The following is a 57,404-nucleotide window of genomic DNA, read 5'->3' as shown; positions in this document are numbered from 1 at the left end:
CCGAGATCGCGGTCATTGCCTGCAATACGGCCTCCACGCTGGTGCTGGATGATTTGCGGCAAGCCTATCCTTCGGTGCCGTTTGTCGGCACAGTGCCAGCGATCAAGCCCGCTGCCGAAAGAACATCGTCGGGGCTTGTTTCCGTGCTGGCGACCCCCGGTACCGTCAGGCGTGCTTATACGCGCGATCTCATTCAATCTTTCGCCACCCAGTGCCATGTTCGTCTCGTTGGTGCCGATCAGCTTGCGACAGTAGCGGAAGCCCATATTCGCGGCGAAAAGATCGACGAGGCGCTGGTCGTGGAACAGATCGCCCCCTGCTTCATTGAGCAGGATGGTAACCGGACCGACATTGTCGTGCTGGCCTGCACGCACTATCCGTTCCTTGCCAATGTGTTTCGCCGTCTTGCGCCATGGCCGGTTGACTGGCTCGATCCTGCGGAAGCGATCGCCCGGCGTACCGTCTCGCTGCTGAAACCACGCCGCGCCGATGAAGAGCTGCATCATCACAACGATCTGGCGGTCGTGACATCCCGCAATCCGGACTATGCCATCCGCAGGCTCATGCAGGGTTTCGGTCTGCATTTTGCTTGAGCCCTTGTTCTCAAGGTCTTGAATTTTCCGGCTATGTAGCGATCATGGCAATGATCGTTTCATAGGGGAAGATGCAATGACGGGAACCATATCACAGATCACCCTGCCTTCGGGCCAGACGGTTCCAGCGCTCGGGCAGGGCACTTGGTATATGGGTGAGGACAGCACGCAACGCCGCTATGAAATCGAAGCACTGAGAAGCGGCATCGATCTCGGGATGACGCTGATCGATACGGCGGAAATGTATGCTGATGGAGAGGCGGAAGACGTTGTTGGCGAAGCCATTACGGGCCGTCGCGATGATGTGTTTCTCGTCAGCAAGGTATTGCCGTTCAATGCGTCCTGGAAGGGCACAATCGAGGCCTGCGAGAGGAGCCTGCAGCGCCTTCGCACGGATCACATTGATCTGTATTTGCTGCATTGGCGTGGGCGATATCCGCTTGAGGAGACTGTCGCTGCGTTCGATGAATTACAGAATGCTGGAAAGATAGTGAGCTGGGGCGTCAGCAATTTCGATACGGATGACATGAAAGAACTCGTCGGTATAGCTGGCGGCAATGCCGTTGCAACGAACCAGATACTTTACAATCTGACGCGGCGCGGCCCAGAATTTGATCTGATGCCATGGTGTGCCGGGCGTAAGATTCCGCTGATGGCTTATTCGCCTATCGAGCAAGGTCGATTGCTGGGCAATTCCGTACTGGCGGAAATTGCAAGCGAGACGGGAGGAACGCCAGCCTCAGTTGCGCTTGCGTGGGTAATGCGCAGCGGCAATGTCATAGCAATTCCAAAGTCGTCCAACCTGCATCATGTGCGGGATAACAGAAAAGCCGCAGACTTGCGGCTTTCCGAAGATCAATTGAAACGTCTGGACCGGGCTTTCGCACCCCCCTCCCGAAAGACGGCGTTGGAAATGCTCTAACCCGCGTCTTTCTGGCGAGTGTCCTTCTTCGCCTGAGCGACACTTGCGGCCTTACGGAGTCGTCCACGCTCTGCTGGGCGGACAAGGCTGTCATATTTCTCGTTCGGGATGTTGCGCATGCCGTTCAACGCATGACGCGTGTTGAAATCCTTGCCTTTCTTTTCGTTGGCTTCTTTGGTCGCAAGCGCTTTTCGGGCATTGGCGATCAGTTCGGCGCTGGCTGACATGCGACGACGGCGTTCAACTTCGGTGTTGATGCGACGCACCGCCATAGCCAGAACGGAAACTTTCAGATGTGAACCTTCATCCGCCTTGGAGGGTGTCGCGCCACGAGCGGCTCCCTTTCCGCGCACTTCGCGCCTGCGCTGGTGGGCCTGATCTTTCGCCTTCTTGCGGCGTTCGCGGATCAGTTTCGCCAGATGAGAAAGTTCTTCGTCGGGGACGTTCTGCAAAAAAGGATGGTGCGACTTTTCCACCAGCTCTTTTTCGTCGGCATTGAGAGCGCGAGCTTCCTGCTTCTTGGTGACGGCCATGGGACATCCTTTCTGCTAATGATAAGAATTCTCCGGAGGGGATATAGGCGTGAACATTCCACCGGAAAGATCGGGTTGCTTATTCTGGTTCTTCGGTCGAGGTTTTTTTGCTTTGCTCTTCAAGGTGCTTCAAGATTGCCTTCAGCTTGTCGAGAGGAAGGTGTTCCGCACCTATGGTCTCACTCCTGGCTGTTGAGACGATGGTCAAAATTTCATCGAGTTTTGCCTGTGTCGCGCTTGCTTCGCGATCCTGTGCGTTCTGGATAAGGAACACCATCAGGAATGTGATGACTGTGGTCGATGTATTCACCACCAGTTGCCAAGTATCCGAGAAGTCAAAGAAAGGCCCGCTAATGCCCCATAACAGGATGAACAAGGTTGCCAGCCCGAATGCCAGATAATGGCCTGCAAGTTCGGCGGCTTTTTCGCTGAGCTTTGTGAAGAACTGTGACATCGCAACCTCCAGACGACAGGCGAGAAACGCTTGATGGAGGGGCGGGGTTCCGTAATTGCATAGATATGCGGAACTTTCAGGCGCTGGTCGACGTTTGATCCTCATAGAAAACGCGGAGGTCAAGCGATGGAAATTGTCGAAACCCGCATCAGTTCGGTTGGGGGCTTCAAGCTCTATATGGTGGAGTTCGTCACCGAGGGCGAAGAGAAGATCACTGTCAAGGTTGAGAACGAGACGGAAGCGGAACTGGCGCGCGATGAAGTGATACATCGTGCCGCGATCAAGCTCGGCGAAGCGCTGGGCGTTGCATGTATGGAATGCGGCATTCAGCCTGAAAACCTGTTGACACGCCCCAGCGCGCGCCGCGCGGGTGACCGGGCAGAGCTGGAGCGCCAGCTTGAAGAGGGCTTGGAAGATACGTTCCCGGCCAGCGATCCGGTCTCGGTTACCAGTTCCACGATTGCCGGCTTCGCCGGGCCGAAAAACTGAATGATGGTTCTAGAGCGGTTTCGGTTAAAACGGAGTCGCTGGAACCGTTCTGTGTATTTGTTGCGTCGCATTATGTGACGCATCGAAGCGGGATCAGAAATCAGTCCAGTGAAATGATTTCCCCGCGTAGACGCTTCGCACTTTTGCTGGAAATGCTCCACGCAAGAAGCCGGGCTATTCACCCGGCTTCTGAAGTTGTTCAGAAAATGAGTCCTGTAAAGGGCATATCCATCTGAGAATACTACAGATTACGACGTTTGCCTTCCATCAGGTCGAGCACGGCGCGGGCACAATCAAGCACATTCGAGCCGGGGCCGAAAACCGCCGCCACACCGTGGTCGAACAGATACTGATAATCCTGACGGGGAACGACGCCACCACAGACGACAATGATATTTTCCGCGCCCTTCCTGCGGAGCGTATCCACAAGCTGAGGCAGAAGTGTCTTGTGACCGGCTGCTAGCGACGAAACTCCAAGAACATGCACCTTGGACTTGATCGCCATATCGGCAGCTTCATCCGGCGTCTGGAACAGTGGCCCGGCCAGTATCTCGAAGCCGATATCGCCGAAGGCTGACGCAATGATTTTGGCACCGCGATCATGCCCGTCCTGGCCGAGCTTTGCCACCATCACTTTCGGCGTTTCGCCGATCTGCTTTGAAAAATCGCCAAGCCGCTCAACCAGCGTCTGATATTCGGGCTCGTCCTTATAGGCCGCGCCGTAAACCTTCTTGACGACCTTCGGAACTGCAGCATGATCGCCGAATGCGCGGCGCATGGCGTCGGAAATTTCTCCGACGCTGGCGCGAGCACGGGAGGCTTCAACAGCGGCGGCGAGAAGATTGCCTTCGCCGGTCTTTGCAACTTTTTCCAGTTCTGCCAGAGCTGCTTCGACTTTTGCCTTGTTGCGCGTTTCCTTGATGCGATTGAGACGTGCAATTTGCGACTGGCGAACAGCCGAATTGTCGATTTCCAGAATGTCGATTTCGTCTTCCTGTTCCAGCCGGAACTTGTTGACCCCGACAATGATCTCTTCGCCCTTATCGACCGCCGCCTGCCGTTTGGTCGCTGCTTCTTCGATGAGGCGCTTCGGAAGGCCGCTTTCGACCGCCTTGGTCATGCCGCCCAGACCTTCGACTTCCTCGATCAGCGCCCAGGCCTTTTCGGCCAGCTCGTTGGTGAGGTTTTCGATGTAATAAGAACCTGCCAGCGGATCGACCACTTTGGTTACGCCGGTTTCGTTCTGGAGGATGAGCTGCGTATTGCGAGCGATACGAGCCGAAAATTCGGTTGGCAAAGCAATGGCTTCATCGAAGGAATTGGTGTGCAGCGATTGCGTACCGCCAAGAGCAGCTGACATGGCCTCGAATGCGGTGCGGACGATATTGTTGTAGGGATCCTGTTCCTGAAGCGATACGCCCGAAGTCTGGCAATGCGTGCGTAGCATCAGCGAGCCGGGCTTCTTCGGATCGAATTCCTTCATGATGCGCGACCAGAGCAGGCGCGCGGCGCGCAGCTTGGCGATTTCCATGAAGAAATTCATGCCGATGGCGAAGAAGAATGACAGTCGTCCCGCAAATTCATCGACATTCAGGCCCTTGTTCAGGGCGGCACGCACATATTCACGCCCATCGGCAAGCGTGAAGGCGAGTTCCTGAACCAGTGTCGCGCCCGCTTCCTGCATATGGTAGCCGGAAATGGAAATCGAGTTGAACTTCGGCATTTCGGCTGCCGTATAGGCGATGATATCCGCAATGATCCGCATGGAGGGTTCCGGCGGATAGATATAGGTGTTGCGGACCATGAACTCCTTGAGGATGTCGTTCTGGATCGTGCCGGAAAGCTGGGCGCGGGGCACGCCCTGTTCCTCGCCCGCCACGATGAAATTGGCGAGGATCGGGATCACCGCGCCGTTCATGGTCATGGAAACGGAAATTTTTTCCAGCGGAATGCCGTCGAAAAGGATCTTCATATCCTCGACGGAATCGATGGCAACGCCAGCCTTGCCCACATCGCCTTCAACACGCGGATGGTCGCTATCATAGCCGCGATGCGTGGCAAGATCGAAGGCAACCGAAACGCCCTGCTGACCGGCAGCGAGAGCCTTGCGATAGAAGGCGTTGGATTCTTCGGCCGTCGAAAATCCCGCATATTGCCGGATCGTCCATGGACGACCCGCATACATGGTCGCACGAGGACCGCGCAAGAAAGGCTCGAAGCCGGGCAGGGTGCCCAGATGGTCGATGCCTTGAAGGTCATCTTCCGTATAGAGCGGCTTGACGTCAATGCCTTCTGGCGTTTGCCAAATGAGGCTGTCAGCTGGCCGCTTCAGTTCCTTCTCGGCCAATGCTTCCCAGTCTGCTCGGGTTGTGGGGCGCTCGCTCATATCGACCTCACTCAAATTCCATAATCAGTTCGTCTACGGCAAGGCTGGAGCCAGCCTCCGCTGTGATGCGCTTTACGGTAGCACGGCGTTCCGCACGCAGCACGTTTTCCATCTTCATGGCTTCTACGGTGGCCAGTGGCTGACCGGCTTCGACAGTTTCACCATCCTTGACGAGGATCGATGTGATGACGCCCGGCATCGGACAGAGCAGCATTTTCGACGTATCTGGAGGCAGCTTTACCGGCATGAGTTTTGCGAGTTCTGCGACACGTGGCTTGCGGACGTGAGCGACCATATCCATGCCGCGCCAGCGCAGGCGCCAGCCAGTGCCCACGCGCGAAACCTTGATGGCAATGGGCTTGCCGCCGACGGTAAATGAGCCCAGATGGCTACCGGGATGCCAGTCGCTGGCAACTGGCAGGCTACCGCCATCCACGAAATTGATCGTCGTTCCGCCTTCGCCTTCCACAATGCGAACCGGCAGGGTGAACCCGCCAAGTGTCGCCACCCAATCAGTCGCGACCGATTGCTTTTCGCTGGAAATCCGTCCGGTAATCTGCATGTTGCGCTGCTCGATCGCCAGATTGATCTGGGCAGCAACCGCAGCAAGCACCCGCGCATCATCTTCCGAAACCGGGACGCCGGCAAAGCCATCCGGATATTCCTCGGCAATGAATGCGGTTGTGAGTGCACCTTCGCGGAAACGCGGATGATCCATCACTGCCGACAGGAAGGGCAGGTTGTGACCGATGCCTTCAACCTCGAATGCGTCCAGAGCATCTCCCATCGCATCTACGGCGCTGGTGCGATCCGGCCCCCAGGTGCAGAGCTTTGCGATCATCGGATCATAATACATCGAAATTTCGCCGCCTTCGAACACGCCAGTGTCATTGCGCACGATCGTACCATCCGAATTGCGGCCTTCGGCTGGTGGGCGATAACGGGTCAACCTGCCGATAGAGGGCAGGAAGTTGCGATATGGGTCTTCCGCATAGAGGCGGCTTTCCATAGCCCAACCGTTGAGCTTCACGTCGCTCTGGTCGAAACGGAGCTTTTCACCCGATGCAACTCGGATCATTTCTTCCACGAGGTCGATGCCGGTAATGAGCTCCGTCACCGGATGCTCAACCTGCAAACGCGTATTCATTTCAAGGAAGTAGAAGTTGCGGCTGCCATCAACGATGAACTCCACCGTGCCTGCAGAGTAATAGCCAACGGCCTTTGCGAGAGCCACTGCCTGCTCGCCCATGGCTTTGCGGGTGGCTTCATCAAGGAATGGCGAAGGTGCTTCTTCGATGACCTTCTGGTTACGGCGCTGGATGGAACATTCGCGTTCGCCCAGATAGACAACATTGCCGTGCTGGTCACCCAGAACCTGAATTTCAATATGGCGCGGCTGGGTAACGAATTTTTCGATGAAGATGCGGTCGTCGCCAAAAGAAGACTTGGCCTCATTGCGCGAAAGCTGGAAACCTTCGCGGGCTTCGTCGTCGTTCCACGCGATACGCATGCCCTTACCGCCGCCGCCGGCGGAAGCCTTGATCATGACCGGGTAGCCGATGGATGTGGAAATGCGAACCGCCTCGTCGGCGTCTTCGATCAAACCCATATGACCAGGTACGGTGGAAACTCCGGCTTCGGAGGCAAGCTTCTTCGAGGTGATCTTGTCGCCCATGGCCTCAATTGCGTTCACCGGTGGGCCGATGAAGGTGACGTTGGCGGCTTTCAGGGCTTCAGCGAAACGCGGATTTTCCGACAGAAAGCCATAGCCGGGATGCACGGCATCCGCGCCGGTTTCCTTGATCGCAGCCAGAATCTTGTCGATGACGATATAGGACTGATTGGACGGCGCTGGTCCGATGTGGACCGCTTCGTCGGCCATTTTGACATGCAGGGCATTGCGGTCGGCGTCGGAATAAACAGCAACCGTTGCGATGCCCATTTTCTTCGCCGTCTTGATGACCCGGCATGCGATTTCGCCGCGATTGGCAATGAGAATTTTCTTGATCATGTGCGTTTACTCAAATGAACCGGGTGATCACAGCGGGATGGTGTCGTGCTTCTTCCACGGCGTGTTTTGCTGCTTGTTGCGCAGGCTGGCAAAAGCGCGGGCAATGCGGCGACGCGAGGAATGCGGCATGATGACTTCGTCGATGAACCCACGTTCAGCGGCCACGAACGGATTGGCGAAACGCTCCTCATATTCCTTCGTGCGCCCGGCGATTTTTTCGACATCACCCAGCTCGGAACGATAGAGAATTTCTGTTGCACCCTTGGCACCCATCACGGCGATTTCCGCCGTCGGCCAGGCATAATTGATATCAGCACCGATATGTTTTGAGGCCATCACATCATATGCGCCACCATAGGCCTTGCGGGTGATGAGCGTGACCATGGGAACAGTTGCCTGGCTATAAGCGAAGAGCAGTTTTGCGCCGTGCTTGATGACGCCGCCATATTCTTGCGCCGTGCCGGGCAGGAAGCCCGGAACATCCACAAGGGTCAGGATCGGGATATTGAAGGCGTCGCAAAAGCGAACGAACCGGGCAGCCTTGCGCGATGAATCGATATCGAGGCAACCGGCAAGCACCATGGGCTGGTTTGCAACGACACCGATAGTCTGACCATCCATACGGATGAAGCCGGTAATGATGTTCTTCGCGAAAGATTCCTGAATTTCGAAGAAATCGCTTTCGTCGGCCAGTGCGTGGATAAGCTCCTTCATATCGTAGGGCTTGGTGGCGCTATCTGGAATCAGTGTGTCGAGCCGCATTTCGAGCCGGGCCGGATCATCGAATACCGGGCGTACTGGTGGCTTCTCGCGATTGTTGAGCGGCAGGAAGTCGAACAGAATGCGGACCTGTTCCAGCGCTTCAATATCGTTCTCATAAGCGCCATCGGCGACCGATGACTTTCTGGTGTGGGTCGAGGCACCGCCCAGTTCCTCCGCGGTGACAATTTCGTTGGTGACGGTTTTCACCACGTCGGGACCCGTCACGAACATATATGAGCTGTCACGCACCATGAAGATGAAGTCGGTCATGGCTGGCGAATAGACTGCACCGCCTGCGCAAGGGCCCATAATGACCGAGATTTGCGGCACCACACCAGACGCATCCACATTGCGCTTGAACACGTCGGCATAGCCCGCGAGTGACGCGACGCCTTCCTGAATGCGCGCACCACCGGAATCGTTGAGGCCGATTACCGGCGCGCCGTTCTTCATGGCCATATCCATGATCTTGCAGATTTTCTGCGCATGGGTTTCGGACAATGAGCCGCCCAGAACGGTAAAATCCTGGCTGAATACATAGACCTGCCGGCCGTTGATCGTGCCCCAGCCCGTCACGACACCGTCGCCAGCGACCTTCTGCTTTTCCATGCCGAAGTCGGTGCAGCGATGCGTGACATACATATCGAACTCCTCAAACGATCCTTCGTCGAGAAGCACTTCGATCCTTTCGCGGGCAGTAAGCTTGCCTTTGCCATGCTGGGCATCGATACGGCGCTGACCACCGCCAAGGCGGGCTTCCGTACGGCGGGCTTCGAGTTGCTCAAGAAGTTCCTGCATAAAGTCCCCACTTTTGGGTGGCCTTTGGAAGGCGAGTTATGAAACTGAAAACATAGTCTTTTTCTCCTTCCTGCTTAAAATCCGAAGGCGTTCTGGAAAAGCTTGAAAAGGTGCGATTGTGTAAGATATAAATTTGCAAATAGCGAAATGCGAATTTGCGAAAATGGCACCGAGAAAACTTTATATCGGCAGAAAGATACGCGAAATACGCGAACAACATAAGGCAACCCAGTCGGGTTTCGCTGAACGCCTCGGTATTTCAACGAGTTATCTCAATCAGATCGAGAATAATCAGCGGCCTGTTTCCGCAGCCGTTTTGCTCGCGCTGGCTGAAAACTACCAGATCGATATAGGCGCCATTTCACTGGGGGATGATGATCGATTGCTTTCAGCTGTTTCCGAGGCACTGGCTGACCCCGTTTTCGACAATTACAAGCCGAACCTGCAGGAACTGAAGCTCATTACGCAAAATGCGCCGGGGCTGGCTCATGCGCTGATTGCCTGCCATCAGGCCTATCGCCGCAACAGCGAACAGCTCGCAAGTCTGGATAATCAGCTGGGTCGCGCTCCGTCTACTGCGGAGCCTGCGCCTTATGAGGAAGTTCGCGACTTTTTCCATTTTATCGACAATTACGTACATGAGATTGATATTGCGGCAGAAAAGCTGGCAGCGGAGCTAAACATTCCGGGTCGGGACATCGGTGTAGCCTTGCCGCAATATATGGCGGAGCACCACCGCGTGCACATTGCGCGGGCCGGGCCGGAGGAGGCAGTCCTGCGCCGGTTCGATCCTGCTGCACGGGTGCTTTATCTCAATCCTTATTCACCCGCTTCGACCCGCAATTTCCAGATCGCGTTCCAGATCGCCGAACTGGAAATGGAAGAACTGGTGAGCACGATTGCTGGACGAGCGGATTTTCGCTCTGCCGAGGCTGTTGAAATTTGCAAGATCGGCTTGCGCAATTATTTCGCCGGGGCGCTGATGCTGCCCTATCAGACATTCCTTTCAGCAGCCAAGGAGCTGCGCCATGATCTGGAGCTGTTGGCATCGCGTTTCGGGGCAAGTCTGGAACAGGTTGCACATCGGCTTAGCACCTTGCAGCGTTCCGGCCATCGGGGCGTACCGGTGTTTTTTGCTCGCATAGACAGGGCTGGAAACATCACGAAGCGACACAGCGCTGCCAAGCTGCAATTTGCGCGCTATGGTGCTGCGTGCCCGCTATGGAATGTGCATCAGGCATTCGAGACGCCGGGACGGATCATTCGGCAGCTTGCCGAAACGCCGGATGGTGCGCGCTATCTTTGCATTGCGACAGAACTGACCAAGAGCGAGGGGGGATTCAATGCACCTCAGCGGCGCTACGCTATCGCCCTTGGCTGTGAGGTGGCCTACGCGCAGGATTTTGTCTATGCGGATGGGCTCGACATCGCAGTGCGCTCTGCCTTCGATCCGATTGGCGTTTCCTGCCGTATCTGTGAACGCGCTGAATGTGTGCAGCGCGCCGTTCCGCCGCTTAAAAGCAGATTGGCGGTCGATCACGACCGCCGCGGAATATTGCCTTATCGGCTGCTCTAGATATTTGTCTAACGCGCATCTTATCCGAAAACCGTTTCACACTTTTCGGGATGCGCTCTGAATTTCAGAAGCCTGTATGTTCCTTGAGGAACTCGGTTTCCTCGTGGGTGGTATCGCGACCAAGCACCTTATTGCGATGGGGAAAGCGTCCAAAGCGTTCGATGATATCGTGATGCTGGCGGGCGAAACCGAGCGAGAACTCGTCGCCGAGCCTTTCATAAAGATCGACGCAGCGCTTCTGGTCGCTCAGATGCTCACTATGCATGAATGGCAGATAGAAAAACTGGCGTTGTTCGGGCGATAGTTTGCGGTCGAAATCGTGGTCGAGCGCCTGTGCCGCCACATCGCGGGCCAGCCCGTCACTCTCAAAAGAACGCGGTGAACCACGGAACATGTTGCGCGGAAACTGGTCGAACAGAATGGTGAGCGCAAGCGCGCTTTCTGGCTGCTGTTTCCAGTGTTCCAGCTTGTCGGCGCGAGCATCTTCGTAAGCCGTCAGAAATTTCTCACGAATTTCCGCGTCGATCTCATCACTTTTGCTGAACCAGTTTTCTCGCATCTTCGGCGAGAACCAGAAATCGAGAACGTCCTTGGGTTCGATAGCCATGACAGGCCTCCTTTCTGGTTTTACTGTGCCTTCTGGTTTGTAGCTTCCGGCTGCGGGCAGGGCGGTTCGCCCTTGAAATTGCGCGACATGCAGGCGAATCGATCAAAACTCTTGCCTGTATCCATGGCCGCCTTACCAGCTCCCCCGCATCCGGCAAGAACGGCCAGAGAAATCAGAATAGCGAAGTTTTTCATGGGGGTCCTTTCAGGGGCCATGTGGTCTGCTTCTATAATAGGGATCGTGATCTTCAGTCGCAACAGCGACTCCGATCAACTAGAGCGGTTCCAGTTAAAACGGGTTCACTGGAACCGCTCGATCTCTTTGTTTTCGCATTATCCTACGCAAAACTGCTTCGCACTTTTGCTGGAAATGCTCTAGCCTCTACCACGATAGTTGGGCACGCCTTGTTCCGGTATCCAGACGTTCTGCGGCGCCGCTCCGGTCTGAAAGAAAACGTCGATGGGAATACCGCCACGTGGATACCAGTAGCCGCCGATCCTGAGCCATTCCGGCTCCAGCAGTTCGACGAGGCGCTTGCCGATGGTTACCGTGCAATCTTCGTGAAATGCACCGTGATTGCGGAAGGAAAACAGGAACAGTTTCAGAGATTTGCTTTCCACCAGCCACTGGCCGGGAACATAGTCGATGACCAGATGCGCAAAGTCTGGCTGTCCCGTCATTGGGCATAGCGAGGTGAATTCAGGTGCGGTGAAGCGCACACAGTAAGGCGTTCCCGCTTGCGGATTTGCGACCCTTTCAAGGATGGCATCTCCCGGATTTTGTGGGATCGAAGCGTTGGAGCCGAGCTGCTTGAGATCGGAATATATCGTCTTTTCAGACATTTGCGTGCCTTTGTTTCAAGCCACGTCGCAGTCTTGCAGCGCTTGATTGCGCTCGTCCTTGTTTTGACCGGGTAGGCTGCGACCGGTGGCAAACTGCCAATGACCGGGAGCTAGCAGACCACAACCGTCTCGTAAAGAGTGCAAACAAAAGCCCGCGCATTGAGCGCGGGCACAAGTATCAGGCTGTTCTTGCTGTTCAGCGGCGATCAGAAATGGCGCACCCGATGGCAACGCCGATGAGAATACCGATAATTCCGGCAGTTCCGAAAAGGGTTGTGGCTGTGCCTGGGTTTTCGCGAACCGTTTCGGCAACGACCTGACCGCGTTCACGCACGGCCTGCGCGGCATGACGGAAACGACCGGACGCATCATCCATGACGTCCTCCGCGCGTTCTCTCAGCTCGCCAGAATGTGACGCCAGCGACTTTGAAAGGCGCTTCAGTTCAGTGCGCATATCGGCAATCTGCTTTTCGAGAGCCTGCTGGATGTCGTTCGTGATCTTTTCGTCGGCCATTTGAAGTCTCCGTTGAATTGATGACGATAAAACGAGTGAAAACGCGTTCGGTTCCATGCTGCGACAATGCGGTTAACAAACATGGTAAACCGCTCGTAAACCATTTTAATTTATCATTTTCGAATACAAGAACGATCTGGAGCGGGGCCAGAATGTATATCGAAAAAGATACGTTTGTCGGTGGCTGCGAGCCGGTAGCTGCGCGCGTTGTCCGTGCTGCTCAGTTGGCCCGGCAATGTATTGACCAGCTTCAGTCTGATCATGCTCGTGCACATGCAGAAGCCGCATTGACGCTTTTGCTTGATGATCCTTCCCCGAAAGTTCGCATGTCTATTGCAGATGTGCTTTCGACCAGCGTGCATTCGCCTTTGCATATCGTAACGGCGCTTGCAGCCGATCAACCGGAGGTGGCGGGATATATCCTTGCACGCTCAAGGCTTCTTAGCGACGCTGATCTGATTGATCGTGTGGCCTATAGCGCTCCATCGATGCAGGTTTTGATTGCCGCGCGCCCGCATGTTTCATTCGCAGTCGCGGCGGCAATCGCCGAAGTCGGGAATAATGAAGCTGTTGCTGAAATGCTCTTCAACAGCTGCGCCCGTATCGCCCCCGTTTCGTTTCGGCGCATCAGCGAGCGCTGCGGACATGATGCTGTCGTACGGGAAGCCTTGCTGGCCCATCCGCATCTTCCGGCTGAATGCCGTCATCTACTCGCAGTGAAAGTCGGAGAGGTTCTCCAATCTCTTCCACTGGTGAAATTGCTTCTGGGTCAACGCCGCGCCGATAAGGTTGTAGGCGATGCGACCGCTCGTGCCTCAATGCAACTGGCGGAAAACTGTTCACAAGAAGAACTCCCGGCGCTGGTCGAACATCTGCGTCTGCGCGGTGAAATCACGACCAGTTTTGTTATCCGTGCCGTTGCCGGAGGCCGTATAGATTTCTTCGCCAGCTTGCTGGGCGCGCTTTCCGATCTCGATGATAGGCGGATTTGTGCGATTATTTCGGGCGGACGTCCTGCTGCCCTTGCTGCGCTTCTTCGCTCTTCCGGATTGAGCGATGCCACGCATGCGCCCTTGATTGTTGCCATCGAGGCCTGGCGGGCGGTTGCTGCCGGGCGAAAGCGTATGGGCGCTGCGGAAATATCAGCACTCATGTGCGAGGCTGTCGGGGGCGGCCGATTTGCTGCTGCCAATGACGATCTGGCCGCATTGCTACGTTCGATCCATCTGGAATTCATGCGTGAAACGGCAGGCGACAGACTGAAGGCTATTCCCGCTGCCTGATCAGCCTTCTTGCCGGAAAGGGCGCATAAGGCTGAGGCCATAGCCAACAGCAATGCCAAATATGGCTCCGGCCGCCTTGAAAACAAAGTCTATGAACTCGCCGTGACGCCCAGGTGCCAAACGTTGCATCAGTTCGAAAAGTGCGGCGCAGCCGACTGTTAGCAGAAGAACACCCATCCAGTGGCGAGGATAGGCGAGGGCGAACAAGGCACCGACCAGAAAGAAAGCCGCAAACCGCTCTAGATCGACGGGCTCACCTGTCACGGGGCGGAATTTAATCGGGCTGATCGTAACTGCAAGGATGGCCAGAAGTATCATCCAGGCGCCAATGCGCAAAAATCGCTTCATGAAGAGCGCCTTTATTCATCCGTATGATCGCCGGGTGGTTCATCTTGCTTCGGATCGCCACAACGTTGGTACATTCGGTCGGTTATTGACTTTTTCAATGCGTTACCGAATGGCAACTCATAATGGGAAATGACATCGACGCCCATACACCATTTAACGTCGTGAGGCGACAGGGCATAATTGGTTTCGAGAAAGCCAAGCGCGTAATTCATGCCTTCGTCGCATTGCTCTGTCTGACAGAAATTACCGTCTCTGGCGAGCTGACGAATCGAACCTTCTCCGATCCTCACGACAATTGGTTCGACGGCAAATGGGGCCGCGCCTATCACAGCGATGACGACAAGTCCGATCAAGGTAAATTTTATAGAGCGCCGCATGAATCGCCATTTGTAACTGGTTTCCGCAAGTTCATAACGCATGAGCGGCAATATGATGGCAAGTCGCAATCCATGGGAAATCAGCGGAAATTAAGGGGTTTCAGCTCAATACCCTTTGGAAAAGCCTTCACCGTTTGTGGCGGTAAGTGAAATTGATTATTCCGGTTTTCGGCCAAATTGTAGCTAGATGTATTTTAGTTCGCATCGGTTTAATGTTGACTTTTACGTAAATGGGGGAGCACAACTTAGCCTCTGAACTCAATTCGGTTTAGAGGCTGGTCCGCTTGATATAAGGCAGGAATGTTGTGGTGCGCGAATATTATACGATCACAGAGTTGACGCGCGAGTTCGGTATTTCAACCCGTACTTTGCGCTTCTACGAAGATGAAGGCCTGATCGCTCCTGTGAGACGTGGCCGCACACGACTGTTCCGTCCCGCCGACCGTCATCTTCTCAAGCAGATTCTGCGTGGCAAGCGGCTTGGTTTTTCGATCGCCGAAATCCACGAAATCATCCAGATGTATCGTGAGCCGCCCGGCGAGACGGGGCAGCTGAAGCTGCTCATGAAGCGCGTTGAGGAAAAACGCGCCGATCTTCGCCAGAAGCGACGCGACATTGAGGAGACGCTGGGCGAACTCGACCAGATCGAGGAATCCTGCATCGAACGTCTTGCCGAACTGGGCGTCAATACCTGATCTGTTTTACTGAGTATCGGGCACCGGTGAGCACATTTGTGCGATATCCTGGACCGTGCTGTTGTTCTCCTGATCAATCTTGCCGCTAAAGACATCATCAAACAGTTTTGCCTTGTCCAACTCTGTTACGACACAGCCACAGAACTGCTGGCATAGCTGTTCGCTTCCGTTTTGCAGGCATGCAGCCACACAGGATTGCGTGAAAGCTTCTCGCGGTGTTGGCTGTGCCGGAGGCATCAGTTGTGAGAAGACATAAACTAGCGCGATCAGAACTGGCTGATGAATGAGATAAAAAGCCAGACTATGCCTGCCGATAAATGTCAGCGGCTTTTCAAGAAACTGGGGTTTGATCCCGCCAGCCAAGAGCTGAAGCCATCCAAAACGCTGAAACATGCGCGCCGCCGCCATGCCGATAAGGACAGCTCCGAACCAAGGAAACAGCGGCACATAATCGTTCGAACGCGGCGCTACGGTCGAAAGGCCGACCCAGCTGAGCGCGGGATTGTTGAAAATATCGGCGCTTGCGTAAAGTGGGGCGCTGATGACCAACGCTGCAATGATCAATGTTGCAATGGCGGGCAGCCGCAGGAAAATAAGACCGAGCACACTTGCCAGAGCGATCTGGTGAAGGATGCCGAAGAAGATGAAACTGTCCGGCGACATATACCATGTGACTGCTGAAATCGCGGCCGCAGCGATTACGATTTGTGTCAGCCGTTTCGCCATTGATTTCCAGCGAATCCCGTTGCCATGCGCCAGAACGAGGCTGAAGCCGACCAGAAACAGGAAGCTTGAAGCAATACAGCGGGCGAAAAGCTTCCAGCCCCCATGGGCAGTTGTGGCAGGCGCCATATAGCCGAAAAACTCAAGATCCCAGCCAAATGGTAGATCGCCATGGCGATCAGCGCGATCCCACGCGCAATATCGATGCGCCCGAGACGAATACGGGACGAAGGTGCAATATCCTGGGGCGTGATGTTAGACATGGTTCCTTCCGGCCGGATAGCGCTATCCGGCGTTTTTCGATTCCCGGCAAATCTCTAACACAGGCTTTTGCAACACTATAGTATGCGGTCGCACACGGATTCGTGCTGGCATGGGCACGGACAGAGGGCTGGATATTGGAGAGCTTGATTGTTTTTTAGTCTGTCGAAGATTTTCTGGCTGTTTTTCCAACCTGTTACGATAATTCTCGTTCTTGTCCTGATTGCTTTTCTGGCCATATGGCGAGGTTCCCGACGGCTCAGTATGAGTGTGCTGGGGTTGTCTATCGCCATTCTGTTTTTGCGGCTTTCACGACACTGGGTTCTGTTCTGCTTGCCCCGCTGGAGGATCGTTTCGCGAAGCCGGATGCAATGCCACGACATGTGGATGGGATCGTTGTTCTTGGCGGCTATATGAATGGCGACGTTAATGCCGGGCGCAAAGGTTTCGAGTTGAATAGCGCGGCCGACCGCATTTTCGAAGCGATGCGGCTGGCGAGATTATATCCAGACGCCAGGGTTATTGTTTCCGGAGGTGATGGAGCCTTTTTCGAAGAATCCGTCAAAGAGGCAGATAGCACGCGGCAGATGCTGGTAGATCTCGGCTTTTCCGGCGAACGTTACATCTATGAAAACAAGTCTCGGAACACGGTTGAGAATGCAATTTTCTCGAAAGAACTGGCCCAGCCCAAGCCCGGCGAAACGTGGCTTCTGGTGACTTCCGCATATCATATGCCGCGATCCGTTGGCTGCTTTCGCAAGGCGGATTTCGATATTGTCGCCTGGCCGGTAGACTACAAGACGCGCGCCAGCGAGCGTTTTGCCCTTTATCTCGAATCCCCGAATGAAGCGCTTTCGCGGTTCAGCGTGGCCATGCGTGAGTGGGTAGGACTTGCCGCTTACTGGTTGGCGGGCAAGACAGATATGCTTCTACCTCAACCCTGATGCCGCATTTCTGCCGTCACTTTAAAGCTTTTGTTAAGGTTATCTATTGGTAACTGATTGATAAAGAAAGCTTTCATGAGGTGGATGTTCAATCCAGAAAATTTATCGCCACAATTCAGTCGCTTTTCGCCGTTGCGTTCCGTTGTTCACGAAGCTATATGATCGGTAACAGCGTTGTGAAGGACGCTGTGTAAAAGAGTTGCACAACAAGGTTGCCAAAATCTCCATGGACGAAACCGTTCAAAAATCCTGCTGGGGCGTTACGCTCTGGGCAGTCGTTGGTCTCGCTGCTGTCATCCTCATGGCCTATCTGTTCTCCGTCTAGAGCATGTCTCCCGAAAGTGGGAACCGGTTTCGGGATAAAGACATGCGTGAAAACAAACGGATAGAGCATTTCCAATGAATCAAACAAAACAGGAAATGCTCTAGAAGTCAGGCGGCGTTACGTATTCCGGAAATTTGATGCCGCATTTCAGCATTCCGTTTGCGTTGATCCTTTCCTACACTATCTGATAGAGATACGCGGTTTCTGCGTTAGCGACTTTTTGCCGATTTTTGTCTAGAATGGACGATCAGGCAAATCGCGGGCGACGCTGCGATCAGGAATCAATCAGCCTTTATGACGGCTGCAGAAGGTGTGGAATGTTTCTGTCGGTTTTCGATCTTTACAAGATTGGCATTGGGCCTTCCAGTTCGCATACGATGGGCCCGATGACGGCTGCGCGCATGTTTCTCAATGAAATTATAGGCGGAAACTGGCCACGGCCTGCGCATTCGAAAATCCACCGGTTGAAAGCGAGCCTGCACGGCTCTCTTGCATATACCGGCGTCGGGCATGCGACGGATCGAGCTGTCATTCTGGGGCTCTGCGGTCATCTGCCGGATACGATTGATCCCGACATTATGGACGTTGAAGTAGAGAAGGTTTTTACCGAGAAGAAGGTGAAACCCGAAGGACATCTGGCCTATCATTTCGATCCGAAGGTCGATCTCGTACTGGATCGGAAGACTCCTTTGCCGGGGCACGCCAACGGCATGGCTTTCTCTGCATTCGATGCCGATGACAATCTTCTCTTGCGTCGGGCATACTTTTCCATCGGTGGCGGCTTTGTGGTGACCGAAGAAGAGCTGAGCCGCGTTCAGCGCAGCGGTGCAAAGCAGGACGACAAGGCTGATGTGCCGTTTCCGTTCCGTAGTGCTGCTGAGATGCTTGAGATGGCCCACGACAGCGGGCTGTCGATCGCCGAAATGAAGCGGGCCAATGAAGAAAAGCATATGGCACGCGGTGATCTGGATAATGGTCTCGATCGTATTTGGGGGGCCATGCGTGGCTGTATCGAGCGTGGACTGAGCCGGGACGGTGTCATGCCGGGTGGCCTGAATGTCCGTCGTCGTGCGCGACAGCTTCATGATAAGCTTCAGGATGACTGGCGCAATAATCGCAGCAACCCGCTTCTGGCAAATGACTGGCTTTCGGTTTACGCGATGGCGGTCAATGAAGAAAACGCGTCCGGCGGCCGGGTAGTCACCGCACCGACAAATGGTGCTGCAGGCGTTGTACCGGCGGTTCTGCGCTACTACTTGCATTTTCATGATGATGCCGATGAGAAAGGCATTCGCGATTTTCTCCTGACGTCTGCCGCAATTGGCGGTGTCATCAAGCACAACGCATCGATTTCTGGCGCGGAAGTTGGTTGTCAGGGCGAAGTAGGATCAGCATCGGCAATGGCGGCAGCGGGTCTTGCCGCTGTGCTTGGCGGATCGCCTGAGCAAATTGAAAATGCTGCTGAAATTGCGCTCGAACACCATCTTGGCATGACCTGCGACCCGGTTGCCGGGCTTGTACAGGTGCCGTGCATTGAACGTAATGCGCTTGGTGCGGTGAAGGCGGTGACCGCAGCGTCACTTGCTGTCAAGGGCGACGGCAAGCATTTTGTACCTCTCGACGCTTGTATCGAGACAATGCGCCAGACCGGTCACGATATGAGCGAGCGTTACAAGGAAACCAGTCAGGGTGGTCTCGCCGTCAACGTGGTCGCCTGTTGATTCGCAATTCTGGGCGGAATGCGATGCTTCAGGCTTGAAGCGCGCATTCGTCTTGGCTAAATCACCCCTATGGCTCTCAATCTCGTCAAACTTTGTGTCGGCTGCGACAGTATCGAAGATCTCGCGGCTTGGATCGATTTCCGTCTCGCTGAACAGCGTGCGGCCGGTTTGGTGCCGGAACAGTTTCACACAACGAGAATGGTTCCGAAACGGATCGATGAGCTGCTGGAAGGTGGCTCGCTCTACTGGGTTATCAAGGGCAACGTCCAATGCCGTCAGCGCCTGCTGGATGTTCGTCCATTTACAGATGAGCAGGGTATCAATCGCTGCCACCTTGTTCTCGAACCCAAGGTCATTCCGACTGAGTGGCAGCCACGCCGTGCCTTTCAGGGTTGGCGCTATCTGGCTGAAAATGAAGTTCCGCGTGATGAGGCTGCTGGTAAAGCGGGCAGGGCTGCCTTGCCTGCAGAATTGCGACAGGAGCTCGCGGCGCTGGGGTTGCTTTGAAGATTGACACACTCATGAAAAAGGGCCTGCCGGGTAACCGGCAGGCCCTTTTTCATTTCATCTGGTGTTCATTCAGTTTTCTATCGTCAGGCGCACAGAAACTCGGTCGAAATTCACCGGCAGGGTCATCCGCATGGAAGCCCGTGGCTGAACTAGTCGCTTGTTGCGGGCTGCATGAGAGACGAGCAGCCCGACCAGATCTTTGGTCTGAAAGCCGGTGCCTCGCCTTACATCGGCAATTCGCAGGGCAGCCTGCTTGAGGCCTTGCACCGAGAACAATGCACCGAAGGCTGAAGTCTTGCCTTCATCCTGTGTCCAGTCGGCCGTTTTGAACGGCGGCTGGCCGAAAGTTTCTCTCATATTTGACATCTCGAAACCCTCTACGCACTACAAATTCGGGTTTGAAGCTGGCAACGAGGGAGCAGAACCCCTCGCAATCGATTAGTTCGCGACTGCATAGCAGCCGAAGTTTTTCTTCTTCAGCGAGGCGCAGGCATCCCAAGCAGCCTGCTTGGAGGAGAAGCCAACAAAGCGCGCGCGGTAGAAAGTTGCGCTACCCTTGTTGAAGGTCTCGGTATAGGGCGACGCCGCACGCAGCGTGCCACCTGCCGTGGCAGAAGCCTTGGCAAGCATGTCCCGTGCCTGACCTTCGCTCGGGAGGGAGCCGATCTGGATAGCCCAGCCACCGGCAGCAGGGGCGGATGCCGTGGTGACCGGATCGACTTCCTGAGCCTGTGCAGACGGGACGGCGGCCTTTGGTGTGGGGCGGATCGCAGCCTGTGCGGCCAGCGCAGCAGGACGCGCGGTCGGTGCTGCAAGTGCCAGAACCTGAGGCTGGTCGCTATCGCCTTCACCGCTTTCGTTGTTGATGATGTCGTCCACGGCTGCAACCTGACGGGTTACAGGAACAGGGGCATTCTTGGCCTTGGGAAGATCGATCGAAGCAACGACCTGCGGTGCATCGTTGCGCATGGCGACGAGCGGTGCAGCGTTACGGCTACGCGTTGCCATAGGAAGATATTTGCGGATGAGCTGAGTCATATGGGCGTCGCGGCTTGCACCGGTATTGCCGCCCATGACCACCGCTACGAGCCTGCGGCCATCCAGACTGACTGAAGAGGCCAGATTGTAACCGGATGCATTGGTGTAGCCGGTCTTGATGCCGTCCACGCCTTCAACGCGACCGAGTAAACGGTTGTGACCGTTGATGGTCTGTCCGCGGAAAACGAAGCTGCGGCGGGAGAAATAGGAGAATTCGTTCGGGAAATGCTGGCGAAGTGCGATGCTGAGAATCGCCATGTCGCGTGCAGTCGTATGCTGCGCCATGTTCGGCAGACCCGATGCGTTACGGAACGTCGTGTTACGCATGCCAAGACGACGAGCCTTTGCTGTCATCATCTGCGCAAAGCGCTCTTCGGAGCCGCCGATATATTCGCCGACGGCAGTTGCCACGTCATTGGCCGACTTTGTGATCATGGCCAGCGCTGCATCTTCAGCACGAATGCTTTGCCCCGAACGGAAGCCGATTTTCGTGGGCGGACGTGCGGCGGCATAGGCGGACACCGGGATACGCGTGTCCTTGTTCATGCGTCCTGCCTGCATTGCCTCGAAAAGCATATACAGAGTCATCATTTTGGTGAGGGAAGCTGGATAGCGCTGTGCATCCGCATTCGAGGCAAACAGCGTTTTGCCGGTGTTCGCATCGATCACGATCGCTGCATATCTATCGCTAGCCGCTATCGCCGGTATCGTTGTCGAAGCTGTCGAACACCCCGTTACAACTGCAAGAAGAAGGGTGGCTTGCGCCGCTCTTTTCAAGGCATATGCGACTTTACTAAATGCGGTACGCACGATGATGACCTACCTGTATCCCGGATTTTTTGAACTGCGACACAAAAGGCACACAGCGTCTAATTCGGTGATCCTACTGCCATCAGCGTTACCAATCCGTTTATGGTAACCGTGTTGTTCATAAATTTCGGAAAAATTTTGAGGAAGCCGTAACGCTGACAGTCCGTTCAGGCCCGGTGCGTTGCGAACGTTCACGCAGATGTGTCAATGAAATGCGGTGTTCGTATCAGGGGAAGGCAGTGGTGTCACAACACAAAAAACCCGCTTGCGCGAGTTTAGTTTTGCTGCTGCCTTGTTTGGGTGGAAGGGGAGAGGCAGCCTCTAGAAATGAGCGGGTTTTAAAAAGTATGTTCTGTTAGTAGCCCTAATGCATTTATTAATGTTTTGATTATGTGAGAAAATTAGTACTTTTTTTCGTATTCGTGAAACCGCAATTTGTGTTCCGCTTTTTATAGGGTCGAGTTTATTAGGTCCAATTATTAGTACCTATATTATTTGGCAGCGAAGTGCTCCGGCTATTTTACATAGAGCTGTTTTGTCATGACCTATCGTTCGGACGACATCATATAACTGTGTCAAGCCTCGTTATTGCAATAAGTCCCGGTTGCAAGTGCCAATGAAGGGCTTAAAATCACCACATGACGACCTACATAATAGGGCAAGTTGGGTCAGGCAGATGGGCATCCGGGTAATAGGTTTCATGAGGCATCTCGATATAGTCATGCAAAGCAAGACTGACGGCGGAAATGGTCCGGAAAACGGCACCGTTGTAGTTACGCGTACACAGCCGAAAACCAAGAAGCCCAGCCTCTATCGTGTCCTGCTCCTCAATGACGACTACACACCCATGGAGTTCGTCGTTCATGTCCTGCAGCGGTTTTTCCAGAAGAACCAGGATGATGCCACGCGCATCATGCTGCATGTTCACAATCACGGGGTCGGCGAGTGCGGCGTATTTACATACGAAGTCGCCGAAACCAAAGTTAGCCAGGTCATGGATTTCGCCCGCCAAAACCAGCATCCGCTGCAATGCGTGATGGAGAAAAAGTGAGGTCATATGCCATCGTTCTCCCCAAGCCTTGAAAGGGCCCTGCATCAAGCCCTCACAATTGCAAACGAGCGGCATCACGAATATGCGACGCTCGAACATCTTTTGCTTGCCTTGATCGACGATCAGGATGCGGGCGCAGTGATGCGTGCCTGCAGCGTCGACCTTGAGCATCTCAAACGTATCGTTACCGACTATATTGATCGCGAACTTGATAATCTCGTCACGGGTTATGACGAAGATTCCAAGCCAACTGCCGCTTTCCAGCGCGTCATTCAGCGCGCGGTCATTCATGTGCAATCCTCGAACCGTGAGGAAGTAACCGGTGCCAACGTGCTGGTTGCCATTTTTGCGGAACGGGAAAGTCATGCTGCCTATTTCCTCCAGGAGCAGCAGATGACACGTTATGATGCCGTGAACTATATTTCGCATGGCATCTCCAAGCGCCCGCAGAACAGCGAAACTCGCCCGCCGCGCGGCGCAGAGAGCGCAAGTGAAGAACGCACCAGCACAGAACAGGAGGAAAGCGCCAAGAAGAAGCAGGACGCCCTGTCTGCCTATTGCGTCAATCTGAATGAGAAGGCCAAGGCCGGGCGTATCGATCCGCTGATCGGTCGTGACAGCGAAATCAGCCGCACCATTCAGGTACTCTGCCGTCGTTCGAAGAACAACCCGCTTTATGTGGGAGATCCCGGCGTCGGCAAGACTGCGATTGCCGAAGGTCTTGCCAAGCGGATCGTTGAAGGACAGGTGCCTGAAGCGCTTGCCGATGCGACGATATTCTCGCTCGACATGGGCACACTTCTGGCTGGCACCCGCTATCGCGGTGACTTCGAAGAGCGTCTGAAGCAGGTCGTCAAGGAGCTCGAAGAGTATCCGGGTGCGGTTCTGTTCATCGACGAGATTCATACAGTCATCGGGGCTGGCGCCACTTCGGGCGGCGCGATGGATGCATCGAACCTGTTGAAACCGGCGCTTTCATCGGGTGCTATCCGCTGCATCGGATCGACGACCTATAAGGAATATCGTCAGTTCTTCGAGAAAGACCGTGCCTTGGTGCGTCGCTTCCAGAAGATAGATGTCAATGAGCCTTCGATCCCGGATGCGATTGAAATCATGAAGGGGCTGAAGCCCTATTTCGAGGATTTCCATAAGGTCAAGTACACGGTCGATGCCATCAAGACGGCAGTGGAACTTTCTGCGCGTTATATTTCGGATCGCAAATTGCCAGACAAGGCAATTGATGTGATTGACGAAACAGGTGCCAGCCAGATGCTATTGCCTGAGAACAAGCGCAAGAAGACCATCGGCGTGAAGGAAATCGAAGCGACAATCGCAACGATGGCCCGTATTCCGCCGAAGTCGGTATCGAAGGATGATGAACAGGTTCTCTCGCATCTGGATGCTGAACTGAAGCGTGTCGTTTACGGTCAGGATCTGGCCATCGAAGCGCTGTCAGCGTCGATCAAGCTCGCCCGTGCGGGATTGCGCGAACCGGACAAGCCAATCGGCTCGTACCTGTTCTCCGGCCCGACCGGCGTCGGCAAGACGGAAGTCGCCAAACAGCTGGCAAGTTCGTTGGGCGTGGAACTCCTGCGTTTCGATATGTCGGAATATATGGAGCGCCACACCGTATCGCGGCTCATCGGTGCGCCTCCCGGCTATGTTGGCTTCGATCAGGGCGGACTCCTGACCGATGGCGTCGATCAGCATCCGCATTGCGTGCTGCTGCTTGATGAGATCGAGAAGGCACACCCCGATCTGTTCAACATCTTGTTGCAGGTAATGGATCATGGCTCGCTGACCGATCACAACGGCAAGAAGATCGACTTCCGCAATGTGATCCTGATCATGACCACCAATGCCGGTGCGTCGGATATGGCGAAGGCAGCAATCGGCTTCGGTTCCACGCGTCGCGAAGGCGATGACATGGAAGCGATCAACCGCTTGTTCACGCCTGAGTTCCGTAACCGACTGGATGCGATCATTCCGTTCGGTCCGTTGCCGGTTCCCGTCATTCATCAGGTTGTGCAGAAGTTTGTGCTTCAGCTTGAAGCTCAGCTTGCTGAGCGCGGCGTGACCTTCGAACTGACCGAAGGCGCAATCGCCTGGCTTGCTGACAAGGGTTACGACGAGCGCATGGGCGCACGTCCGCTTGCCCGGGTTATCCAGGAACACATCAAGAAGCCATTGGCTGATGAGGTGCTCTTCGGAAAACTCAAGCATGGTGGCACGGTCCGTGTGGACGTCGTGACGAAACCGGACGGCAAGACCGATCTTTCGCTGGAAAGCGTGGCTGATAAGCCGGTAAGTCCGAAGAAGGACATTCCGGCTGAGAAGAAGCAGCTGCAACGCAAGAAGGCTGCGCCGAAGAAGGCAGAGAAGGAGAAGGTGCTGGCGGGCAAGGACGAACCGGCGCCGAAATCTTCCTCGAAGTCCTCGGCGGCCAAATCTTCGGTGCCAAAAGTGCCACGTAAGAAGTAACAAGCAAGCGGAACGGCCCTCTCTGAGGGCCGTTTTGTTGTGAACATGAGGTTGGTGTGAAGGAAAACTGAGTTTTTCCGATCTGAGCGGTAAAAACCGGGTGCAACTTGCTCGGACCTTGCTCTAACGTGACTCCATGCCACCGATTCATTCCGATTATCCTGAGCAAAATTCAGAAGACCATCGTCACCTGCGATGGTTCTTGCGCGGCTGCACACGCATTTGCAGCATTCCAGCTCTATTGTTGATGAGTTCGTTTATCGGTTTTGCGGGACTGGCAATTGAAAGCGGCATCACCGTTGTTCAAGCCGTCTTTATGACTCTGACCATCTGGGCGCTTCCGGCAAAGGTCGTTCTGATCGGAGCGATCAGTGCAGGTGTGGCTTTGCCTGCCGCGGCTCTCGCAGTGGGACTTTCGTCCGTGCGTTTGATGCCAATGGTGGTCGCGCTGCTTCCCGAGTTGCAGGGACCGAAAACGCGAAAACTGACCCTCGCTGCTCTGTGTCATTTCGTTGCCGTCACCGCCTGGGTCATGGCCATGGAGGAGCTGCGCAAGATCCCGCGTGATATGCGGACGAGCTATTTTGCGGGGATCGGTATGGTTCTGGTGGGAACCAATGCGATTGTCGTTGCTATCGTCTATTCGTTATCGACGTCTTTTCCGCCAATTGTTTTCGCGGCACTTTTCATGCTGACGCCGATGTATTTTCTGACGTCGCTCTGGCGTTCAGCCAGAGAAAGGGCAGGGCAGGCCGCAATGATTTCCGGGATCGTTCTATTCCCCATATTTCATCATCTGACTCCTGGATATGACCTGCTGATCACGGGGGTTCTCGGTGGGCTGATAGCGTTCGGTTTTCACCGGATGCGCCGCGTATCGGTGGGGGCAACTGAATGAATTGGGACAGCTTTTCGACCTGGTGGTGGCCGTTTCTGTTTATCCTCCTGGCTGGAGCGCTTCCAACCTATCTGTTTCGGCTGATGGGGGTGCTGGTTGGTGGGCGCGTGCGGGAGGATTCAGAAGTTCTCGTTTTCGTGCGCTGCGTCGCAACTGCGCTGGTTGCAGGCGTTATCGCGCAGCTTATTCTCTATCCTAATGGAGAACTGGCCAATTCGCCGCTCTGGCTCCGCGCTGGTTCCGCCGCGGCAGGATTTGCCGCCTTTCTCATTACCGGTAAGCGATTGCTCGTCGGCGTGCTCGTTGCGGAAATCCTGCTGGTAATCGGCCTGCTTACACTTTGAAAGTGTGAGTCTTATCAGAGCGCTGCACGAATCTTTTCAGCGTTTGCGGAAAGAACCGCCGCGTCTTCCATCTGTCCGGTATGGGGCTTGAGCGCCACGCCTTCAAAGCGCGGGATCACATGAAAGTGCAGATGATAGACGGTCTGGCCGGATGCCGGTTCGTTGAACTGCATGACGGTTACGCCATCGGCATTGAATGCCTTCTTCACTGCCTGCGCGATTTTCTGCACCACTTGAACAACATTCGCGAGGGTTTCCGGCTTGGCATCGAGCAGATTGCGGGAAGCAGTCTTTGGCACAACCAGCGTGTGGCCCGTGCCTTGCGGCATCGCATCCATGAAAGCAACGACGTCATCGGTTTCGTAAACACGGGTGGACGGGATTTCGCCGCGCAGAATTTTGGCGAAGATATTGTTGTCGTCATAGGTGGCGGACATGTGATTCTCTCCAATGCGAAAATGTTTGACAGGATCAGACCGTATCAAGTCGCGTTAGGCAAGGTGGATAGAGCGAGCGCATCCCGAAAGGTGTGAAGCGGCTTTCGGATGAGATGCGCGTCAAAACAAGCAATCAGAGCGCATCCCTGAATGGCGAGTGTTCTTCCAGGGCGTCCTGAATTTGTTCGACTTCGCGACGTTCATGATCGAGATAGTCCCGTACGGCGTTCCGAAAGCCTTCATGGGCAATATAATGCGCTGAATGGGTTGTTACCGGCACATAACCGCGGGCGATTTTGTGCTCGCCCTGTGCTCCAGCTTCCACGACGCTGAGCTTTCGATCAATCGCAAAATCGATTGCCTGATGATAGCAAACCTCGAAATGCAGGTATGGGTGATCTTCGATGCAGCCCCAATGACGGCCGAAAAGTGTATCACCACCGATGAAGTTGATCGCGCCGGCAATGTAATGTCCGTTGCGTTTGGCCATGACGAGCAGAATGTCTTCCGCCATGGTTTCGCCGATCCGCGAAAAGAACTGCCTGTTCAGATAGGGCCGTCCCCATTTGCGGCTACCGGTATCCGTATAAAACGCGAAGAAGTCGTCCCAGACTGATTCCGTGAGGTCGCTGCCGGTCAACCAGTCGATTTCGATGCCATCCGACAAGGCTTCACGTCGTTCTTTCTTTAACGCCTTGCGTTTCCGAGATACCAGCTCATTCAGAAAATCATCGTAGCTTTTAAAGCCATTGTTTTTAAAGTGAAACTGCTGATCCGTGCGATGAAGAAACCCTGCGCGCTCAAGCGCGGTGATCTCATCTGGCAGTGCAAATGTGACATGCGCTGATGAGACGCCGGATTGATCAGCCAGTTCCCGCAGTCCGCCAGCCAGCGCCAGTCGAACGGTTTCGCTTTCATAGGCAATGTGATTGAGGAGGCGCGGACCGGTAGCCGGTGTAAACGGCACTGCGGCCTGAAATTTTGGATAGTATCGACCACCGGCGCGCTCGAAAGCATCAGCCCATCCATGGTCGAAGACATATTCTCCCTGACTATGCCCCTTGAGATAGTTCGGCACGGCTCCGATGAGGCGGCCTTGATCATCTTCAAGGCGCAAATGGCGCGGAAGCCAGCCCGCTTTTCGTGAAACCGAGCCTGATTCTTCCAGAGCCAGCAGGAAGTTGCGAGTAATGAAGGGATTGTAATGCGCGTCCTGCCGGGAAGCCCCGACAAGACTGTTCCATTCGTCTGCCGTGAATTCGCTGATATTCTCAACGACACGGAGAACAAAGCTTTGCTCATTCTGCGGATCTTCGTCGTTCACCGCTATTCCTTTGCCGTTATCGCGCATATTTTGCGGTGTTCGGCGTGTTGTCGTCAAGCTACGAGGGCGCGTGGATCAAAGCCTTCGAACGTGATCTGGTCGACATTGAGATCGCTATGTTTCTGCATTTCCCGATCCCGCACTGTCCAGCTGATCACCGGCATTTGTAACTTCTCGCGAACAAAGGTGACGAACGGGTTGGGCAGGTGATGCACATTATAGGAGACGAAGGAGATGCCATGCGCCAGCATGGAGAAATGTCTTTCATAGTCTTCCCTGCGTGTACCTTCGGCTGTCAGACCGCCAGGAATTCCCGGTGCATCTGCCGCAAAACGGCGGATCAGGTGGTGATCGAAAGACATGATCGCGGCTTCGCCCTTATAGGACGCCAGTTCTTTGGCAACGGCGGCAACGAGACCGTCATCTTTACCTTCGATACCCTTCAACTCGATAACGAGGGGAACGCGACCATCGACCAGATCAAGCATTTGACGAAGCGTCGGCACATGATCGGCGGTGCCGCCAATCTTCAGTGCGGTGGCTTCCTTCAGTGTCAGATCGCTGATGTAGCCTTCGCGACCGGCAAGGCGCTTCAGTTCATCGTCATGAAAGACCACAACGCCGCCGTCAATTGTGAGATGCACATCGCATTCGATAGCGAAACCCGCCTTTGCTGCTGCCTCGAACGCTGAAAGAGTGTTTTCCCAGCGCTCTTTGTTGAGATCGTGCAATCCGCGATGAGCAACAGGACGCTTCTTGATCCAGTCGATGGAAGTCATGTCAGGCAACCTCGATGATCGCTTCTATTTCAACAGGTGCATTGAGGGGTAGGCTCGCAACACCAACAGCCGAGCGGGCATGTTTGCCAGCGTCGCCGAGAACCGCCACGAGGAGATCGGAGGCGCCATTGGCCACAAGGTGCTGTTCCACGAAATCAGGTGTGGAAGCCACGAAGGCGGTAATCTTCACAATCCGCTTGATGCGGCCAAGGTCACCAAGAGCAGCCTTTGCCTGGGCAAGGATGTTGACAGCACAGGCGCGTGCAGCCGCTTGTCCGTGCGCAACCGTCAGCTCATCACCAATCTGCCCCGTGTGCACAAGCTTGCCGCCTTCCAGCGGAAGCTGGCCAGATGTGAGAAGCAGAGAACCGCTTTGCGCAAAAGGAACGTAGTTTGCGGCGGGTGCTGCGGCCTCCGGGATAGATATACCCAGATTTTTGAGGCGGCTGTCGATCGTGTCGTCATTGTATTAATCCTTGCTTGCAAAGGTACTTCGCGATCTACCTATAGGCAGAATCGGTGAAGCTTTTGGGAAGGGTGCGTTTTTTGCCTCGCTTCCGCCACGAGTTTTTTTATCATGCTCGTCAACTCATCGGGAGATTCATGTATGCGTTTTTTCAAGAGTGCGGTTGCGGCGAGTGGAACGGCTGCTTGTGTATGGGCTGGATTCGCTGGCGTCGCTCATGCGGCCTCGACGGTAACGTTGGTTCCACATCGCGCAGTCTATGATCTGACCCTGGATCGTGCCGATGAAAAATCGGGGATCAGTGGTTTGACCGGTCGTATGGTCTACGAGTTCAACGGATCTGCGTGTGAAGGCTACACCACCAATTTCCGTTTCGTGACGCGGATCGATATGGAAGAACAGCCGCAGCGTGTGACCGACCAGCAGACGACGACTTTCGAAGGTGCAGACGGAAAGAACTTCCGTTTCGTCAACAAGACCTTCGTGGACAAGGAACTGGTCAAGGAAGTGCGTGGTGACGCGAAACTCGAGGGCGGCAAGACAGTCGTTGAACTGAACAAGCCGAAGGAAAACAAGCTTGACCTCAAGGGAACGCAATTTCCGACCGGACATATGGAAGAGCTGATCGGCAAGGCGGAAGCCGGGCAGAAATTTTACCAGACGTCGCTTTTCGACGCGTCCGAAGATGCCGACCGGGTGGTTGCTACCACCGTTGTCGTCGGCAAGGAGCAGTCTCTGCCGGATGATGAGACCAAGGTCATGGGTAAATTTTCCAAGGATCAGGTCTGGCCGGTGACGATTGCCTATTTCGATGACAAGGAAAAGCAGGACGGCCTGCCGATCTACCGCATTAATTTCAAGCTCTATCGCAATGGCATCACCCGCGACCTCACTATGGACTATGGAGATTTCTCCATGCGCGGGAAGCTTGTGAAGCTTGATGTCTATGACGCGGCAAAACAGACCGCGACCTGCAAATAAGCACGCCGATTGGCGTGTTTGTTCGCCTGTTCGATGCTATATTGTGTAGACGACTTGCAATTTACGGCGTGATCAGTTAACAGCGCGCCTATTCCACACACGGGATTGGGCTTTTGTCGGGAGAAATCCGGCAAAAACCTCCGGTGGCGAGAAATCGCCTCAGCCCGTGGAGGTTAAACCGGAAAAGGAAAATAAAGATGGCATTGCCTGATTTCAGCATGCGCCAGCTTCTGGAAGCTGGTGTTCACTTCGGCCACCAGACCCATCGCTGGAACCCGAAAATGGCACCATACATCTATGGTGACCGTAACAACATCCACATTCTCGATCTGTCCCAGACCGTTCCTCTGCTGCACAATGCGCTGAAGATCGTTTCGGACACGGTTGCTCGTGGCGGTCGCGTTCTGTTCGTCGGCACGAAGCGTCAGGCTTCGGACATCATTGCCGATGCTGCCAACCGTTCGGCACAGTATTATGTCAATGCACGCTGGCTCGGCGGCATGATGACCAACTGGAAGACGATCTCCAACTCGATCCAGCGTCTGCGCAAGCTCGACGAACTTCTGGCTGGCGAAGCTCAGGGCTTCACCAAGAAGGAACGCCTGAACCTTGAGCGTGAGCGTGAAAAGCTTGACCGCGCCCTCGGTGGCATCAAGGACATGGGTTCGGTTCCGGACCTGATGTTCATCATCGACACCAACAAGGAAGCGATTGCTATTCAGGAAGCCAAGCGTCTTGGTATCCCGGTTGTCGCAGTGATCGACTCGAACTGCGATCCAGACCAGATCGACTACCCGATTCCGGGTAACGACGACGCTGCACGCGCTATCGCTCTCTATTGCGATCTGATTGCTCGCGCTGCTCTCGACGGCATTGCTCGTCAGCAGGGCGCAATGGGCATCGACGTTGGCGCGCAGGCTGAAGCTCCGGTTGAGCCAGCCCTCGAAGCTCCGGCTGAAGGCGCTTAATCAGCGTATGATTTCATCCATCCGTCATATCTGCGATAGGGCGGGTGGATAATCTCGTTTCATCCCGGTGCGGGATTGTGATTCCTGAAGTGCAATGCTCAGGGTGATCGCGATCCAGAAACCAAGCGCCGGTTAAAAGTTGGCACACCCATCCGGTGTGCCTTCGCTTTCATGAAAGGCGATATCATGAGCATTTCCGCATCTCTCGTCAAAGAACTCCGCGACCTCACCGGCGCCGGCATGATGGACTGCAAAACAGCACTTGCTGAAACCAATGGCGATATCGAAGCTGCCGTTGACTGGCTGCGTGCCAAGGGCATTGCAAAGGCTGACAAGAAGGCTGGCCGTACGGCTGCCGAAGGTCTGGTTGGCGTTGCAGCTTCCGGCAACAAGGCTGTTGTCGTTGAAGTCAATTCCGAGACCGACTTCGTTGCCCGCAACGATGCTTTCCAGGATCTGGTCCGCAAGATCGCCCAGGCTGCTCTGTCGACCGACGGTTCGACCGAAGCTGTGGCCAACGCCAACGTTGACGGCAAGACCGTTACCGAAACGGCAAAGGACGCTGTTGCCACCATCGGTGAAAACATTGGCTTCCGCCGTTCGGCTGCGCTGACCGTCCCGCAGGGCGTTGTCGCGACCTACATTCACAACGGCGTTGCTGATGGCCTCGGCAAGCTCGGCGTTCTCGTAGCAATCGAAACCGCTGGCGATGCAGAAGCTGCAAATGCATTTGGTCGTCAGGTTGCCATGCACGTTGCTGCAATCAACCCGCTGGCTCTCACCGCCGAGGACGTTGACCCGGCTGCTGCCGAGCGCGAAAAGGCGATTTTCATCGAGCAGGCCCGTGAATCCGGCAAGCCGGACAACATCATCGAAAAGATGATCGAAGGCCGTATGCGCAAGTTCTACGAAGAAGTTGTTCTTCTTTCGCAGGCTTTCGTCATCAATCCTGACCTGACGGTTGCAGCTGCCCTCAAGGAAGCTGAAAAGACCATCGGTGCACCGGCCAAGATCACCGGCTTTGTCCGTGTTGCTCTCGGCGAAGGCATCGAGAAGGAAGAAACCGACTTTGCTGCTGAAGTAGCTGCTGCTGCCAAGGGCTAAGTGGCTCCGTTTTTTCAGCGCATTTTGTTCCGAAAACCGGTTTCCACTTTTCGGAATGCGCTGATTGCCTGAAAAGGCTTTTGATTATGAAGGGCATCGCGTGACAACGCGGTGCCCTTCGTGTATCGGAACCCAAACACAACCACTTGATCACAATCTGCGGAGAGCATCCAATGTCCGGTAAGCCCGCCTACAAACGCGTCCTTTTGAAAGCCTCGGGCGAGGCATTGATGGGCAGTCAGGGCTTTGGCATTGATGTTTCCGTTGCAGACCGTATTGCAAACGATATCAAGCAGGCACGATCGCTTGGTGTTGAAGTTGGCGTCGTGATCGGCGGCGGCAATATTTTTCGCGGTGTCGCTGTGGCCTCCAAGGGCGGAGATCGCGTCACGGGCGATCACATGGGTATGTTGGCCACGGTCATCAATTCGCTGGCGCTGCGTACTTCCCTGCACAAGATCGGCGTCGATTCTGTCGTGCTCTCGGCCATAGCCATGCCTGAAATCTGTGAGAGCTTCTCGCAGAGACAGGCTACGGCTTACATGGATGAGGGCAAGGTCGTGATCTTTGCTGGTGGCACCGGAAATCCTTTCTTCACGACGGATTCGGCAGCAGCTCTTCGTGCTGCGGAAATCGAAGCGGATGCGCTTTTGAAGGGCACGCAGGTTGACGGAATCTATTCTGCCGATCCGAAGAAGGACCCGAACGCGACGCGTTTTGACAGTTTGACCCACAAAGAAGTTCTCGATCGCGGGCTTGCAGTCATGGATACAGCCGCTGTTGCCCTTGCGCGTGAGAACAACATTCCGATAATAGTCTATTCCATCCATGAAAACGGCGGCTTGGCCGAAATTCTGCAAGGCAAGGGACGCTGCACGATCGTTTCCGATAATTGATCGACCTTTGCTGCGTATCGAAGGAGAAAATGCATGAGTGATGCTTTCGACATCAACGACCTGAAACGCCGCATGGAAGGCGCTATCAACTCTTTGAAGCACGACCTTAACGGTCTGCGCACGGGCCGCGCTTCAGCAAGCTTGCTGGAGCCGATCGTGATCGAGGCCTATGGCTCGACCATGCCGATCAATCAGGTTGCCAATATCACTGTTCCCGAATCGCGTATGCTTTCGGTTTCCGTCTGGGACAAGAGCATGGTGGGCGCTGTGGAACGCGCAATTCGCGATTCCGGCCTCGGTCTCAATCCCATCACCGATGGCACGACGCTGCGCATTCCGCTGCCGGAATTGAACGAACAGCGCCGCAAGGAACTGGTCAAGATCGCGCACCAGTATGCTGAGCAGGGTCGTATCGCTGCCCGTCATGTTCGTCGTGACGGTATGGACACGCTGAAAAAGCTGGAGAAGGACAGCCTCATCAGTCAGGATGATGGCCGCGTTCTGTCTGAAAAAGTGCAGAAGCTGACGGACGAAACCATCGCGGAGATGGATAAGGTCGTTGCAGTGAAAGAAGGGGAGATCATGCAGGTCTAGTACCTGCATGGTTTTCATTGAGGGAGAGCTTCGCCATGTCCGATCCGCGCCACATCGCCATTATCATGGATGGCAATGGCCGTTGGGCGAAGGCGCGCAATTTGCCGCGCAGCGCCGGGCACCGGGCAGGCGTGGAAGCTCTTCGTGAGATTGTACGGGCGGCCGGGGATCGTGGCCTCGGCTACCTTACATTGTTTGCGTTCTCTTCAGAAAACTGGTCCCGCCCCAGCGGAGAGGTGAACGATCTTCTGGGGTTGCTGAAGATTTTCATCCGACGCGATCTTGCTGAGCTGCACCGCAATAATGTGCGTGTCAGTATTATCGGCGAGCGCGAGGAACTTGCCGCCGATATACGTGCGCTATTAGTCGAAGCGGAAACGCTTACGCGTCGCAATACAGGCCTCAACCTGATTATAGCTTTCAATTACGGTTCCCGCGACGAGATCGTCCGTGCCGTTCGAAGTCTGGCGCGTGATGTTGCTGCCGGACTGCTTGATCCTGCTTCCATTTCCAGTGAACTGGTTTCCGCAAATCTCGATACAGCCGGGATACCCGATCCCGATCTTATTATCCGTACGAGCGGGGAAATGCGCCTGTCGAATTTCCTGCTCTGGCAAGCGGCGTATTCCGAGTTTTTGTTCCTGCCCATTCATTGGCCTGATTTCCGCGCGTCCGATCTTGATGCAGCCTATGAGGCTTTTCGCCAGCGCGAGCGTCGGTTTGGCGGCGTTGAAGTGCGTGCCGGACTGGAAGACCGTGAAGAAGAAATCGCATGCCCTTCGACCAAGGGGGCGGCAGTCTAAGGTGGTTCCCGAGAGTTGGGACGACTGAAAATGCTCTAATATGGCGTAAGCCAGTCCGTCGAAAGGTCTCAATGTCCAATCTGCAAACCCGCATCATTACTGCCATTGTCCTCGGTGCAGCCGCCTTGTGGCTGACGTGGGTCGGCGGTTTGGGTTTCACACTGTTTTCGATTGCAATCGGATTGGCCATGTTCCACGAGTGGACGAGCCTGACCGCACCGAAGCAGACAGTGTTCTCGCGTGTGTTCGGCTGGGCATGGCTGGTGCTCACAAGCGTTCTGCTTGTTATGGACCGGAGCGCTTTGCTGACGATTGGCGTTCTGTTGGTGGGCACCCTAATTCTTCTGGCCACGCAATGGCGGACAGGGCGCGGCTGGCCAGCGGCGGGGCTTTTCTATGCAGGTTTCTCCGCCGTTTCGCTTTCACTCCTGCGCGGCGATGAGCCCTTTGGTTTTACTGCGATTGTTTTCCTTTTCGCAGTTGTCTGGTCCACGGATATCGCGGCCTACTTCAATGGCCGGGCACTGGGCGGGCCGAAACTGGCACCGCGCTTTTCACCGAACAAGACATGGTCAGGCGCCATCGGTGGCGCCGCGGCTGCGGTAGCCGGTGGCATTCTGGTTGCCTCACTGGTGGCTGCTCCCGGCAGCTGGCTGGTACCGCTACTCGCATTGCTGCTGTCTGTCGTTTCGCAGATTGGCGACCTTGCAGAATCATGGGTGAAGCGCCAGTTCGGCGCAAAGGACTCTGGCCGTCTTTTGCCGGGGCATGGCGGTGTTCTGGATCGCGTGGACGGGCTTGTCGCTGCTGCCGCACTTTTGTACCTGTTTGGTGCAATTTTTGCAGAGCCAGACGTGCCGTCCGCTATATTCTTCAGTTTCTAAGGGTGCGACGGATGAGTTTGTGGGATTGCTCAAAACGCATTCGGTTCTTCGGAAGCCCACTAGCGTTGTGTAAGGAGTAGTGATTTGCAGGAGGCGTTGGCCTTTTTTCTGGGTGGCGAAAGTCTGCTTGTCGGGACCATCATTCCATTTCTCTTTGTTTTGACCGTTGTGGTCTTTGTCCATGAAATGGGCCACTATCTGGTTGCGCGCTGGTGCGGCATTGGCTCACAGGCATTTTCTATCGGCTTCGGGCCTGAGCTGATCGGTTTCACCGACAAGCACGGCACACGGTGGAAGATTTCTGCCATTCCGCTTGGTGGCTATGTCAAATTCATCGGTGACGAGAGCGCCACGAGCTCTCCAGTTGACGTCGATAATGCAAGCCTGAGCGCAGATGAGCAGCGAAGGGCATTCCATACCCAGCCTGTGTGGAAGCGTGCGGCGACCGTCTTTGCCGGTCCTGCTTTCAATATCATTCTGACGATCGTTATCTTCAGTGTCTTCTTCGCGCTCTATGGGCGTCAGATTTCCGATCCGCTCATAGCTGGCGTCCAGCCTGGCAGTCCTGCTGCTGAAGCAGGGTTTGAAGCCGGGGATCGCTTTATCAGCGTTGAGAGCGAAAAGATCACAACTTTTTCCGATGTGCAGCGCATCGTATCCGGACGGGCCGGGGACAAGCTGAACTTCACTGTCGAGCGTGATGGCAAGATGGTAGATTTGCAGACCGTTCCGGCAATCGTCGAGCGTACGGATCCGCTTGGAAACAAGATCAAGCTTGGCGCCATCGGCGTGGAAACCACTGAAGCTGTCGGTAATTTCCGCCGGATTGAATATGGTCCCCTCGAATCAGTGGGACAAGCTGTCATGGAAACGGGCTACATTATCAGCCGCACAGGAGAGTTTTTTCAGCGTTTTGCGGTCGGGCGTGAGGATAAATGTCAGCTCGGTGGTCCGGTGAAAATCGCCAATATGGCTGGTAAGGCTGCAAGTCAGGGTTTTGACTGGCTCATCCAGCTAATGGCAATGTTGTCGGTTGGTATCGGGCTTTTGAACCTGTTTCCATTGCCTCCGCTGGATGGCGGTCACCTGGTTTTCTATGCGGTGGAGGCCATAAAGGGTAGCCCGGTATCTGTTGCGGCGCAGGAAATTTTATATCGTGTTGGGTTCCTACTTGTTATGGGATTCATGGGGTTCGTACTTTTCAACGACCTGTTTGCCTGCTAGATGACTCTCCGGCTGGCTCAGATGGTGATCTTGGGGATCGGTGCAGGCTGGAGGGTTCCAGTCAGCTAACCGCTATGATGCGCATCTTCTCTGGCGAGGATCGGGGAAGGTGTTAAACAGAAGTGAAAATTGGGAGTGACTGCTCGAAAAGCTAAGCGATTTGTTTACCATAACGCTCAAATCGCGTGGCGCGGATGCCACGCTGGTTGCTTAAGTAAACAGAATTTAACCGTGACGCTTGCTTGTATGGAAAAACCGGGTATGACGGTTGTATCTGTACGTGCTTTTCTGGGTTAATCGCCCCGGGGACAGAAAGAAACGAAGGTTCGGAAAGCCTATGACGGCAAGTTCTAAATTCTTTGGCGCCGCTTCTGCGCTCGCCATGTCAGTGGCTCTTGTGGCTTCGGGTACTGCTGCACTCTCGCTGGCTTCGGTCAATGTTGCCGAGGCTGCTGTCGTTAGCCGTATCGAGGTACGCGGTAATACACGCGTCGACGCACAGTCCATCCGTGACAATATCGACATTCGTCCGGGCAAGGCCTTCACCAGCGCTGATATTGATGCTGCGGTGAAGCGTCTGTTTGCGATGGGTCTGTTCTCGGATGTTCGCATCAATCAGTCCGGCAGCACGCTCGTCGTGAATGTTTCTGAGCGTTCCGTCGTCAATAACGTCCTTTTCCAGGGCAACAAGAAGATCAAGGATCCTGATCTTACTCGTGCTGTTCAGCTCAAGCCGCGTTCGCCTTATGACGCTGCGACGATGGAAGCTGACGTTGAAGCGATCAAGGGAGCCTATGCGCATATCGGGCGCAGCGATGCGACCGTGAATGCACGTACTGTTGATCTTGGTCAGGGGCGTGTGAACGTCGTTTATGAAATCAACGAAGGTTCGCGCACGAAAATCGCAAATGTCGATTTCGTTGGCAATCAGGCATTCGGCTCTCGTCGTTTGCGCGACGTGATTTCGACCAAACGTTCGAATCCGCTTTCGTGGCTGACGCGTAATGACGTATATGACGAAGGGCGTCTTCAGGCTGACGAGGAAACGCTCCGTCGTTTCTATTACAATCGCGGCTATGCGGATTTCCGCGTTATTTCATCGAATGCAGTTCTCGATCCGTCGACAAACGAATACACGATCACCATCACGGTTGATGAAGGTCAGCGCTATACATTCGGCAATGTAAGCGTCGAGAGCAATGTTGATGGCGTTGACGGGCAGGCCCTGGATCATCTGGTCAAGACTCGTTCGGGTAAGCCTTACAGCGCCAAGGAAATCGAAGATTCGGTTCTCGCAGTTACCGAAAATGTTGCCGGTAGTGGTTATGCTTTCGCCAAGGTTGAACCGCGTGGCGATCGTGATTTCGAGAACCATACGATTTCGGTCGTCTATAGCGTTGACGAAGGTCCGCGCGCTTATATTCAGCGCATTGAAATTCGCGGTAACGACAAGACGCGTGACTTCGTGATTCGTCGCGAATTCGACATGAACGAAGGCGATGCCTTCAATCAGGTCATGGTACAGCGCGCGAAGCGTCGTCTCGAAGCGCTTGACTTCTTCCAGACGGTCAATATCTCGACGGCGCCTGGCTCTGAGCCGGATCAGGTTATTCTTGTCGTTGATGTCGTTGAAAAGTCGACCGGCGAATTCTCGATCGGTGGCGGTTACACGACAGGCGGCGAATCGCCGGGTGCGCAGGTCGAAGCTGCTATTACCGAGCGTAACTTCCTCGGACGCGGCCAGTACATCCGTATCAGCGCCGGTGCCGGTCAGGATGATATGCGCAATTATGGCCTGTCGTTTACGGAGCCATATTTCCTCGGATATCGTCTCTCGGCTGGTTTCGATGTATTCCGTCGTACGTATCGCGTAAACGATGATTACGATGTCGAGCAGACCGGTGGAACGATCCGCTTCGGTCTTCCGATCACGGACAATTTCTCGGCAGGTCTCGCGTATAACCTCGTTCAGGAAAAGTATGACCTGTTCCGTGCGGACGCTGACAACTACTATGCGCCTGCCTTGCTAGAGGCTGCTGAGCATAGTCCGTGGTTGCGTTCGTCGATCAGCTACTCGCTGACCTACAACTCCATCGACGACATGAAGAATCCGCATGACGGTCTTTATGGCAAGTTCACGCAGGAGTTCGCAGGTCTTGGCGGCGATGCCAAGTACATCAAGACCACGTTCAAGGGTAACTACTACAAGACGCTTTCTCAGGAAGCCGATATCGTCGGTATGCTGGGTATTGGCGGTGGTTATATCCATGAATTCGGTGATGATGGCGTCCGCATCTTTGATCTGTTCAAGAACAATTCGGACATCATCCGTGGCTTCAAGTTCAATGGTATCGGTCCATATCAGGATGCCGCGAACGGCAAGCGCTACTGGATGGGCGGAACGACCTATATCAACGGTACGGCTGAAGTTCAGTTCCCGATGCCGCTCGTTCCTGAAAGCTTGGGTATCCGTGGCGCCTTGTTTGCTGATGCCGCAACGCTTTATGGTAATGACTCCTCGCAGGGCGGTTCGCCAATCTATGGCGACGACAAGAAGCTTCGCGCTTCGGCAGGTATAAGCCTGATGTGGGCTTCGCCGTTCGGTCCTCTGCGTTTTGACTATGCGTTCCCGATCGCGAAGGCTGATACCGACAAGGTTCAGAACTTCAACTTCGGTGTTTCGACCAAGTTCTAATAGATTTGCCTTTTCCCGGGGTATAACAACCCCGGGAAAGAAAGTGTTTTGATGGCAGATCCTGTTTTTTTCGCGCCTTCGCGTGAACTCACGATTGGCGATATCGCAGATTTTACCGGTGCAAGACTTCGTGACCCGAAGCTTGCACCGCGTTCTGTTGCGCGTCTTTCTTCGCTTAAAGATGCTGTTGAGGGTTCTCTTGTTTTCGTCGAAGGCAAGAAGAATGCCGACGGTCTCTCATCGATCAATGCCGCGGGCGTTCTATGTAGCGAGGCTGTGGTGGATAGCGTGCCGTCGCACATAGCTGCACTGGTTACCCGCAATCCGCAACGGGACTTTGCATCCGTTGGTCGAATGCTGTTTCCAGCGTCCGTCAAACCGGTCAGCTGGTTCGGAGAAACTGGTGTTTCTTCAGCGGCGATTATTCATCCGACAGCACATATCGAGGATGGTGCGACCATCGAGGCCGGCGCAGTTATCGGCAGGGGCGTAAGTGTCGGCAGCGGTACGCTGATCGCGTCAACAGCGGTTATCGGTGAAGGCAGCCAGATAGGTCGCAACAGCTATATTGCCCCCGGTGTAACCGTTCAGTGTGCTTTCATCGGCAATCAAGTGTCTCTTCATCCTGGTGTGCGGATTGGGCAGGACGGTTTCGGCTACGTCCCAGGTCCCGCCGGCTTGGAGAAGGTTCCCCAGCTCGGCAGAGTCATCATTCAGGACAATGTCGAGATTGGCGCCAATACGACGATCGACCGTGGTTCGTTGAACGACACCGTCATTGGCGAAGGTACAAAGATCGATAACCTCGTACAGATCGCCCACAACGTGCGAATCGGCCGTTTTTGTATTGTTGCGGCTCATTGCGGCATTTCTGGCAGCTGTGTCATCGGTGACCAGACGATGCTGGGTGGTCGTGTGGGACTTGCCGACCATTTGATTATCGGTTCGCGCGTGCAGATTGCCGCAGCGAGCGGCGTTATGAATGACATACCCGATGGCGAGCGCTGGGGTGGTATTCCAGCTCGGCCTATCAAACAGTGGTTCCGAGATATCGCGAACATACGTAGCATCGGGCAATCGAGAAAGGAGCAATCCTCTGATGAGTGATGCAAATCAGACCAAGCTGGAAGCAGCAGATATCCAGGATCTTCTGGCAGTGCTGCCGCATCGCTATCCATTTTTGCTGATCGACCGGATTGTTGACATTGACGGCGACGTCTCCGCAACCGGCATCAAGAATGTGACGATCAACGAGCCGCATTTCACCGGACATTTCCCTGAAAAGCCGATTATGCCGGGCGTATTGATTGTCGAAGCCATGGCACAGACGGCGGGCGCTATTTCTCTGCTTCAGCGCAAAACCGGGCGCCCTGGCGTGGTCTATTTCATGACTATAGATAATGCCAAATTCCGTCGCCCGGTCATACCGGGAGATCGACTTTTGCTTCACGTAAAGAAGATCAAGCAACGCGCAAATATCTCGAAATACGAATGCATTGCCGAAGTCGATGGTGTAAAGGTTGCGGAAGCTGAAGTCGCTGCCATGATCAGTACAGCTGAAGAAAGCCAGTGAGCATATCAATGAAAGAAACATTTATTCACCCCACCGCTCTTGTTGAGCAGGGTGTGGAACTGGGGCAGGGTGTGTCTGTCGGCCCCTTCTGTCACATTCAGTCTGGCGCCGTCATAGGCGACAATTCGGAATTGATGAGTCATGTAGTGGTGACTGGTGCAACGACGCTTGGCGCAGGTGGAAAGGTTTATCCGCATGCCGTTCTGGGTTGCGATCCGCAGAACAACAAGCATAAGGGCGGTCCAACGAAGCTGAACATTGGCACAAATTGCCTGATCCGCGAAGGCGTGACCATGCACAAGGGGTCAGACAGCGCACGTGGTTACACTTCGGTTGGCGACAACTGTTCGTTCCTGGCTTACGCGCATGTGGCACATGATTGTGACATTGGCGACTACGTCACCTTCTCCAACAATGTGATGATTGGTGGCCACACGACAATCGGACATCACGCTATTCTGGGTGGTGGTGCGGCTATCCATCAGTTTGTGCGCGTTGGACATCACGCTTTCGTTGGCGGCATGGCTGCGGTTGTAAGCGATCTTATCCCGTACGGCATGGCGATTGGGGTGCACGCTCATCTCGGTGGATTGAACATCGTCGGCATGAAGCGTTCCGGTATGGAACGCAAAGAGATTCATAATCTCCGTCATGCAGTTCGGATGCTGTTTGATCGCACAAAGCCCATTCGGGATCGTACAAAGGACGTTCTGACTGCGATACCGGATTCTCCGGCTGTCATTGACATGATCGACTTCATCAATGTCGATACCAAACGTGCCTACTGTACACCTCCGCTCGATGCGGTCCATGGTGGGGCCGGGCATGACAGCGGCGAAGATTGAGCAAATACCGCGTCTTGCAGATGATGCGGGACGCGTTGCAATTATCGCCGGTAATGGCCTGCTGCCGATCAGTGTGGCGGAGGCCCTTGAGGCTGCGGAGAAGAAGCCATTCCTCGTACCGTTGCGAGGGGAGGCTGATCCGGTACTCTACAAGTACGAGCATCAGGAAATTTCCATCGTAGAGTTTGCAAAGCTCGTGCGGTCCATGAAGGCTGCCGGTGTGGATCGCGTTGTCCTCGCTGGTGGCGTGACAAGCAGGCCCCATGTCAGTGATCTGAAGTTTGACTGGCCTACTCTGCGCGCAGTGCCTTACGTTTTACGTGCGCTGGGGCAAGGCGATGATGCTCTTTTACGTGCATTTATCGGCTTGCTGGAATCCTTCGGTTTCAAAGTTGTCGGGGCTCACGATGTTGTTCCGGATTTACTTTCCCCGTCACCTGCTCAAATTTTGACGCGAAAAGCACCGGACGCGAGAGAACGTCATAATCTTGAACTTGCAATGGAATCTGCGCTTCGTCTGGGTGATCTGGATGTCGGGCAGGGTGCTGTTGCGGTTGGCGGACGTGTCGTTGCGCTCGAAGGGGCGGAAGGCACAGATCAAATGATAGAGCGTGTGCGCGAGTTACGTGCAGCTGGCCGCATACCTCGTCGTGGCGGTGTTCTCGTCAAGATGGCGAAGCCGCGACAGGACGAAAGAGCAGACCTTCCGACCATCGGAATTTCTACGATTGATAATGCCGTAAAAGCGGGATTATCAGGAATAGCTGTTGAGGCAGGCAGGACATTCATTCTAGGCTTCGGTGAAACCATCGCGGCGGCCAATGCAAGAGGCCTTTTCATAGAGACGGTCAGTCGCGAGAAAAAGGATATCAAGAAGTGAACACCACCAGCCGGCCATTGAAAATAGCAATAGTGGCCGGTGAAGAATCCGGTGATCTTCTTGGTGCCGACCTTATCGATGCGTTGAGGAGCCAGACCGACCGCTTGGTTGATATCATCGGTGTCGGTGGTGATCACCTTGCAGCCCGGGGAATGAAGTCCTTTTTTGATCCGCACGAGATTGCGCTTATGGGGCTGGGCGCAATTCTGAAGAACTTACCGGGTCTAATGCGGCGTATTGGCCAGACCGCTAGAAGCATTATTGTTGAGAAACCGGATTGCGTACTTCTGATTGACAGTCCGGAGTTTACACATCGCGTTGCCAAGAAGATCAGGGCTGCAAATCCATCGATTCCCATCGTGAAGTATATCGCACCAAGCGTGTGGGCCTGGCGGCCGCAACGCGCACGGGCGATGAAAGCCTATTTCGACCATGTGTTGACTATTCTTCCATTTGAGGTGGAGGTCATGCAGCGGTTAAGCGGGCCGAGTGCCACTTATGTCGGACATCGCCTTTCCAGTTATGAACCGATACTGCGGGCACGGGATGAGCAAAAAAACCTGGAAGCGCGACGGACTGTTGAGTCCCGGAAAACATTGCTCGTTCTGCCGGGGTCTCGTCGTACTGAAATCCAGATGCTCATGGAACCGTTCGGGCAGGCTGTTGGTGAATTAGCTGCCCGGGTCGACAAGCTTGACGTCGTTCTGCCGACACTGCCACGCATTGAGGAAATGGTTCGCGATCTTTCAAAGGACTGGGCTGTCAAACCGCTTATTGTGCTGGGTGATGAGGAAAAGTGGAAAGCTTTTTCTAAAGCCGATGCAGCGCTTGCCGCTTCAGGGACGGTTTCGCTGGAGCTGGCTCTATCGCGCATTCCAAGCGTGCTTTCCTATAAGGCGGACTGGTTCGCACGCAAGTTTCTGATGCCCAAGATCACGATCTGGAGCGCTGCCTTGCCAAATATCATCGCCGACGAACCGGTCGTTCCTGAGTATTTCAATGAATTTGTCCGTCCGGGAATGCTTGCACGCAACCTTGAACGGTTGATGCGGCCTGGATCGGCACGTCAGGCGCAGCTGGACGGATTTGATAAAGTTGCGTCGATCATGGCGACGGAGCAACCCTCTGGCGAGATCGGGGCGCGCGTCATTCTGGAATTGGCAGGCAATTCCAAGAGCTGATTTTGACTGTAGATACAATACGAAAACCCCGGTTGTTTTGGCAACCGGGGTTTTTATTATAGTCTGATACTTACTTACGCTTTGCGAGCGGCACGTAATCCCGCTCGGGAGCGCCGGTATAGAGCTGGCGTGGACGGCCGATCTTCTGCTGCGGATCTTCGATCATTTCCTTCCACTGTGCGACCCAGCCGACGGTGCGGGCGAGAGCAAAGAGAACCGTGAACATTTCGGTCGGGAAGCCGAGAGCCTTCAGCGTGATGCCGGAGTAGAAGTCGATGTTTGGATAAAGCTTCTTCTCAATGAAGTATTCGTCCGTCAGGGCGATCTTTTCCAGTTCCATTGCAACGTCGAGCAACGGGTCGTCCTTGATGCCCAGTTCGCCCAGAACTTCATGGCAGGTCTTCTGCATGATCTTGGCGCGTGGATCGTAGTTCTTGTAGACGCGGTGACCGAAGCCCATCAGACGGAACGGATCGTTTTTGTCCTTTGCACGGGCGATGAATTCTGGAATGCGGTCCACAGAACCGATTTCAGCCAGCATGTTGAGCGCAGCTTCATTTGCGCCGCCGTGGGCAGGGCCCCAGAGGCAGGCAACGCCAGCAGCGATACATGCAAACGGATTGGCCCCAGAAGAACCGGCAAGGCGCACGGTCGAGGTCGAGGCGTTCTGCTCATGATCTGCGTGGAGAATGAAGATGCGGTCCATTGCACGAGCCAGAACCGGATTGACCTTGTAATCCTCGCATGGAACGCCAAAGCACATGTGCAGGAAGTTCGACGCAAAATCGAGGTCGTTCTTCGGGTACATGAACGGCTGGCCGATATGGTACTTGTAAGCCATAGCGGCAAGCGTTGGAACCTTGGCGATCAGACGGATCGACGCGACCATACGCTGATGCGGGTCGTGATGTCGGTCGAGTCATGATAGAAAGCCGACATTGCACCAACGCAGCCGACCATGACTGCCATGGGATGAGCGTCGCGACGGAAGCCCGTAAAGAACTTCGTCATCTGCTCGTGAATCATCGTGTGGCGTGTCACACGATAGTCGAAGTCAGACTTTTGCGTCGCGGTCGGCAGTTCGCCGTAGAGAAGCAGATAGCAGGTTTCCAGAAAATCACCGTGTTCGGCAAGCTGATCGATCGGGTAACCACGATAGAGCAAGGTGCCTTCATCGCCATCGATGTAAGTGATCTTGGATTCGCACGATGCCGTGGACGTGAAACCGGGATCGTACGTGAACATCTGCGAGTTTTTGTAAAGTGGACCGATATCAACGACGTCTGGTCCGACAGTGCCTTGTCGTACAGGCAGGTCGAATGTTTTGCCTTCTAGTGTAAAGCTGGCTGTCCTATCTGACATCGTGTTTCCTTTCATGTCCACTTTGCCGCCCGCACGACGGCAGAATTGTAATCGTCGTTATAATTTGTCTTTTATCTCTTGGAATGGTCCCCGCCCCTATGGGGACCATCAGCGTTTAGCGCACTATCCTAACGATTTTGCCCGTCAAACTATCCCAAACGGTTCGCGATGCAATGCGTAATTTGAACTATTTACGCCGGTTTTGTCACGTCAGCGTGAATGTTCCCACCTTAACCGATTTGATCGCGAATACGTCCGAGGGACTCTTCACGTCCAAGGACGAAAAGCACGTCGAACACGCCCGGAGAGGTGGCGCGACCGGTCAGAGCTGCACGTAAAGGCTGTGCAATCTTGCCCAGTTTCAGGCCGGTTTTTTCTGCGTGAGTCCTTACGACAGCGTCTAGAGATTCAACGGTCCATTCGCCAGCTGCTTCCAGATCCGGGAGTACGGATTTGAGCACGGCCCGGCCTTCGTCGTTCAGGAGAGAAGCTGCCTTTTCGTCAAGATCAAGCGGACGGGCAGCAAAGATGAATTTCGAACCATCAGCCAGTTCCACCAAAGTTTTGGCGCGGTCCTTCAGGCCCGGCATAGCGGCAAGCAATTGTGCGCTTCGCTTGTCGTCGAGAGCGTCGGCAATTTCCTTGCCACCCTCGATCTCCGGCAGAACAGCGATAAGCGCATCATAAAGCGCCTTGTCGTCACTGGCGCGCATATAGACGCCATTGATTGCCTCGAGCTTCTGAAAATCGAAGCGAGCTGCCCCCTTGTTGATATCCTTCACATCGAACCATTCGATCATCTGTTCGGTCGACATGATTTCGTCGTCGCCATGGCTCCAGCCGAGGCGTACAAGATAGTTGCGCAGAGCAGCAGGCAGATAACCCATCGCACGGTAGGCGTCCACACCCAAGGCACCATGACGCTTGGAGAGTTTTGCACCGTCCGCACCATGAATGAGCGGGATATGCGACATTTGCGGCACGTCCCAACCCATTGCATCATAGATGACTGTCTGCCGCGCAGCATTGGTCAGATGATCGTCGCCGCGTATGATATGGGTCACGCCCATATCGTGATCATCGACAACGACTGCATGCATGTAAGTCGGCGTACCATCGGAACGCAGAATGATGAAATCGTCCAGGTCTTTGTTGGGGAATCGCACATCGCCCTGCACAGCGTCCTGCACGAGGGTTTCGCCTTCCTGCGGTGCCTTGATCCGGATGACCGGCTTTACGCCTGCAGGCGCTTCTGACGGATCGCGATCACGCCAGCGACCGTCATAGCGCGGCGGACGGCCTTCTTCGCGTGCTTTCTCGCGCATTTCGGCCAGTTCTTCTGGTGTTGCATAGCAATAATATGCCTTGCCGAGAGTGACGAGCTCTTCCGCGACTTCGCGATGGCGAGGCGCGCGCTCGAACTGAGAGATGGCATCGCCGTCCCAGTCCAGACCAAGCCAGGTCAAGCCATCAAGAATGGCAGCCGTCGCGGCGTCGGTGGAACGTTCCCGGTCGGTGTCTTCAATGCGCAGCAACATCTTGCCGCCGCTGTGCTTGGCATAAAGCCAGTTGAACAAGGCAGTGCGCGCACCACCAATGTGCAGGTACCCCGTGGGCGAGGGGGCAAAACGGGTAACGACCGGTTTCGACATGATAGCTCCACTATGTCGTGCGCCTTTTTAGAGCAGCGGCAAATGCCGGAGACACAGGCGCGAACTTGAATTCCTATGCCTGCGCGAGACTGCCCGGCAGGTAATCGGGGTTCGTTATGCGAACCCACTCGATTTCGGCTGCGGTTCATGTAGCATAGGCAGCAATGTGCGCAAGGGCCTCGCATCCCTTTCGCACGAATGTGCCGTCGTTCTTTCGGGGTATTCCGGCGGTTGGGCCAACTTTTGCGGTCAGGCGGGGGCATGACAGGCATCAGGGAAGCGAGCGATGCAAACGAACGGGCGCTTGTGAAAAGCTTGCCCGACGGTTTGGTGCGCGCTTTGTTGCCAGAGGTCTGGCCTCCAAATGATGTCGAGATTCCGGTAAATCCACTGCCGGTCAAGCCTCCTGCGCCGAGCTTGCGTGAACGACTTTTGTCTATACCGTCGGTCACAGGTCGACAGTTCAAGGCTGCGGCTGAAACTGAAGCGGGACGCGGTGTATTTTTTCTTCTGCTGCCGGTTTTTGCCGGTGTTGGCGCAATCATCTATTTCACGCTCTCATTCGAACCGGCATGGATACCGCTTTTGTCCATGCTCGGTATGGCCACTATCTTGCGAATTGCGACGCGCAAACAATTCGCCGCTGCCCAAGGCGTGACATTGGCAATCGCTCTGCTGGCAGGGTTTGTGGTCGGTAAATGGGAAACGGAACGTCGTGCCACGCCGATGCTGGGCTCTGACGTGGCAACACGTGTAACGGGTCGGGTTGTCGCTCTTGAATATCAGGACAATGGCAGCTGGCGGATAACACTTGATGTGCTCCAGACAGAGCGTCCAAAACTGCGTTTTCCACCGAAACGCATTCGTGTCAATGCGCGGGACATACCGGCGTCAACGGCCATTGGCAGCGGACTGGCAGGTTTCGTGCGATTGCGTATTCCGTCGGGTCCGGTTCGCCCGGGTAACTACGATTTCTCGTTTCATGCCTATTTCAATGGTATTGGTGCCAATGGTTTCTTTCTCGGAACACCCAAAGTGGCGACGGTTTCTCAGCCAGACGAACTGACTGCGAAAATTTCCCAATGGATCGCCATGTTGCGCGTGCGGGTGTCTGAGCGAATCGAGGAAGTGATCGGTGGCGAGGACGGCAGTGTTGCTTCGGCGCTTGTGGCAGGCACGCGTGCGGGGATCAGCGAGCGGACAAATGAAGACCTGCGCAAGGCGGGGCTCGCACATATTCTGTCGATCTCGGGCTTGCATATGGCGCTTGCCGCTGGCGTTGTCATGCTGACGTTGCGATCCGTCTTCGCGCTATTTCCGGCTTTCAGTGCGCGGCATCCGGTGAAGAAATATGCGGCCTTTCTCTCCCTGTTGAGCTGTACCTTCTATCTTGCCATGTCAGGTGCGGATGTCGCTGCACAACGAAGCTATGTGATGATTGCAGTCATGCTCGGAGCTTTGCTGGTAGACCGAGCGGCCATCAGTATGCGCAATCTGGCGATTGCGGCCATCGCTATGATTGCAATTTCGCCGCATGAGATACTGGGACCGAGTTTTCAAATGTCTTTTTCGGCTACGGCTGCGTTGATTGCCGGTTATGCCTGGTGGAGCGAGCGCTACGCGGTCAGGCAGGTTGGCACGGAAAAACGTGGGAAGACCGCTTATAGCTTCGCTGGAAAAATCCTGAAGCCGATCACAGCGGCGGCGGCTACTTCGCTCATTGCCGGACTGGCGAGCGGGATTTTTGCAGCTTATCACTTCAACAATACAGCGCCGTTCGGCTTGGTAGGAAATGTCCTCGCTGAGCCTGTAATAGCTCTTCTCGTGATGCCGTTTGCCGTCTTTGGTCTTGTGCTGATGCCATTGCAACTGGACTGGGTGCCTTTGCAGATAATGGGCTGGGGCATTTTCGCAGTCAGGCACATTGCTGCCTTTGTTGCAAAGTGGTCACCAGACGGTAATCCTGGGGCCATGCCCGCACTCACTATCGTTCTCTGGACCATTGCGCTCGTTCTGGTTGTTGTTCTGTCGACCAGATTGAAGGTGTTGGCGCTGCCGTTCATCGTTCTAGGGTTTGCTGCTTTCGTCAGGGAGCCCTTTCCTGACATCGTGATCTCGGAAGATGCCAAACTGGTGGGGGTTCGGCTCGCGGACGGGAAGTTCGCAGTCAATCGAAGCCGACCGTCACAGTTCACAATCGACAATTGGAAAACCGCTTATCTGGTGGAAGAGTTCATTGCGCCGCCATCCGGCAAAAACAAAAAGCGAACTGATGGGGACGGGTTCGAATGCGAAGATGGACTTTGCACGATCAGTCTGCGTGATGGTCGTACACTAGCCTACACCGCAGATGTCGCGATGCTGGAAATAGCCTGCAATATCGGCGATGTGGTTATTCTCGCCGTTTCCGGCAAAGATCTGGCGTGCGAACGTTCCACTATCCTGAGTATCAGCAAGCAGGAACTGGCACTAAAGGGAGCCGTCGAGATCAGGCTCGGAGAAAGGCCAGATCAAAATCGATCTTTCAGAGCTGTACCGGGCGACACCTACGACGTCGCAAAGCCCGGGATGAGCCAGCAAACATCTGAATTGCAGCCGGAGGACCGAATTACCTATGCAATTGATGCGCCAAGTCGTCCCTGGCATCTGCACCGCATCCATTCGCGTCCAGCACGTGGCTTGTCCGAGCGCGAGTACAAACCAAAATCCCACTCCGCTCAAAATGCCGGAGTTTGTTCATCAGGTGTTAGCGATGAACCAACGCGCTGCAACTAAATAAAGAGCGGTTCCACGTTTCTGTTCTTAACTGGAACCGCTCCATTGTTTGAACTCGGAGCTTATCTCCAAAACCGGCTACACTACGATCTAGTAGCGGCGGATCAGGCCCACAAGCTTGCCCTGCACACGAACGCGATCCGGGCCAAATATTCTAGTTTCGTATGCCGGGTTTGCGGCTTCCAAAGCGATGGATGCACCCTTGCGGCGAAAGCGCTTCAAAGTCGCTTCCTCGTCATCGACAAGTGCCACCACGATTTCGCCGGGGTTTGCTGAATCACCGCGTTTAATGATGACGGTATCACCGTCGAAAATGCCGGCGTCGATCATTGAATCACCTCTGACCTCAAGCGCGTAGTGCTCGCCCGCACCGATCATTTCGGGCGGAAGGCTGAGGGAGTGTGTCTGATTCTGGATTGCTGAAATCGGTACACCCGCAGCAATTCGCCCCATGACCGGTACGGACACAGTTCCAGACGTGTCGTCATTGGTAGCCACGGGGGCGGGGCGTGCCGGTGGCGGAGGCGTTTTGCCCAGGCTGCCTTCGATAACGCTGGGAGCGAACTTCTTTTGTGCATTGAGGCCCGGAGCGATGGAATCCGGCAGACGTAACACCTCAAGCGCACGCGCCCTGTTCGGCAGACGGCGAATAAATCCACGCTCCTCAAGGGCGGTGATCAGACGATGGATACCCGATTTTGAAGCCAGATCGAGCGCTTCCTTCATTTCATCGAAAGACGGGGGAATGCCCGTTTCTTTTAGACGTTCATGAATGAACAGCAGAAGCTCGTGCTGTTTACGGGTTAACATGCGCGACACCCTCCCGGCCAAGAATCGAGAAAAACAAAACCAGAACGAACACTATATGTTCCAGTCTTGTTCTGCAATGTTTAAATACCATTAACGCTCAGGGTGAGATTGAACGGAATACTTCAGGGCAAGACCATCACGGGCACGGCATGTCAGATGCTGCTTCGAATAACATATATTTTATGATGACTTAGGTCTGTTTTCTCAAGCTTTAGTGAGGCCGAGAATTGCGCTCGATCTACAGCATGAGAACGCGACAATCATCGCCAGCAGTGGCAGCAGGAGCGTTTTCATCCCTGATGAGAAGCGCTTTTGAACCGACGAGAGCTGAAAGCATGGACGAATCTTGGACCGGAAACGGCTTTGCGGTCAGCGTTCCATCAGGGTTTGATTCGATTGTGGCCCGGATATAATCGCGGCGGTGGTCATTCGCAGGCAGGTCAGTGCCCAGCTTTGCAGGTCGGATATCGGCATCGAGGTTCGTTCCGGCAAGCTTGGCGACGAGCGGACGGAGAAAAACGAGGCTGCATACCAAGCTCGAAACGGGATTGCCCGGTAGGCCGATGACATGCACGATCTTGCCGTTCGCTTCGATGCGCCCATACATCAGGGGCTTGCCGGGCCGCATGGCGATCTTCCAGAAGTCGAGATTGACGCCCTGTTTCTGCAGTGCTCCATGCACAAAATCCCGGTCACCGACGGAAGCGCCACCGATTGTCACCAGAATGTCGATGCCGCTTTGCAGGCTGTCTGCTATTGCCTGTTTGATTTTGGCAGGATCATCCGGAATGATCCCTTTATCATGTGGCGCTCCGCCGGCTCGCCTTACTATCTCGGCGATTCCAACGCTGTTCGATGCAACAATCTGGTCTTTTCCGGGTGTTTCGCCCGGTGGAACCAGTTCATCGCCGGTCGCAATGATTGCTATTTTGGGCTTTTGAAACACGTCGATTTTCGCATTGCCACTGGCCGCTGCCAGCGACAGGGCCGCAGCATCCAGCGCCCGCCCGCTGGGAATGACGATGCTATCGGGTGAAAAATCGAGGCCTGCGCGGCGTATATGTCGTCCCGGTTCTATGCCTTCGTGAACGGTTAGCCGGTTACCCGAACGCTCAGTGTGCTCCTGAATAACGATCGTGTCCGTGCCTTTGGGCAGTGGCGCGCCGGTGAAAATCCGGACCGCCTGACCAGTTCCCGGTTCACCTTCGAAACGATTTCCTGCAGCCGACTCGCCGATGATGTCGAACTCGACGGGATATGAGATGTTGTCTGGCGCGATCAGGGCGTAACCGTCCATGGCCGATCCGTCGAACGGCGGCTGCAGAAAATGTGCCAAAACAGGTGTTGCAACCACGCGCCCACCTGCATCTGACAATGCGACCTGCTCTTTACCGTGCGGTTCTGCGGATTTCAGGATGCGGGCCAGTGCTTCATCGACCGGGAGAAGGGACATGGCGTTTCCTCTCGAACTGAATTGTTGACCCGTCTAGACCACAGAATCTGTCCAGACGAGTTGATCCAGAGCAAAGTCTAGCGGTTTATGCTTTCCAGTCACCTGATTTGCCGCCGCTCTTTTCGGTAACGCGGATACCGCCGATCTCCATATGTTTGTCGACGGCTTTGGCCATGTCATAGATCGTAAGACATGTGACAGAAACGGCGGTGAGGGCTTCCATTTCCACGCCGGTGCGCCCCTTGAGCTTGGCCAGCGCACGAACGCGCAAACCGGGCAATGTCTGATCCGGCTCGATTTCGACGGCTACTTTGGTCAGCATCAGCGGATGGCATAGGGGAATCAGATCGGCGGTCTTTTTGGCCGCCATGATGCCAGCCAGACGCGCAGCACCAATGACATCACCTTTCGCGGCGTTGCCTTCCAGAATGAGCGCCAGTGTTTCCGGCTTCATTCTGACTGCCCCTTCGGCCACAGCTTGACGCTCAGTCTCGTCCTTGGCACCAACATCCACCATATTGGCAGTGCCGGTCTGGTCGATATGGGTGAGTTTGGATGGCATCGATCAAGCCTTGCCAGTCAGCAGTTCACGGGTAGCCGCTGCAACATCGGCCTGCCGCATCAGGCTCTCTCCGATGAGGAATGTCCCGATTCCAGACTTTTCCAGACGCAGGCAATCTTCGTGTGTGAATATGCCGCTTTCACCGACCAGAACGCGATCGGATGGCGCCATTTTTGACAGCCGTTCCGAAACGGCCAGATCGACCTCAAATGTACGCAAATTGCGATTGTTGACGCCGAGCAGACGCGATGAAAGCTTTAGTGCGCGTTCCATCTCGGCTTCGTCATGCACTTCGATGAGTGCATCCATGCCAAGCTCGAACGCGGTTTCTTCCAACGCCTTTGCAAGATCATCGTCGACGCTTGCAAGAATGATCAGAATGCAATCTGCACCCCAACTACGGGCTTCGTGTACCTGATAGGTATCGAACAGAAAATCCTTGCGCAGAGCCGGGAGACTGCAAGCGTTGCGAGCTGCCGTCAGAAATTCCGGCGCTCCCTGAAAGGAAGGCGTGTCAGTCAGCACTGAAAGACATGCAGCGCCACCAGCTTCATAGGCTTTTGCAAGTGCAGGCGGATCGAAATCAGGACGGATCAAGCCCTTCGATGGGCTTGCCTTCTTGATTTCAGCAATCAGCGCGAATTCACCGGCGGCGCGTTTTGCCTCCAGCGCTTTGAGAAAACCACGCGGCGCTTCCTGATCCTGTGCGCGTGCCTTCAAATCAGCCACGGTGCGCTCGGCTTTTGCAGCAGCGATTTCTTCGCGCTTGTAAGCCTCGATCTTGCGCAGAATGTCGGTGGACATGACTTAATCCTTTTCGTCAGGCGGCTTTGTCGTTGGAAACGGCAATCACCTTCTGCAAAACATCAAGTGCTGCGCCGCTGTCGATGGATTGTGCCGCGAGTGCGATGCCTTCTTTTAGGTCCTTCGCGTTGCCAGCAATCACAAGCGCCGCGCCTGAATTGAGCAGGACGATGTCTCGATAGGCGTTTTTCTCGCCTTCAAGCACGCCCAGCAGAGCTTTGGCGTTTACCGAAGCCTCGCCACCTTTCAGTTCGACCGGATCGCAACGACGAAGTCCAACTTCTTCCGGCGTGATTTCAAAGGTACGAATCCGACCGTTTTCGAGGGCGGCAACTTGTGTCGTTCCCGCGGTAGTCATCTCATCGAGGCCGTCGCCGTAGACAACCCAAGCCGCTTCGGAACCCAGTTCCTTGAGCACTTCAGCCAGCGGCACAAGCCATTGTGGTGCGAATACCCCCACAAGCTGACGCTTGACACTGGCCGGATTGGAGAGGGGGCCAAGCAGATTGAAGATGGTGCGGGTGCCGAGTTCTACGCGGGAGGGGCCGACATGGCGCATGGCGGAATGGTGCATCGGTGCAAACATAAAGCCTAGGCCAGCTTCTGTGATGCTGCGACCGATGATGCTCGCGTCGGCCTCGATATTGATGCCGAGCGCGGCGAGTGCATCGGCTGCACCAGAGCGGGAGGAGAGGGCGCGGTTGCCATGTTTTGCTACAGGAACGCCAGCTCCAGCAACAACAAACGCCGAGCAACTGGAGACATTGTATGAACCCGACTGATCGCCACCAGTGCCAACAATATCGATGGCATTGTCGGGAGCGGAAACTCCCAGCATACGCGAGCGCATGGAGGCAACGGCACCGGCGATTTCCGGTACTGTTTCACCGCGTACGCGCAACGCCATCAACAGTCCGCCGATCTGCGACGGCGTTGCCTGTCCTGACATCATGATATCGAAGGCGGCTCTGGAATCCTCAAGCGAAAGCGGCTCGCCTGATGCAGCTTTCGCGATATAGGGTTTTAGATCAGCCATTTTGGATGCCCACCGTCCTTAAAACGCCAGAGCGTTGTTGATGACGGTCTGGTTTATCTTAACAGGATACTGCTTCTGCAATTCGCCGACGAGCTGTTCGAGAACATCATCCGAGAGCGATGTCGCCAGATATTTCTGCTGCTGTTCCGGAATAGCTTCCGGGCCAGCTCCGGCAGGTTCGGTCACTTCAACAACCTTGAACAGAATCTGGGCATCGTCCGAAGGTGCAGCAGCGCTACCGGTGAAACCATTCGCTCCCCGGAAAATCTGCGCCGCCGCCGCTGTTCCGATATCGGCATCGTTGGTCGTGCGGACAATACCACGCTTGGTCTGCTTTTCGACGCCCAGCTCTGTAGCGATCGCGTCGAGTGTCGCGCCGCCATCGAGGCGTTTCTTCAATTCGTCTACGCGCTGGTTGAGACGCTTGACTGCTTCTTCGCCCTTCCACGCCGCTGCAACCTTGTCCTTGACTTCGTCGAGCGTACGGTCGCGTGCCGGAGTTACACTGTCAACCTGATACCAGAGATAGCCAATATTGCCCATGGTCAGGGCGTCGTTGTCAAAACCCTGGTCGGCCTGGAAGGCAGCAGAAAGCAGCGCTTCGGAGTTTGGCAGCTGCACCGGATTACCAGAAGGATCGTTACCTTCGGCGTCTACGGCTTCCACGATGACGGACTTGAGGCTTAGCTTCTTTGCCACATCAGCCATTGATGCGCCGTCGGAACGGTCCTGCTCATAAGAGTCATGAATGCCGCTGATGCTGCTTGCTGCGATATTGTTGGCAAGCGTGGTGCGAATTTCGCCTTCAACTTCGGCTTGTGGCTTCACATGAGCCGGTTCGATCTGCGTCACACGCAGGATAACCGGACCAAAGCCGCCCTTCACCACCGGGCTCACGCCATTCTCTGCCAGTGCAAAAGCTGCGTCGGCAACGGCCTGATCAGGAATGGCGGATTTCTCAAACGTGCCAAGCTTCAGGTCGTCTTCTGTTTTGCCCTGTTCCTTGCCGATATCGATGAAGCTCGTTCCAGCGGCAATTTTCTGCTGGGCAGCTTCAGCTGCGGCATCATCGGCAAAGCTCAACTGCTCGATAGTACGCTTTTCGATCGTGCTGAAGCGGTCCTTGTTCTTTTCATAGTATTCGTTGATTTCGTCCTGCGTGACGGCAGACGGATCTGCAATATCAGCCGGCTCCAGCTTCACATAGGTTATTTTCCGGTACTCCGGTGCCTTATACTCGTCCTTGTGTGCGTCAAAATAGGTCTTGAGCGCATCTTCGGACGGGGCAGGGACAGCATCGGCCTTTTCAGCCTGAATGGTCACATAGTCAACGCTGCGGGTTTCACCTTGATATAGAGCCAGCGCCTTCAACGCTGTATTCGGAAGCTTGATGCCGTCAGTTGCAGCTTCCACGATCTGCTGGCGGCGAGCCACTTTCGCGCGGTTGTCGAGATAATCCTGCGCACGAATGCCAGATTGACGAAGCACCGCATCGAACTGCGCGCGATTGAAGTTGCCGCTTGCGTCATGGAAAGCCGGATCTTCACCGGTCAGTCGAGCAATTCCGTCCTTGGAAAGGCCGAGCTGCATGTTGCGCGCACCTTCATCCAGAACCACACCGGCTGCGAGCTGGGCGAGTACCTGATTTTCGACACCGAGCGTTTTTGCCTGTTCGCGCGTCAGACGCTGGCGAAACTGTTGAGACAAACGCATCATCTGCTGTTCATAGGCGAAACGATAATCAGTGGCGCTCACTTCGGAACCGCCAGCCGTCAAAGCGGCATTGCCTGACAGGCCGCCGCGAAAGACATCGGAGATGCCCCAGATCGCAAAGCTCAGTACAAGCAGGCCAAGCAGAAGTTTGGCGACCCAGGATTGAGCGGCAGAACGCAGGCTGTCGAGCATTGGAAACCCTTCAAGTATAAATCTAAGCTCGGCTTTCATAGATAGAGCCAGTCAGGGGATAACCTCAAGCCAGCCCTATATGCAAGGTCTCATTGCATGTAGGCACTCAAGAACATTTGCATTGCGGCACGAATACGCTTAGTCAGTGGCAAATTTTGGCGCTGGTCCGCTTTCAAGAGGTGACCGCGTCTACTGTTTTGAACAGGCGAGGAGAATGAAATGACTCCGGGAATCCGTCCGCTGGTTGCTGGCAACTGGAAGATGAATGGCACGGGAGAGTCCCTGACCGAATTGCGTGCGATTGCTGCCGGCCTGAGCTCCGATCTCGGCCGCAAGCTTGACGCCGTCATTTGTGTACCTGCGACGCTTCTTTCCCGCGCGGCGGAAACGCTCGAAGGCGAGACTGTTGGTCTCGGCGGTCAGGATGCTCACCATAAAGTGTCTGGCGCGCATACAGGCGATGTCTCTGCAGAAATGCTTAAGGAAGCGGGCGCTACGCATGTCATAATCGGTCATTCCGAACGCCGGACCGACCATCATGAAAGCAATGACACTGTTCGCGCCAAGACCGAGGCCGCATGGGCTGCCGGATTGATTGCAATCGTTTGCGTCGGCGAAACTGCCGATGAGCGCAAGGCGGAGCGTACTCTGGATGTAATCGGCAGGCAGCTTGCTGGCTCTTTGCCGGATGGCGTCAATGCCGCGAATACGATCATTGCTTACGAACCGGTTTGGGCAATCGGTACAGGGTTGACGCCAACAGTGCAGGACGTGCGTGCCGCTCATGCTTTCATGCGTGAGCAGCTAATTGAACGTTTCGGCACGAAAGGCGCACATCTTCGGCTGCTCTATGGCGGTTCGGTCAAGCCTTCAAACGCATTGGAATTGCTCGGCGTCGCGGATGTTGATGGTGCGCTTGTTGGTGGTGCGAGCTTGAAGGCGAACGATTTTCTCGCCATATGCGAAACCTATCGTAATTTGTAACCGGCACATCACGTCTGTCTATCTTGGTCTCGGGGCTTGGATTATCGGACAATAGCGTGTAAAGAGCCGCTCTAGTTTTAGGGATATAAAGACCGTAACCCATGCAGACCGTAATCATTGTCATTCATTTG

General features: G+C 54.9%; 53 protein-coding genes and 3 pseudogenes (2 of these 56 only partly in view). 30 read left to right on the top strand and 26 right to left on the bottom strand.

Annotated elements, in window-relative coordinates; translation table 11 throughout:
- Together murI and LJ361_RS16410 are read left to right on the top strand one after the other, a co-directional pair.
- Positions 1–593, top strand: partial view of a glutamate racemase gene (gene murI, locus LJ361_RS16415; protein WP_010659943.1) — the 3' portion only. 244 nt of this gene lie to the left of the window's left edge; the window shows 593 of its 837 coding nt (coding positions 245–837); its start codon lies beyond the left edge, outside the window; it ends in the stop codon at positions 591–593.
- A gap of 76 nt (positions 594–669) precedes the next feature.
- Positions 670–1,515 carry an aldo/keto reductase gene (locus tag LJ361_RS16410; protein ID WP_010659944.1) on the top strand — a complete coding sequence of 282 codons (846 nt, stop codon included), beginning with the start codon at positions 670–672 and terminating at the stop codon, positions 1,513–1,515.
- Here the strand turns inward: LJ361_RS16410 and LJ361_RS16405 are convergent.
- The gene (locus tag LJ361_RS16405; protein WP_010659945.1) at positions 1,512–2,048 is read right to left on the bottom strand and encodes a hypothetical protein; all 537 of its coding nucleotides are present in this window, start codon (positions 2,046–2,048) and stop codon (positions 1,512–1,514) included. The two genes, LJ361_RS16410 and LJ361_RS16405, sit on opposite strands and share 4 nt — an antisense overlap.
- 79 nt (positions 2,049–2,127) lie before the next feature.
- A complete protein-coding gene (locus LJ361_RS16400) occupies positions 2,128–2,502 on the bottom strand; it encodes a low affinity iron permease family protein (protein WP_010659946.1) in 375 nt (124 codons plus the stop codon).
- Positions 2,503–2,628: 126 nt separating this feature from the next.
- On the opposite strand from LJ361_RS16400, the gene LJ361_RS16395 reads away from it, so the two are divergent.
- On the top strand, positions 2,629–2,991 hold the full coding sequence (locus tag LJ361_RS16395) for a hypothetical protein (RefSeq protein WP_010659947.1): 363 nt from the start codon (positions 2,629–2,631) through the stop codon (positions 2,989–2,991).
- Positions 2,992–3,232: 241 nt separating this feature from the next.
- Here the strand turns inward: LJ361_RS16395 and scpA are convergent, their stop codons facing one another.
- Genes scpA through LJ361_RS16380 form a run of 3 tightly spaced genes read right to left on the bottom strand, consistent with a single transcriptional unit; the run spans position 3,233 to position 8,948 of the window.
- Complete coding sequence (scpA, locus tag LJ361_RS16390; protein ID WP_010659948.1) at positions 3,233–5,377, bottom strand: methylmalonyl-CoA mutase; 2,145 nt, start codon at positions 5,375–5,377, stop codon at positions 3,233–3,235.
- 7 nt (positions 5,378–5,384) lie between these two features.
- On the bottom strand, positions 5,385–7,388 hold the full coding sequence (locus LJ361_RS16385) for an acetyl/propionyl/methylcrotonyl-CoA carboxylase subunit alpha (protein WP_010659949.1): 2,004 nt from the start codon (positions 7,386–7,388) through the stop codon (positions 5,385–5,387).
- A gap of 27 nt (positions 7,389–7,415) precedes the next feature.
- Positions 7,416–8,948: an acyl-CoA carboxylase subunit beta gene (locus LJ361_RS16380; protein WP_010659950.1), complete on the bottom strand. Its 1,533-nt coding sequence runs from the start codon at positions 8,946–8,948 to the stop codon at positions 7,416–7,418.
- A 163-nt stretch (positions 8,949–9,111) separates the two neighbouring features.
- Here LJ361_RS16380 and LJ361_RS16375 point away from each other — a divergent pair, with 163 nt between their 5' ends.
- A complete protein-coding gene (locus LJ361_RS16375) occupies positions 9,112–10,524 on the top strand; it encodes a helix-turn-helix domain-containing protein (protein ID WP_010659951.1) in 1,413 nt (470 codons plus the stop codon).
- A gap of 64 nt (positions 10,525–10,588) precedes the next feature.
- Here the strand turns inward: LJ361_RS16375 and LJ361_RS16370 are convergent, their stop codons facing one another.
- From LJ361_RS16370 to LJ361_RS16355, 4 genes are all read right to left on the bottom strand, one after another.
- Positions 10,589–11,131 (bottom strand): DUF924 family protein, encoded by a 543-nt coding sequence (locus tag LJ361_RS16370; RefSeq protein ID WP_010659952.1) that lies wholly within the window; start codon positions 11,129–11,131, stop codon positions 10,589–10,591.
- Between the two features lie 20 nt (positions 11,132–11,151).
- Positions 11,152–11,325 (bottom strand): hypothetical protein, encoded by a 174-nt coding sequence (locus LJ361_RS16365; RefSeq protein WP_010659953.1) that lies wholly within the window; start codon positions 11,323–11,325, stop codon positions 11,152–11,154.
- A 180-nt stretch (positions 11,326–11,505) separates the two neighbouring features.
- A complete protein-coding gene (gene queF / locus LJ361_RS16360) occupies positions 11,506–11,973 on the bottom strand; it encodes a preQ(1) synthase (RefSeq protein ID WP_010659955.1) in 468 nt (155 codons plus the stop codon).
- Between the two features lie 196 nt (positions 11,974–12,169).
- Positions 12,170–12,487 carry a DUF883 family protein gene (locus LJ361_RS16355; RefSeq protein ID WP_010659956.1) on the bottom strand — a complete coding sequence of 106 codons (318 nt, stop codon included), beginning with the start codon at positions 12,485–12,487 and terminating at the stop codon, positions 12,170–12,172.
- 152 nt (positions 12,488–12,639) lie between these two features.
- Between LJ361_RS16355 and LJ361_RS16350 the strand changes: the two genes are divergently transcribed.
- Positions 12,640–13,770 carry a DUF2336 domain-containing protein gene (locus LJ361_RS16350; RefSeq protein ID WP_010659957.1) on the top strand — a complete coding sequence of 377 codons (1,131 nt, stop codon included), beginning with the start codon at positions 12,640–12,642 and terminating at the stop codon, positions 13,768–13,770.
- On the opposite strand, the gene LJ361_RS16345 is transcribed toward LJ361_RS16350, so the two are convergent.
- Together LJ361_RS16345 and LJ361_RS16340 are read right to left on the bottom strand one after the other, a co-directional pair.
- The gene (locus tag LJ361_RS16345; protein WP_010659958.1) at positions 13,771–14,118 is read right to left on the bottom strand and encodes a VanZ family protein; all 348 of its coding nucleotides are present in this window, start codon (positions 14,116–14,118) and stop codon (positions 13,771–13,773) included.
- Between the two features lie 11 nt (positions 14,119–14,129).
- Entirely contained in the window at positions 14,130–14,495 is a 366-nt protein-coding gene (locus LJ361_RS16340; protein ID WP_010659959.1) for a hypothetical protein, read from the bottom strand.
- A 308-nt stretch (positions 14,496–14,803) separates the two neighbouring features.
- Between LJ361_RS16340 and LJ361_RS16335 the strand changes: the two genes are divergently transcribed.
- Complete coding sequence (locus LJ361_RS16335) at positions 14,804–15,190, top strand: MerR family transcriptional regulator (RefSeq protein WP_010659960.1); 387 nt, start codon at positions 14,804–14,806, stop codon at positions 15,188–15,190.
- A gap of 6 nt (positions 15,191–15,196) precedes the next feature.
- Here the strand turns inward: LJ361_RS16335 and LJ361_RS16330 are convergent.
- Positions 15,197–16,176 (bottom strand): annotated as a pseudogene (locus LJ361_RS16330) (heparan-alpha-glucosaminide N-acetyltransferase).
- A 148-nt stretch (positions 16,177–16,324) separates the two neighbouring features.
- On the opposite strand from LJ361_RS16330, the pseudogene LJ361_RS16325 reads away from it, so the two are divergent.
- From LJ361_RS16325 to LJ361_RS16315, 3 genes and pseudogenes are all read left to right on the top strand, one after another.
- Positions 16,325–17,118: pseudogene (locus LJ361_RS16325) on the top strand (YdcF family protein).
- A gap of 642 nt (positions 17,119–17,760) precedes the next feature.
- A complete protein-coding gene (locus LJ361_RS16320; protein ID WP_010659964.1) occupies positions 17,761–19,164 on the top strand; it encodes an L-serine ammonia-lyase in 1,404 nt (467 codons plus the stop codon).
- A gap of 69 nt (positions 19,165–19,233) precedes the next feature.
- Positions 19,234–19,671, top strand: coding sequence for a DUF1489 family protein (locus tag LJ361_RS16315; protein ID WP_010659965.1), 438 nt, complete (start codon positions 19,234–19,236; stop codon positions 19,669–19,671).
- A 72-nt stretch (positions 19,672–19,743) separates the two neighbouring features.
- On the opposite strand, the gene LJ361_RS16310 is transcribed toward LJ361_RS16315, so the two are convergent.
- A complete protein-coding gene (locus LJ361_RS16310) occupies positions 19,744–20,040 on the bottom strand; it encodes a hypothetical protein (RefSeq protein ID WP_010659966.1) in 297 nt (98 codons plus the stop codon).
- Between the two features lie 72 nt (positions 20,041–20,112).
- The gene (locus tag LJ361_RS16305) at positions 20,113–21,522 is read right to left on the bottom strand and encodes a D-alanyl-D-alanine carboxypeptidase family protein (RefSeq protein WP_012091945.1); all 1,410 of its coding nucleotides are present in this window, start codon (positions 21,520–21,522) and stop codon (positions 20,113–20,115) included.
- 721 nt (positions 21,523–22,243) lie between these two features.
- Here LJ361_RS16305 and clpS point away from each other — a divergent pair.
- From clpS to LJ361_RS16285, 4 genes are all read left to right on the top strand, one after another.
- On the top strand, positions 22,244–22,573 hold the full coding sequence (gene clpS / locus LJ361_RS16300; protein ID WP_061346484.1) for an ATP-dependent Clp protease adapter ClpS: 330 nt from the start codon (positions 22,244–22,246) through the stop codon (positions 22,571–22,573).
- Positions 22,574–22,579: 6 nt separating this feature from the next.
- Complete coding sequence (gene clpA, locus LJ361_RS16295) at positions 22,580–25,054, top strand: ATP-dependent Clp protease ATP-binding subunit ClpA (RefSeq protein WP_010659969.1); 2,475 nt, start codon at positions 22,580–22,582, stop codon at positions 25,052–25,054.
- A 247-nt stretch (positions 25,055–25,301) separates the two neighbouring features.
- Positions 25,302–25,952, top strand: coding sequence for an AzlC family ABC transporter permease (locus LJ361_RS16290; protein ID WP_010659970.1), 651 nt, complete (start codon positions 25,302–25,304; stop codon positions 25,950–25,952).
- Complete coding sequence (locus LJ361_RS16285; RefSeq protein WP_010659971.1) at positions 25,949–26,296, top strand: AzlD domain-containing protein; 348 nt, start codon at positions 25,949–25,951, stop codon at positions 26,294–26,296. The genes LJ361_RS16290 and LJ361_RS16285 overlap by 4 nt, the downstream gene beginning before the upstream one ends.
- Before the next feature lie 14 nt (positions 26,297–26,310).
- Here LJ361_RS16285 and LJ361_RS16280 read toward each other — a convergent pair whose 3' ends face one another.
- The 4 genes from LJ361_RS16280 to LJ361_RS16265 form a co-directional block, all read right to left on the bottom strand.
- The gene (locus tag LJ361_RS16280) at positions 26,311–26,733 is read right to left on the bottom strand and encodes an HIT family protein (protein WP_010659972.1); all 423 of its coding nucleotides are present in this window, start codon (positions 26,731–26,733) and stop codon (positions 26,311–26,313) included.
- A 133-nt stretch (positions 26,734–26,866) separates the two neighbouring features.
- Complete coding sequence (locus tag LJ361_RS16275) at positions 26,867–28,057, bottom strand: GNAT family N-acetyltransferase (RefSeq protein WP_010659973.1); 1,191 nt, start codon at positions 28,055–28,057, stop codon at positions 26,867–26,869.
- A gap of 53 nt (positions 28,058–28,110) precedes the next feature.
- Entirely contained in the window at positions 28,111–28,836 is a 726-nt protein-coding gene (locus LJ361_RS16270; RefSeq protein ID WP_010659974.1) for a glycerophosphodiester phosphodiesterase, read from the bottom strand.
- A gap of 1 nt (position 28,837) precedes the next feature.
- Positions 28,838–29,290 carry a RidA family protein gene (locus LJ361_RS16265; protein ID WP_264813606.1) on the bottom strand — a complete coding sequence of 151 codons (453 nt, stop codon included), beginning with the start codon at positions 29,288–29,290 and terminating at the stop codon, positions 28,838–28,840.
- Positions 29,291–29,443: 153 nt separating this feature from the next.
- Between LJ361_RS16265 and eipB the strand changes: the two genes are divergently transcribed.
- From eipB to lpxB, 14 genes are all read left to right on the top strand, one after another.
- Positions 29,444–30,283, top strand: a complete 840-nt coding sequence (gene eipB, locus LJ361_RS16260) for a cell envelope integrity protein EipB (RefSeq protein ID WP_010659975.1) — start codon at positions 29,444–29,446, stop codon at positions 30,281–30,283.
- A gap of 197 nt (positions 30,284–30,480) precedes the next feature.
- Entirely contained in the window at positions 30,481–31,251 is a 771-nt protein-coding gene (rpsB, locus tag LJ361_RS16255; protein WP_010659976.1) for a 30S ribosomal protein S2, read from the top strand.
- A gap of 186 nt (positions 31,252–31,437) precedes the next feature.
- A complete protein-coding gene (gene tsf, locus LJ361_RS16250; RefSeq protein ID WP_036578226.1) occupies positions 31,438–32,355 on the top strand; it encodes a translation elongation factor Ts in 918 nt (305 codons plus the stop codon).
- 173 nt (positions 32,356–32,528) lie between these two features.
- Complete coding sequence (gene pyrH / locus LJ361_RS16245) at positions 32,529–33,251, top strand: UMP kinase (RefSeq protein ID WP_010659978.1); 723 nt, start codon at positions 32,529–32,531, stop codon at positions 33,249–33,251.
- A 33-nt stretch (positions 33,252–33,284) separates the two neighbouring features.
- Positions 33,285–33,845 carry a ribosome recycling factor gene (gene frr / locus LJ361_RS16240; RefSeq protein WP_010659979.1) on the top strand — a complete coding sequence of 187 codons (561 nt, stop codon included), beginning with the start codon at positions 33,285–33,287 and terminating at the stop codon, positions 33,843–33,845.
- Positions 33,846–33,880: 35 nt separating this feature from the next.
- The gene (locus LJ361_RS16235) at positions 33,881–34,648 is read left to right on the top strand and encodes an isoprenyl transferase (RefSeq protein WP_010659980.1); all 768 of its coding nucleotides are present in this window, start codon (positions 33,881–33,883) and stop codon (positions 34,646–34,648) included.
- 71 nt (positions 34,649–34,719) lie between these two features.
- Positions 34,720–35,532: a phosphatidate cytidylyltransferase gene (locus tag LJ361_RS16230; protein WP_010659981.1), complete on the top strand. Its 813-nt coding sequence runs from the start codon at positions 34,720–34,722 to the stop codon at positions 35,530–35,532.
- 84 nt (positions 35,533–35,616) lie between these two features.
- A complete protein-coding gene (gene rseP / locus LJ361_RS16225) occupies positions 35,617–36,756 on the top strand; it encodes an RIP metalloprotease RseP (protein ID WP_264812043.1) in 1,140 nt (379 codons plus the stop codon).
- 337 nt (positions 36,757–37,093) lie between these two features.
- A complete protein-coding gene (bamA, locus tag LJ361_RS16220; RefSeq protein WP_010659983.1) occupies positions 37,094–39,451 on the top strand; it encodes an outer membrane protein assembly factor BamA in 2,358 nt (785 codons plus the stop codon).
- Positions 39,452–39,502: 51 nt separating this feature from the next.
- A complete protein-coding gene (lpxD, locus tag LJ361_RS16215) occupies positions 39,503–40,558 on the top strand; it encodes a UDP-3-O-(3-hydroxymyristoyl)glucosamine N-acyltransferase (RefSeq protein ID WP_010659984.1) in 1,056 nt (351 codons plus the stop codon).
- Positions 40,551–41,024 carry a 3-hydroxyacyl-ACP dehydratase FabZ gene (gene fabZ, locus LJ361_RS16210; RefSeq protein ID WP_010659985.1) on the top strand — a complete coding sequence of 158 codons (474 nt, stop codon included), beginning with the start codon at positions 40,551–40,553 and terminating at the stop codon, positions 41,022–41,024. Before lpxD ends, fabZ begins: the two co-directional genes overlap by 8 nt.
- Positions 41,025–41,032: 8 nt before the next feature.
- A complete protein-coding gene (lpxA, locus tag LJ361_RS16205; protein WP_264812042.1) occupies positions 41,033–41,869 on the top strand; it encodes an acyl-ACP--UDP-N-acetylglucosamine O-acyltransferase in 837 nt (278 codons plus the stop codon).
- A complete protein-coding gene (locus LJ361_RS16200) occupies positions 41,850–42,749 on the top strand; it encodes an LpxI family protein (protein ID WP_010659987.1) in 900 nt (299 codons plus the stop codon). Before lpxA ends, LJ361_RS16200 begins: the two co-directional genes overlap by 20 nt.
- Positions 42,746–43,930 (top strand): lipid-A-disaccharide synthase, encoded by a 1,185-nt coding sequence (gene lpxB / locus LJ361_RS16195; RefSeq protein ID WP_029376091.1) that lies wholly within the window; start codon positions 42,746–42,748, stop codon positions 43,928–43,930. The genes LJ361_RS16200 and lpxB overlap by 4 nt, the downstream gene beginning before the upstream one ends.
- Before the next feature lie 70 nt (positions 43,931–44,000).
- Here the strand turns inward: lpxB and gltA are convergent.
- Both gltA and gltX read right to left on the bottom strand, forming a co-directional pair.
- A pseudogene (gltA, locus tag LJ361_RS16190) lies at positions 44,001–45,292 on the bottom strand (citrate synthase).
- A 230-nt stretch (positions 45,293–45,522) separates the two neighbouring features.
- Positions 45,523–46,944, bottom strand: coding sequence for a glutamate--tRNA ligase (gene gltX, locus LJ361_RS16185; RefSeq protein WP_071630141.1), 1,422 nt, complete (start codon positions 46,942–46,944; stop codon positions 45,523–45,525).
- 261 nt (positions 46,945–47,205) lie between these two features.
- Here gltX and LJ361_RS16180 point away from each other — a divergent pair, with 261 nt between their 5' ends.
- A complete protein-coding gene (locus LJ361_RS16180) occupies positions 47,206–49,719 on the top strand; it encodes a ComEC/Rec2 family competence protein (RefSeq protein WP_010659991.1) in 2,514 nt (837 codons plus the stop codon).
- Positions 49,720–49,809: 90 nt separating this feature from the next.
- On the opposite strand, the gene lexA is transcribed toward LJ361_RS16180, so the two are convergent.
- The 6 genes from lexA to LJ361_RS16150 all read right to left on the bottom strand — a co-directional run bounded on the left by lexA (position 49,810) and on the right by LJ361_RS16150 (position 56,289).
- Complete coding sequence (gene lexA, locus LJ361_RS16175; RefSeq protein WP_010659992.1) at positions 49,810–50,529, bottom strand: transcriptional repressor LexA; 720 nt, start codon at positions 50,527–50,529, stop codon at positions 49,810–49,812.
- Positions 50,530–50,767: 238 nt separating this feature from the next.
- Complete coding sequence (gene glp, locus LJ361_RS16170) at positions 50,768–51,982, bottom strand: gephyrin-like molybdotransferase Glp (protein WP_010659993.1); 1,215 nt, start codon at positions 51,980–51,982, stop codon at positions 50,768–50,770.
- Between the two features lie 85 nt (positions 51,983–52,067).
- The gene (gene moaC / locus LJ361_RS16165; protein WP_010659994.1) at positions 52,068–52,544 is read right to left on the bottom strand and encodes a cyclic pyranopterin monophosphate synthase MoaC; all 477 of its coding nucleotides are present in this window, start codon (positions 52,542–52,544) and stop codon (positions 52,068–52,070) included.
- 3 nt (positions 52,545–52,547) lie between these two features.
- Complete coding sequence (trpC, locus tag LJ361_RS16160) at positions 52,548–53,348, bottom strand: indole-3-glycerol phosphate synthase TrpC (RefSeq protein ID WP_010659995.1); 801 nt, start codon at positions 53,346–53,348, stop codon at positions 52,548–52,550.
- A gap of 16 nt (positions 53,349–53,364) precedes the next feature.
- The gene (trpD, locus tag LJ361_RS16155; RefSeq protein WP_010659996.1) at positions 53,365–54,384 is read right to left on the bottom strand and encodes an anthranilate phosphoribosyltransferase; all 1,020 of its coding nucleotides are present in this window, start codon (positions 54,382–54,384) and stop codon (positions 53,365–53,367) included.
- 18 nt (positions 54,385–54,402) lie between these two features.
- The gene (locus LJ361_RS16150) at positions 54,403–56,289 is read right to left on the bottom strand and encodes a peptidyl-prolyl cis-trans isomerase (RefSeq protein WP_010659997.1); all 1,887 of its coding nucleotides are present in this window, start codon (positions 56,287–56,289) and stop codon (positions 54,403–54,405) included.
- A gap of 219 nt (positions 56,290–56,508) precedes the next feature.
- On the opposite strand from LJ361_RS16150, the gene tpiA reads away from it, so the two are divergent.
- Both tpiA and secG read left to right on the top strand, forming a co-directional pair.
- Positions 56,509–57,273 (top strand): triose-phosphate isomerase, encoded by a 765-nt coding sequence (gene tpiA / locus LJ361_RS16145; RefSeq protein ID WP_010659998.1) that lies wholly within the window; start codon positions 56,509–56,511, stop codon positions 57,271–57,273.
- A 101-nt stretch (positions 57,274–57,374) separates the two neighbouring features.
- Positions 57,375–57,404 carry the 5' portion of a preprotein translocase subunit SecG gene (gene secG / locus LJ361_RS16140; protein ID WP_010659999.1) on the top strand. Its footprint extends 432 nt past the window's final position, so 30 of the gene's 462 nt are visible here — the first part of the coding sequence; it begins with the start codon at positions 57,375–57,377; its stop codon lies beyond the right edge, outside the window.

The organism is Brucella sp. JSBI001 (assembly GCF_026014005.1).
In the GTDB taxonomy this organism is placed as follows: Bacteria; Pseudomonadota; Alphaproteobacteria; order Rhizobiales; family Rhizobiaceae; genus Brucella; species Brucella anthropi.
The sequence above is the reverse complement of the archived record's forward strand: the minus strand, read 5'-3'. Positions and strand labels throughout refer to the sequence as shown.

Coding starts and splice junctions, on each gene's coding strand:
- LJ361_RS16410 (WP_010659944.1), top strand. CDS start 670: ATGACGGGAACCATATCACAGATCACCCTGCCTTCGGGCCAGACGGTT.
- LJ361_RS16405 (WP_010659945.1), bottom strand. CDS start 2,048: ATGGCCGTCACCAAGAAGCAGGAAGCTCGCGCTCTCAATGCCGACGAA.
- LJ361_RS16400 (WP_010659946.1), bottom strand. CDS start 2,502: ATGTCACAGTTCTTCACAAAGCTCAGCGAAAAAGCCGCCGAACTTGCA.
- LJ361_RS16395 (WP_010659947.1), top strand. CDS start 2,629: ATGGAAATTGTCGAAACCCGCATCAGTTCGGTTGGGGGCTTCAAGCTC.
- scpA (WP_010659948.1), bottom strand. CDS start 5,377: ATGAGCGAGCGCCCCACAACCCGAGCAGACTGGGAAGCATTGGCCGAG.
- LJ361_RS16385 (WP_010659949.1), bottom strand. CDS start 7,388: ATGATCAAGAAAATTCTCATTGCCAATCGCGGCGAAATCGCATGCCGG.
- LJ361_RS16380 (WP_010659950.1), bottom strand. CDS start 8,948: ATGCAGGAACTTCTTGAGCAACTCGAAGCCCGCCGTACGGAAGCCCGC.
- LJ361_RS16375 (WP_010659951.1), top strand. CDS start 9,112: ATGGCACCGAGAAAACTTTATATCGGCAGAAAGATACGCGAAATACGC.
- LJ361_RS16370 (WP_010659952.1), bottom strand. CDS start 11,131: ATGGCTATCGAACCCAAGGACGTTCTCGATTTCTGGTTCTCGCCGAAG.
- LJ361_RS16365 (WP_010659953.1), bottom strand. CDS start 11,325: ATGAAAAACTTCGCTATTCTGATTTCTCTGGCCGTTCTTGCCGGATGC.
- queF (WP_010659955.1), bottom strand. CDS start 11,973: ATGTCTGAAAAGACGATATATTCCGATCTCAAGCAGCTCGGCTCCAAC.
- LJ361_RS16355 (WP_010659956.1), bottom strand. CDS start 12,487: ATGGCCGACGAAAAGATCACGAACGACATCCAGCAGGCTCTCGAAAAG.
- LJ361_RS16350 (WP_010659957.1), top strand. CDS start 12,640: ATGTATATCGAAAAAGATACGTTTGTCGGTGGCTGCGAGCCGGTAGCT.
- LJ361_RS16345 (WP_010659958.1), bottom strand. CDS start 14,118: ATGAAGCGATTTTTGCGCATTGGCGCCTGGATGATACTTCTGGCCATC.
- LJ361_RS16340 (WP_010659959.1), bottom strand. CDS start 14,495: ATGCGGCGCTCTATAAAATTTACCTTGATCGGACTTGTCGTCATCGCT.
- LJ361_RS16320 (WP_010659964.1), top strand. CDS start 17,761: ATGTTTCTGTCGGTTTTCGATCTTTACAAGATTGGCATTGGGCCTTCC.
- LJ361_RS16315 (WP_010659965.1), top strand. CDS start 19,234: ATGGCTCTCAATCTCGTCAAACTTTGTGTCGGCTGCGACAGTATCGAA.
- LJ361_RS16310 (WP_010659966.1), bottom strand. CDS start 20,040: ATGTCAAATATGAGAGAAACTTTCGGCCAGCCGCCGTTCAAAACGGCC.
- clpS (WP_061346484.1), top strand. CDS start 22,244: ATGCAAAGCAAGACTGACGGCGGAAATGGTCCGGAAAACGGCACCGTT.
- clpA (WP_010659969.1), top strand. CDS start 22,580: ATGCCATCGTTCTCCCCAAGCCTTGAAAGGGCCCTGCATCAAGCCCTC.
- LJ361_RS16290 (WP_010659970.1), top strand. CDS start 25,302: ATGAGTTCGTTTATCGGTTTTGCGGGACTGGCAATTGAAAGCGGCATC.
- LJ361_RS16285 (WP_010659971.1), top strand. CDS start 25,949: ATGAATTGGGACAGCTTTTCGACCTGGTGGTGGCCGTTTCTGTTTATC.
- LJ361_RS16280 (WP_010659972.1), bottom strand. CDS start 26,733: ATGTCCGCCACCTATGACGACAACAATATCTTCGCCAAAATTCTGCGC.
- LJ361_RS16270 (WP_010659974.1), bottom strand. CDS start 28,836: ATGACTTCCATCGACTGGATCAAGAAGCGTCCTGTTGCTCATCGCGGA.
- eipB (WP_010659975.1), top strand. CDS start 29,444: ATGCGTTTTTTCAAGAGTGCGGTTGCGGCGAGTGGAACGGCTGCTTGT.
- rpsB (WP_010659976.1), top strand. CDS start 30,481: ATGGCATTGCCTGATTTCAGCATGCGCCAGCTTCTGGAAGCTGGTGTT.
- tsf (WP_036578226.1), top strand. CDS start 31,438: ATGAGCATTTCCGCATCTCTCGTCAAAGAACTCCGCGACCTCACCGGC.
- pyrH (WP_010659978.1), top strand. CDS start 32,529: ATGTCCGGTAAGCCCGCCTACAAACGCGTCCTTTTGAAAGCCTCGGGC.
- frr (WP_010659979.1), top strand. CDS start 33,285: ATGAGTGATGCTTTCGACATCAACGACCTGAAACGCCGCATGGAAGGC.
- LJ361_RS16235 (WP_010659980.1), top strand. CDS start 33,881: ATGTCCGATCCGCGCCACATCGCCATTATCATGGATGGCAATGGCCGT.
- LJ361_RS16230 (WP_010659981.1), top strand. CDS start 34,720: ATGTCCAATCTGCAAACCCGCATCATTACTGCCATTGTCCTCGGTGCA.
- bamA (WP_010659983.1), top strand. CDS start 37,094: ATGACGGCAAGTTCTAAATTCTTTGGCGCCGCTTCTGCGCTCGCCATG.
- lpxD (WP_010659984.1), top strand. CDS start 39,503: ATGGCAGATCCTGTTTTTTTCGCGCCTTCGCGTGAACTCACGATTGGC.
- fabZ (WP_010659985.1), top strand. CDS start 40,551: ATGAGTGATGCAAATCAGACCAAGCTGGAAGCAGCAGATATCCAGGAT.
- lpxA (WP_264812042.1), top strand. CDS start 41,033: ATGAAAGAAACATTTATTCACCCCACCGCTCTTGTTGAGCAGGGTGTG.
- LJ361_RS16200 (WP_010659987.1), top strand. CDS start 41,850: ATGACAGCGGCGAAGATTGAGCAAATACCGCGTCTTGCAGATGATGCG.
- gltX (WP_071630141.1), bottom strand. CDS start 46,944: ATGTCGAAACCGGTCGTTACCCGTTTTGCCCCCTCGCCCACGGGGTAC.
- LJ361_RS16180 (WP_010659991.1), top strand. CDS start 47,206: ATGACAGGCATCAGGGAAGCGAGCGATGCAAACGAACGGGCGCTTGTG.
- lexA (WP_010659992.1), bottom strand. CDS start 50,529: ATGTTAACCCGTAAACAGCACGAGCTTCTGCTGTTCATTCATGAACGT.
- glp (WP_010659993.1), bottom strand. CDS start 51,982: ATGTCCCTTCTCCCGGTCGATGAAGCACTGGCCCGCATCCTGAAATCC.
- moaC (WP_010659994.1), bottom strand. CDS start 52,544: ATGCCATCCAAACTCACCCATATCGACCAGACCGGCACTGCCAATATG.
- trpC (WP_010659995.1), bottom strand. CDS start 53,348: ATGTCCACCGACATTCTGCGCAAGATCGAGGCTTACAAGCGCGAAGAA.
- trpD (WP_010659996.1), bottom strand. CDS start 54,384: ATGGCTGATCTAAAACCCTATATCGCGAAAGCTGCATCAGGCGAGCCG.
- LJ361_RS16150 (WP_010659997.1), bottom strand. CDS start 56,289: ATGCTCGACAGCCTGCGTTCTGCCGCTCAATCCTGGGTCGCCAAACTT.
- tpiA (WP_010659998.1), top strand. CDS start 56,509: ATGACTCCGGGAATCCGTCCGCTGGTTGCTGGCAACTGGAAGATGAAT.